This is a genomic window from Brevundimonas sp. P7753, assembly GCF_013386595.1.
In the GTDB taxonomy this organism is placed as follows: domain Bacteria; phylum Pseudomonadota; class Alphaproteobacteria; order Caulobacterales; family Caulobacteraceae; genus Brevundimonas; species Brevundimonas bullata.
Window position 1 is genome coordinate 1 of record NZ_JACARP010000031.1, and the last position, 56,351, is coordinate 56,351.

The 56,351-nt window shown below is 66.9% G+C and carries 50 protein-coding genes and 2 tRNA genes (1 of these 52 running past the window's edge); 34 read left to right on the forward strand and 18 right to left on the reverse strand.

What is annotated here, in order from left to right; all coding sequences use genetic code 11:
• The 14 genes from HX774_RS06910 to HX774_RS06975 all read left to right on the forward strand — a co-directional run.
• Positions 1–1,088, forward strand: a 1,088-nt coding sequence (locus HX774_RS06910; protein WP_178825414.1) for an NAD(P)/FAD-dependent oxidoreductase, incomplete at its 5' end; no start/stop codon positions are given.
• Positions 1,089–1,356: 268 nt separating this feature from the next.
• The gene (gene rpmF / locus HX774_RS06915; RefSeq protein WP_114816620.1) at positions 1,357–1,539 is read left to right on the forward strand and encodes a 50S ribosomal protein L32; all 183 of its coding nucleotides are present in this window, start codon (positions 1,357–1,359) and stop codon (positions 1,537–1,539) included.
• Between the two features lie 113 nt (positions 1,540–1,652).
• Positions 1,653–2,264 carry a hypothetical protein gene (locus HX774_RS06920; RefSeq protein WP_178825416.1) on the forward strand — a complete coding sequence of 204 codons (612 nt, stop codon included), beginning with the start codon at positions 1,653–1,655 and terminating at the stop codon, positions 2,262–2,264.
• Positions 2,265–2,362: 98 nt separating this feature from the next.
• Entirely contained in the window at positions 2,363–3,640 is a 1,278-nt protein-coding gene (gene eno, locus HX774_RS06925; protein ID WP_178825418.1) for a phosphopyruvate hydratase, read from the forward strand.
• 149 nt (positions 3,641–3,789) lie between these two features.
• Positions 3,790–4,110 carry a septum formation initiator family protein gene (locus HX774_RS06930; protein ID WP_114816617.1) on the forward strand — a complete coding sequence of 107 codons (321 nt, stop codon included), beginning with the start codon at positions 3,790–3,792 and terminating at the stop codon, positions 4,108–4,110.
• 114 nt (positions 4,111–4,224) lie between these two features.
• Complete coding sequence (gene pdhA, locus HX774_RS06935; RefSeq protein WP_178825420.1) at positions 4,225–5,256, forward strand: pyruvate dehydrogenase (acetyl-transferring) E1 component subunit alpha; 1,032 nt, start codon at positions 4,225–4,227, stop codon at positions 5,254–5,256.
• Positions 5,257–5,259: 3 nt separating this feature from the next.
• Positions 5,260–6,615, forward strand: a complete 1,356-nt coding sequence (locus tag HX774_RS06940; RefSeq protein WP_178825422.1) for a pyruvate dehydrogenase complex E1 component subunit beta — start codon at positions 5,260–5,262, stop codon at positions 6,613–6,615.
• A complete protein-coding gene (locus HX774_RS06945; RefSeq protein ID WP_178825424.1) occupies positions 6,612–7,913 on the forward strand; it encodes a pyruvate dehydrogenase complex dihydrolipoamide acetyltransferase in 1,302 nt (433 codons plus the stop codon). Before HX774_RS06940 ends, HX774_RS06945 begins: the two co-directional genes overlap by 4 nt.
• Positions 7,914–7,926: 13 nt before the next feature.
• Positions 7,927–8,406 carry a glutathione peroxidase gene (locus tag HX774_RS06950; RefSeq protein ID WP_178825426.1) on the forward strand — a complete coding sequence of 160 codons (480 nt, stop codon included), beginning with the start codon at positions 7,927–7,929 and terminating at the stop codon, positions 8,404–8,406.
• 2 nt (positions 8,407–8,408) lie between these two features.
• On the forward strand, positions 8,409–9,815 hold the full coding sequence (gene lpdA, locus HX774_RS06955; RefSeq protein WP_178825429.1) for a dihydrolipoyl dehydrogenase: 1,407 nt from the start codon (positions 8,409–8,411) through the stop codon (positions 9,813–9,815).
• A gap of 67 nt (positions 9,816–9,882) precedes the next feature.
• Positions 9,883–10,887 carry a cysteine synthase A gene (locus tag HX774_RS06960; RefSeq protein WP_178825431.1) on the forward strand — a complete coding sequence of 335 codons (1,005 nt, stop codon included), beginning with the start codon at positions 9,883–9,885 and terminating at the stop codon, positions 10,885–10,887.
• The gene (gcvA, locus tag HX774_RS06965; RefSeq protein ID WP_178825433.1) at positions 10,884–11,834 is read left to right on the forward strand and encodes a transcriptional regulator GcvA; all 951 of its coding nucleotides are present in this window, start codon (positions 10,884–10,886) and stop codon (positions 11,832–11,834) included. Before HX774_RS06960 ends, gcvA begins: the two co-directional genes overlap by 4 nt.
• A gap of 83 nt (positions 11,835–11,917) precedes the next feature.
• A complete protein-coding gene (locus HX774_RS06970; protein WP_178825435.1) occupies positions 11,918–12,811 on the forward strand; it encodes an ABC transporter ATP-binding protein in 894 nt (297 codons plus the stop codon).
• A gap of 10 nt (positions 12,812–12,821) precedes the next feature.
• A complete protein-coding gene (locus HX774_RS06975) occupies positions 12,822–16,397 on the forward strand; it encodes a M1 family aminopeptidase (RefSeq protein ID WP_178825437.1) in 3,576 nt (1,191 codons plus the stop codon).
• 485 nt (positions 16,398–16,882) lie between these two features.
• On the opposite strand, the gene HX774_RS06980 is transcribed toward HX774_RS06975, so the two are convergent.
• The 4 genes from HX774_RS06980 to HX774_RS06995 all read right to left on the reverse strand — a co-directional run bounded on the left by HX774_RS06980 (position 16,883) and on the right by HX774_RS06995 (position 20,101).
• Positions 16,883–16,959, reverse strand: a tRNA-Asp gene (locus HX774_RS06980).
• A 203-nt stretch (positions 16,960–17,162) separates the two neighbouring features.
• Positions 17,163–17,239 (reverse strand) — tRNA-Asp (locus HX774_RS06985).
• A gap of 100 nt (positions 17,240–17,339) precedes the next feature.
• Positions 17,340–17,882, reverse strand: coding sequence for a GNAT family N-acetyltransferase (locus HX774_RS06990; RefSeq protein WP_178825439.1), 543 nt, complete (start codon positions 17,880–17,882; stop codon positions 17,340–17,342).
• The gene (locus HX774_RS06995; RefSeq protein WP_178825441.1) at positions 17,879–20,101 is read right to left on the reverse strand and encodes a S9 family peptidase; all 2,223 of its coding nucleotides are present in this window, start codon (positions 20,099–20,101) and stop codon (positions 17,879–17,881) included. Before HX774_RS06995 ends, HX774_RS06990 begins: the two co-directional genes overlap by 4 nt.
• 64 nt (positions 20,102–20,165) lie before the next feature.
• Between HX774_RS06995 and HX774_RS07000 the strand changes: the two genes are divergently transcribed.
• Positions 20,166–20,963 carry a serine protease gene (locus HX774_RS07000; RefSeq protein WP_178825443.1) on the forward strand — a complete coding sequence of 266 codons (798 nt, stop codon included), beginning with the start codon at positions 20,166–20,168 and terminating at the stop codon, positions 20,961–20,963.
• On the opposite strand, the gene HX774_RS07005 is transcribed toward HX774_RS07000, so the two are convergent.
• Both HX774_RS07005 and HX774_RS07010 read right to left on the reverse strand, forming a co-directional pair.
• Positions 20,960–21,694, reverse strand: a complete 735-nt coding sequence (locus HX774_RS07005) for an energy transducer TonB (protein WP_178825445.1) — start codon at positions 21,692–21,694, stop codon at positions 20,960–20,962. The two genes, HX774_RS07000 and HX774_RS07005, sit on opposite strands and share 4 nt — an antisense overlap.
• A 49-nt stretch (positions 21,695–21,743) precedes the next feature.
• The gene (locus HX774_RS07010) at positions 21,744–23,528 is read right to left on the reverse strand and encodes an acyl-CoA dehydrogenase (protein WP_178825447.1); all 1,785 of its coding nucleotides are present in this window, start codon (positions 23,526–23,528) and stop codon (positions 21,744–21,746) included.
• A gap of 123 nt (positions 23,529–23,651) precedes the next feature.
• On the opposite strand from HX774_RS07010, the gene HX774_RS07015 reads away from it, so the two are divergent.
• Together HX774_RS07015 and HX774_RS07020 are read left to right on the forward strand one after the other, a co-directional pair.
• Positions 23,652–24,203, forward strand: coding sequence for a cytochrome b (locus HX774_RS07015; RefSeq protein WP_178825449.1), 552 nt, complete (start codon positions 23,652–23,654; stop codon positions 24,201–24,203).
• Complete coding sequence (locus tag HX774_RS07020; RefSeq protein WP_178825451.1) at positions 24,200–25,120, forward strand: L-threonylcarbamoyladenylate synthase; 921 nt, start codon at positions 24,200–24,202, stop codon at positions 25,118–25,120. Before HX774_RS07015 ends, HX774_RS07020 begins: the two co-directional genes overlap by 4 nt.
• Before the next feature lie 292 nt (positions 25,121–25,412).
• On the opposite strand, the gene HX774_RS07025 is transcribed toward HX774_RS07020, so the two are convergent.
• The 4 genes from HX774_RS07025 to HX774_RS07040 all read right to left on the reverse strand — a co-directional run bounded on the left by HX774_RS07025 (position 25,413) and on the right by HX774_RS07040 (position 29,712).
• The gene (locus HX774_RS07025) at positions 25,413–26,438 is read right to left on the reverse strand and encodes a patatin-like phospholipase family protein (protein WP_178825453.1); all 1,026 of its coding nucleotides are present in this window, start codon (positions 26,436–26,438) and stop codon (positions 25,413–25,415) included.
• Positions 26,439–26,577: 139 nt separating this feature from the next.
• Complete coding sequence (locus HX774_RS07030; RefSeq protein WP_178825455.1) at positions 26,578–27,375, reverse strand: 3-hydroxybutyrate dehydrogenase; 798 nt, start codon at positions 27,373–27,375, stop codon at positions 26,578–26,580.
• Positions 27,376–27,440: 65 nt separating this feature from the next.
• Positions 27,441–28,214, reverse strand: a complete 774-nt coding sequence (gene yaaA / locus HX774_RS07035) for a peroxide stress protein YaaA (RefSeq protein WP_178825541.1) — start codon at positions 28,212–28,214, stop codon at positions 27,441–27,443.
• A gap of 94 nt (positions 28,215–28,308) precedes the next feature.
• Positions 28,309–29,712 (reverse strand): FAD-binding oxidoreductase, encoded by a 1,404-nt coding sequence (locus tag HX774_RS07040; protein WP_178825458.1) that lies wholly within the window; start codon positions 29,710–29,712, stop codon positions 28,309–28,311.
• A gap of 77 nt (positions 29,713–29,789) precedes the next feature.
• Between HX774_RS07040 and HX774_RS07045 the strand changes: the two genes are divergently transcribed.
• From HX774_RS07045 to HX774_RS07055, 3 genes are read left to right on the forward strand one after another with little or no spacing between them, the layout of a single operon-like run.
• On the forward strand, positions 29,790–30,281 hold the full coding sequence (locus HX774_RS07045) for an NUDIX hydrolase (RefSeq protein WP_178825460.1): 492 nt from the start codon (positions 29,790–29,792) through the stop codon (positions 30,279–30,281).
• Positions 30,282–30,306: 25 nt separating this feature from the next.
• Positions 30,307–31,344: an SPFH domain-containing protein gene (locus HX774_RS07050; RefSeq protein WP_114817399.1), complete on the forward strand. Its 1,038-nt coding sequence runs from the start codon at positions 30,307–30,309 to the stop codon at positions 31,342–31,344.
• Positions 31,345–31,347: 3 nt separating this feature from the next.
• Complete coding sequence (locus tag HX774_RS07055) at positions 31,348–31,806, forward strand: NfeD family protein (protein WP_178825462.1); 459 nt, start codon at positions 31,348–31,350, stop codon at positions 31,804–31,806.
• A 10-nt stretch (positions 31,807–31,816) separates the two neighbouring features.
• On the opposite strand, the gene rnhA is transcribed toward HX774_RS07055, so the two are convergent.
• On the reverse strand, positions 31,817–32,269 hold the full coding sequence (rnhA, locus tag HX774_RS07060) for a ribonuclease HI (protein WP_178825463.1): 453 nt from the start codon (positions 32,267–32,269) through the stop codon (positions 31,817–31,819).
• A gap of 111 nt (positions 32,270–32,380) precedes the next feature.
• Between rnhA and HX774_RS07065 the strand changes: the two genes are divergently transcribed.
• The 3 genes from HX774_RS07065 to tatC are packed head-to-tail and all read left to right on the forward strand — an operon-like array spanning position 32,381 to position 34,091.
• Complete coding sequence (locus HX774_RS07065; RefSeq protein WP_114817396.1) at positions 32,381–32,599, forward strand: twin-arginine translocase TatA/TatE family subunit; 219 nt, start codon at positions 32,381–32,383, stop codon at positions 32,597–32,599.
• A gap of 26 nt (positions 32,600–32,625) precedes the next feature.
• Positions 32,626–33,207 (forward strand): Sec-independent protein translocase protein TatB, encoded by a 582-nt coding sequence (gene tatB / locus HX774_RS07070; protein ID WP_178825465.1) that lies wholly within the window; start codon positions 32,626–32,628, stop codon positions 33,205–33,207.
• Complete coding sequence (gene tatC / locus HX774_RS07075) at positions 33,204–34,091, forward strand: twin-arginine translocase subunit TatC (RefSeq protein ID WP_114817394.1); 888 nt, start codon at positions 33,204–33,206, stop codon at positions 34,089–34,091. Before tatB ends, tatC begins: the two co-directional genes overlap by 4 nt.
• Here tatC and metC read toward each other — a convergent pair.
• Positions 34,088–35,284, reverse strand: a complete 1,197-nt coding sequence (metC, locus tag HX774_RS07080) for a cystathionine beta-lyase (RefSeq protein WP_178825467.1) — start codon at positions 35,282–35,284, stop codon at positions 34,088–34,090. The two genes, tatC and metC, sit on opposite strands and share 4 nt — an antisense overlap.
• 78 nt (positions 35,285–35,362) lie before the next feature.
• On the opposite strand from metC, the gene HX774_RS07085 reads away from it, so the two are divergent.
• The gene (locus HX774_RS07085; RefSeq protein WP_178825469.1) at positions 35,363–36,466 is read left to right on the forward strand and encodes an amino acid ABC transporter substrate-binding protein; all 1,104 of its coding nucleotides are present in this window, start codon (positions 35,363–35,365) and stop codon (positions 36,464–36,466) included.
• A 30-nt stretch (positions 36,467–36,496) separates the two neighbouring features.
• Complete coding sequence (locus HX774_RS07090; protein ID WP_178825471.1) at positions 36,497–37,801, forward strand: dicarboxylate/amino acid:cation symporter; 1,305 nt, start codon at positions 36,497–36,499, stop codon at positions 37,799–37,801.
• Between the two features lie 5 nt (positions 37,802–37,806).
• On the opposite strand, the gene sseA is transcribed toward HX774_RS07090, so the two are convergent.
• Positions 37,807–38,649 (reverse strand): 3-mercaptopyruvate sulfurtransferase, encoded by an 843-nt coding sequence (gene sseA / locus HX774_RS07095; RefSeq protein ID WP_178825473.1) that lies wholly within the window; start codon positions 38,647–38,649, stop codon positions 37,807–37,809.
• A 150-nt stretch (positions 38,650–38,799) separates the two neighbouring features.
• Here sseA and kdsA point away from each other — a divergent pair, with 150 nt between their 5' ends.
• From kdsA to HX774_RS07115, 4 genes are read left to right on the forward strand one after another with little or no spacing between them, the layout of a single operon-like run.
• The gene (gene kdsA, locus HX774_RS07100; protein ID WP_178825475.1) at positions 38,800–39,678 is read left to right on the forward strand and encodes a 3-deoxy-8-phosphooctulonate synthase; all 879 of its coding nucleotides are present in this window, start codon (positions 38,800–38,802) and stop codon (positions 39,676–39,678) included.
• Positions 39,679–39,696: 18 nt separating this feature from the next.
• Entirely contained in the window at positions 39,697–41,157 is a 1,461-nt protein-coding gene (gene rfaE2 / locus HX774_RS07105; protein WP_178825477.1) for a D-glycero-beta-D-manno-heptose 1-phosphate adenylyltransferase, read from the forward strand.
• Positions 41,154–42,155: an ADP-glyceromanno-heptose 6-epimerase gene (rfaD, locus tag HX774_RS07110; RefSeq protein ID WP_255500188.1), complete on the forward strand. Its 1,002-nt coding sequence runs from the start codon at positions 41,154–41,156 to the stop codon at positions 42,153–42,155. The genes rfaE2 and rfaD overlap by 4 nt, the downstream gene beginning before the upstream one ends.
• Positions 42,152–43,261 (forward strand): DUF3089 domain-containing protein, encoded by a 1,110-nt coding sequence (locus HX774_RS07115; RefSeq protein ID WP_178825479.1) that lies wholly within the window; start codon positions 42,152–42,154, stop codon positions 43,259–43,261. Before rfaD ends, HX774_RS07115 begins: the two co-directional genes overlap by 4 nt.
• Here HX774_RS07115 and recG read toward each other — a convergent pair.
• The gene (gene recG, locus HX774_RS07120; RefSeq protein WP_178825481.1) at positions 43,258–45,348 is read right to left on the reverse strand and encodes an ATP-dependent DNA helicase RecG; all 2,091 of its coding nucleotides are present in this window, start codon (positions 45,346–45,348) and stop codon (positions 43,258–43,260) included. The two genes, HX774_RS07115 and recG, sit on opposite strands and share 4 nt — an antisense overlap.
• Positions 45,349–45,431: 83 nt before the next feature.
• Here recG and HX774_RS07125 point away from each other — a divergent pair, with 83 nt between their 5' ends.
• Both HX774_RS07125 and mfd read left to right on the forward strand, forming a co-directional pair.
• Positions 45,432–45,749: a succinate dehydrogenase assembly factor 2 gene (locus tag HX774_RS07125; protein ID WP_178825483.1), complete on the forward strand. Its 318-nt coding sequence runs from the start codon at positions 45,432–45,434 to the stop codon at positions 45,747–45,749.
• 11 nt (positions 45,750–45,760) lie between these two features.
• Positions 45,761–49,207, forward strand: a complete 3,447-nt coding sequence (gene mfd, locus HX774_RS07130) for a transcription-repair coupling factor (protein ID WP_255500190.1) — start codon at positions 45,761–45,763, stop codon at positions 49,205–49,207.
• Here the strand turns inward: mfd and HX774_RS07135 are convergent.
• A complete protein-coding gene (locus HX774_RS07135) occupies positions 49,204–51,480 on the reverse strand; it encodes a fused MFS/spermidine synthase (protein WP_178825487.1) in 2,277 nt (758 codons plus the stop codon). The two genes, mfd and HX774_RS07135, sit on opposite strands and share 4 nt — an antisense overlap.
• 85 nt (positions 51,481–51,565) lie before the next feature.
• Here HX774_RS07135 and HX774_RS07140 point away from each other — a divergent pair, with 85 nt between their 5' ends.
• Together HX774_RS07140 and HX774_RS07145 are read left to right on the forward strand one after the other, a co-directional pair.
• Positions 51,566–52,060 (forward strand): CinA family protein, encoded by a 495-nt coding sequence (locus tag HX774_RS07140; protein ID WP_178825489.1) that lies wholly within the window; start codon positions 51,566–51,568, stop codon positions 52,058–52,060.
• Positions 52,057–52,299, forward strand: coding sequence for a sulfurtransferase TusA family protein (locus HX774_RS07145; RefSeq protein ID WP_114817382.1), 243 nt, complete (start codon positions 52,057–52,059; stop codon positions 52,297–52,299). The genes HX774_RS07140 and HX774_RS07145 overlap by 4 nt, the downstream gene beginning before the upstream one ends.
• Here the strand turns inward: HX774_RS07145 and HX774_RS07150 are convergent.
• Positions 52,265–53,185, reverse strand: coding sequence for a YihY/virulence factor BrkB family protein (locus HX774_RS07150; RefSeq protein ID WP_255500191.1), 921 nt, complete (start codon positions 53,183–53,185; stop codon positions 52,265–52,267). The genes HX774_RS07145 and HX774_RS07150 overlap by 35 nt on opposite strands.
• 197 nt (positions 53,186–53,382) lie before the next feature.
• Between HX774_RS07150 and HX774_RS07155 the strand changes: the two genes are divergently transcribed.
• Positions 53,383–54,687 carry a diguanylate cyclase domain-containing protein gene (locus HX774_RS07155; protein ID WP_178825493.1) on the forward strand — a complete coding sequence of 435 codons (1,305 nt, stop codon included), beginning with the start codon at positions 53,383–53,385 and terminating at the stop codon, positions 54,685–54,687.
• 64 nt (positions 54,688–54,751) lie between these two features.
• On the opposite strand, the gene HX774_RS07160 is transcribed toward HX774_RS07155, so the two are convergent.
• Positions 54,752–55,801 (reverse strand): sulfate/molybdate ABC transporter ATP-binding protein, encoded by a 1,050-nt coding sequence (locus tag HX774_RS07160; RefSeq protein WP_178825495.1) that lies wholly within the window; start codon positions 55,799–55,801, stop codon positions 54,752–54,754.
• A 1-nt stretch (position 55,802) separates the two neighbouring features.
• Positions 55,803–56,351 carry the 3' portion of a sulfate ABC transporter permease subunit CysW gene (gene cysW / locus HX774_RS07165; protein ID WP_178825497.1) on the reverse strand. The gene runs 315 nt beyond the window's last position, so the window shows 549 of its 864 coding nt (coding positions 316–864); the start codon falls outside the window, past its right edge; the stop codon is at positions 55,803–55,805.

The following is a 56,351-nucleotide window of genomic DNA, read 5'->3' on the forward strand; positions in this document are numbered from 1 at the left end:
GGGCTGTGGGGCTGGCCTGCGGGCGGGCGCTGGCGAAACGCGGCCTGTCGGTTCTGGTGCTGGAGAAGGAACCCCACATCGGCCAGGGCGTGTCCTCGCGCAATTCCGAGGTCATCCACGGCGGGCTCTATTATCCGACCGGCTCGCTGAAGGCGAAGTTCTGCGTCGAGGGGCGTCGCGCCCTCTATGACTTTCTGAGCAGCCACAAGATTGACCACTGGAAATGCGGCAAGCTGGTCGTGGCGACCGAGGAGGCCGAGGTCGAGCGCATCGAGGCCATCTTCCGGCAGGCGACGACCAACGGCGTCGAGGGGCTGGAACATCTGACCGGGGCCCAGGCGCGGGCGCTCGAGCCGGAACTGAACGCCCACGCCGCCGTCCTGTCGCCCGAAAGCGGCCTGTTCGACAGCCACGGCTATATGCTGGCCTTGCAAGGCGAGATCGAGGACGCGGGCGGATCGGTCGTGGTCTCCACGCCGTTCGAGCGTGCTGAGCCTCTGTCCGACGGCGGTTTCAGGATCACGGCGGGCGGCCCAGATTCCGGGGACGGCGGGGCGGTGCTGACGACCCGCCTGCTGGTCACGGCGCCCGGCCTGTCGGCACAGACCGTCGCCGCCGCCATCGACGGCTATCCCGCCGCCGACATTCCGGCGCGCCATCTGGGCAAGGGCGTCTATTTTCGTCTGACGGGCCCGGCGCCGTTCAACCGACTGATCTATCCGCCGCCCATTCCGGGGGCGCTGGGCACCCACTACCGCAAGGATCTGGGCGGGCAGGGGGTGTTTGGCCCCGACCTGGCCTATGTCGAGACCGAGGACTATTCCGTCGATCCGGCCAAGGCCGAGGGGTTCGCGGGCTATATCCGCCGCTTCTGGCCGGGCGTGACGGTCGAGCGGCTGACGCCCGACTACGCCGGCATCCGGCCCAAGCTGCACGGACCGGGCGAGCCGCAGCCGGACTTCCAACTGCATGGGCACGAGCATCACGGCATCGACGGCCTGATGGCCCTGTTCGGCATCGAGAGTCCGGGCCTGACCAGTTCCCTGGCCATCGGCGAGGCCGTGGCGGCGGCGCTGACCAGGGCCTGAGCGAATCACCTGGGCCAGCGAAGGGCGAGAAGGGTTGCGGTCTTGGCCACCTGAACTGGTCCGCATGACCCATAATCGGTGCGGAAACGGCCGTATTCGCTACGGAAATCGGGCCCACGCATTCAAGTGGCGCTCATCCGTCGGGCGCTCTTGAAATCGGCGACATCTTCATGCATAAGCCCGCCCTCGCGTGGCGGCTCTTATCGGGGGGCCGCCACTGTATGTTTTCGCGTCTTCACGGCGCACCGACTTAGAGATTGAGACGGACATGGCCGTTCCGAAACGCAAAGTATCCCCCTCGCGTCGCAACATGCGTCGCGCACACGACGCCCTCGGCGCCAACTCCTATGTCGAAGACAAGGACACGGGCGAGCTGAAGCGTCCGCACCACATCGACCTGAAGACCGGCACCTATCGCGGCCGTCAGGTCATCACGCCGAAGGAAGACTAGTCTTCATTACGGCCTCGGCTTCGGCCGGACGATAGATTTAACGGCGCGCGATGACATCGCGCGCCGTTTTCGTGCGTTGTGTGCGGTGAAGCTAAACCTTTGGAGCGCTCCGCATGATCCGTAACGCCGTCCTCTGTTCCGTCGCCCTGCTGGCCCTGGCCGCCTGCAACGCCCCGGAATCCGCCAAGACGCCTGAGGCGAAGGCGCCAGACGCCGCCGCGCCGGCGGCCATGGGCGACGCCGCCTACGCCAATGTGCTGACGCCGCTAGGTTATGGCCCGCTGAAGATCGGCATGACCCAGGCCGAGGCCGACGCTGCGGTCGGGCCGCCGCCCGCCAATGCCGCCGAAGCCGAACCGTCCGAGTGTCGCTACTACCATCCGCCCCGCGCCCCCGAGGGCCTGCTGGTCATGGTGGAGAACGGGGTCCTGACGCGGCTGACCGCCACCAAGGACTCGACCGTCAAGACCGAGGACGGCGTCGGCGTCGGCGATGACGGGGAACAGTTGAAGGCCCGCTACGCCGCCGCCACCGTGACGCCGCACAAGTATCAGGGCGCGCCCTCGGCCTACGTCACCCTCTGGCCGGGCAAACCTCAGCTGCAGGGCGCCTATGTCACCGACCCGACCGCGCGCGGTCTGGTGTTCGAGATCGGTGACGATGGCAAGGTGGCCTTCATCCATGCGGGCGGACCCAGCATTCAGAACGTCGAAGGCTGCAGCTGACGCTGAAAGCAGGCAAGGCGCGTCGCCCGGTGGCGATTCGGCGGCGGCTGGTCTAAACCGGCCGTCGCACCTTCTTCTCCTGACAGAGCGCCTTCCTCATGACTGACATCGCCGACATCGTCGCCCGCCAGATTCTCGACAGCCGAGGCAATCCGACGGTTGAAGTGGATGTGACCCTGGAAGACGGCAGCTTTGGCCGCGCCGCCGTGCCGTCGGGCGCCTCGACGGGCGCGCACGAAGCCGTCGAACTGCGCGACGGCGACATGGACATGTGGGGCGGCAAGGGCGTCCAGAAGGCGGTCGACGCCGTCAACGGCGAGATCTTCGATGCCCTGTCCGGCATGGACGCCGAGGACCAACGCCGTCTGGACGAAGCCCTGATCGAACTGGACGGCACCGACAACAAGGCGCGCCTCGGCGCCAACGCCATCCTCGGCGTGTCGCTGGCTGCGGCCAAGGCCAGCGCCATCAGCTCGAACCTGCCGCTGCACCGCTACATCGGCGGCGTCTCGGCCCGCGTCCTGCCGACCCCGATGATGAACATCATCAACGGCGGCGCCCACGCCGACAATCCGATCGACATCCAGGAGTTCATGATCCTGCCGACCGGCGCCGACAGCTTCTCGGACGCCCTGCGCATGGGCGCTGAAATCTTCCACGCCTTGAAGAAGGCGTTGAAGGATGCGGGCCACAACACCAACGTCGGCGACGAGGGCGGCTTCGCCCCGAACCTGGCCTCGGCCGAGGAAGCCCTGGCCTTCATCACCAAGGCTGGTCAGGCCGCCGGCTATCTGGCGGGCGAGGACTTCCACCTGGGCCTCGACGTCGCCTCGACCGAGTTCTTCAAGAACGGCAAGTACAACCTGACGGGCGAGGGCAAGGCCTTCGACGCCGACGGCATGGTCGGTTATCTGGCCGATCTGGTCGAGCGCTTCCCCATCGTCTCCATCGAGGACGGCTGCGCCGAGGACGACTTTGACGGCTGGAAGCTGCTGACGGACCGTCTGGGCGACCGCGTTCAGCTGGTCGGCGATGACTTGTTCGTGACCAACCCGCGCCGTCTGGCCGCCGGTATCGGCGAAGGCCTGGCCAACTCCATCCTGATCAAGGTCAACCAGATCGGCACCCTGTCCGAGACCCTGGACGCCGTCGATATGGCGCACCGCGCCGGCTACACCTCGGTGATGAGCCACCGTTCGGGCGAAACCGAGGACTCGACCATCGCCGACCTGGCCGTCGCCACCAACTGCGGTCAGATCAAGACCGGCTCGCTGGCTCGTTCGGACCGGACGGCCAAGTACAACCAACTGCTGCGCATCGAAGAGATGCTGGGCGACCAGGCCGCCTATTTCGGCGACGGCATGCTGCTGAAATAAACCGCCTCACAAAGATGTGCGCGGCGCCGTCTCTGAACCTCGGAGGCGGCGTTCGCAATTACGGCCAAGCTACGGTTCGTTAGGCATTTTCGGTCAGGATCGGGAAACTGTGTTCACGCTCAGAAGGAGCGTCCGTCGTGCCCGAGCAGATGAAGCCCTACCTTCCGTCCGCCTTCCTGCTGTTCCTGATCCTTTACCTGGGGGTCCAGGCCCTGACGGGGCAGCGCGGCCTGTTGAGCGGCGGCGAGCGTGACGCGCTTCTCGCCAAACGCGAGGCTCAACTGGCCCACCTGACGGAGCAACGCCGCGACCTGGAAGTGCGCGTGCGCTACCTGCGGACCGAGAGCCTGTCCAAGGATCTGCTGGAAGAGCGGGCGAGGGCGGTGCTCGGCTTTGCCGATCCGCGCGACTACGTGGTTCGCCTGAGCGCCCCTGTCGCGCACAATCCTGACGCGATCCAGACCTCCTGAACTATTGTTACAGCCAGGCCGGCGCGCTTTGCGTTTCGGGAACGAAGGCTGCTAAAGCCCCTTTCCGTAACGATAAGAGTCCCTGAAACTGGGGGCGCAGCCGGGAGATGCCGGATGGCGAAAGCCGCCGCTCATAAATCCTCGTCCAGTGCGGACGACACCAAGATTCCGAACACGCCCCAGGCTTCGAAAGAAGACCTGCTGCGCTTCTACCGCGAGATGGTCCTCATCCGCCGCTTTGAAGAGCGCGCGGGCCAGCTTTACGGCATGGGCCTGATCGGCGGCTTCTGCCACCTCTACATCGGCCAGGAGGCCGTGGCGGTGGGCGTTCAGGAGAGCGTCCAGCAGGGCCACGACAAGATCATCACCGGCTACCGTGACCACGGCCACATGCTGGCCGCCGGCATGGACCCCAACGCTGTCATGGCCGAGCTGACCGGCCGTATCGGCGGCTCGTCCAAGGGCAAGGGCGGTTCGATGCACATGTTCGACACCGCGACCGGCTTCTACGGCGGTCACGGCATCGTCGGCGCCCAGGTGGCGCTGGGCACCGGCCTGGCCTTCGCCGGCAAGTACCGCGGTGACGACAGCGTCTCCTTCGTCTACTTCGGCGACGGCGCCTCGAACCAGGGTCAGGTCTACGAGAGCTTCAACATGGCCCAGCTGTGGAAGCTGCCGGCCATCTACATCATCGAGAACAATCAGTACGCCATGGGCACGAGCATCGAACGCTCGTCGTCCACGACCGAGCTCTACATGCGCGGCGCCAGCTTCGGCATTCCGGGCGAGCAGGTCGACGGCATGGACGTCCTGGCCGTCCGTGACGCCACCGCCCGCGCCGTGGCCCGCGCCCGCGCCGGCGAAGGTCCCTACATCCTTGAGGTGAAGACCTACCGCTATCGCGGCCACTCCATGTCGGACCCGGCCAAGTACCGCACCAAGGAAGAGGTCGACGAGGTCAAGAAGACCCGCGACCCCATCGACCACCTGAAAATGCTGCTCGCCGCCGCCAAGGCGACCGAGGAAGAACTGAAGGCCATCGACAACGAGGTGAAAGCCATCGTCGCCGAAGCCGTACAGTTCGCACAGGAAAGCCCTGAGCCGGACCCGTCCGAGCTCTATACTGACGTCTACGTGGAGGCCTGATCCGTGACCGACATTCTGATGCCGGCGCTGTCCCCCACGATGGAAGAGGGCACGCTGACCAAGTGGCACATCAAGGCGGGCGACACCGTGTCGGCCGGCCAGGTGATCGCCGAGATCGAAACCGACAAGGCGACGATGGAAGTCGAAGCCGTCGATGAAGGCGAAGTGCTGGAAATCCTGGTGCCGGAAGGCTCCGAAAACGTGAAGGTCAACACGCCCATCGCGCGTCTGGCCGGCGAAGACAGCGCCCCTGCGCCTGCGTCCAAGACTGAAGCGCCCAAGGCTGAAACTGCCAAGGCCGAGGCGGCTCCCGCCGCAGCCGCCACTCCGGCTGCGCCCAAGGTCGAACTGCGCGACCCGGAAATCCCGGCTGACGCCAAGCTGGTCAAGACGACCGTGCGCGACGCCCTGCGCGACGCCATGGCCGAGGAAATGCGCCGCGACGACCGCGTCTTCCTGATCGGCGAGGAAGTCGCCCAGTATCAAGGCGCCTACAAGGTCAGCCGCGACCTGCTGCAGGAGTTCGGCGAACGCCGCGTCATCGACACCCCGATCACCGAGCACGGCTTCGCCGGTCTCGGCGTCGGCGCCGCCATGGCGGGCCTGAAGCCCATCGTCGAGTTCATGACGTTCAACTTCGCCATGCAGGCGATCGACCACATCATCAACTCGGCCGCCAAGACCCTCTATATGTCGGGCGGTCAGATCCGCGCCGACATCGTCTTCCGTGGCCCCAACGGCGCCGCCAGCCGCGTGGGCGCTCAGCACAGCCAGGACTATTCGGCCTGGTACGCTCAGATCCCAGGCCTGAAGGTCATCGCGCCCTATGACGCCGCTGACGCCAAGGGCCTGCTGAAGGCCGCCATCCGCGATCCGAACCCGGTCGTCTTCCTCGAACACGAAATGCTGTACGGCACTGAGTTCGACGTGCCGGAAGGCGATGACTACGTCCTGCCGATCGGCAAGGCCAAGGTCCGTCGCGAAGGCAAGGACGTCACCATCACGGCTCACGCCCGCATGGTCGGCTTCGCCCTCCAGGCCGCTGAGAAGCTGGCCGAGGAAGGCATCGAGGCCGAGGTCATCGACCTGCGCACCCTGCGTCCCCTCGACCACGAGACCATCGTCGAAAGCGTCAAGAAGACCAGCCGCCTGGTCTCGGCCGAAGAAGGTTGGGGCCCGATGGGCGTCGGCGCCGAGGTCGTGGCCCGCGTGATCGAACACGCCTTCGACTATCTGGATGCGCCGCCGCTGCGCGTGCACCAGGAAGACGTGCCGCTGCCCTACGCCGCCAACCTGGAAGTGCTGTCGCTTCCGGGCGTGGACAAGATCATCGCGGCTGTGAAGCAGGTGATGGCATGACCGACATCCTGATGCCCGCCCTGTCGCCCACGATGGAAGAGGGCGTCCTGGCCAAGTGGCACGTCAAGGTCGGGGACGTCGTCTCCGCTGGCGACGTCATCGCCGAGATCGAGACCGACAAGGCCACGATGGAAGTCGAGGCCGTGGATGAAGGCGAAGTCACCGACATCCTGGTCGCCGAAGGCACGGAAGGCGTGAAGGTCAACACCCCGATCGCTCGCCTCAAGGCTGAAGGCGGCGCTGCTGCTCCCGCGCCTGCGGCCAAGACGGAAGAAGCCCCCAAGGCCGAAGCCGCACCGGCCAAGGCTGAGGCGCCCAAGGCTGCAGCGCCTGCCGCTCCGGCCCCCGCTGCGCCGAAGTCGGACAGCGGAGAGCGCATCTTCTCTTCGCCTCTGGCCCGTCGCATCGCTGCCCAGAACGGCGTCGACCTGAAGGCGATCAAGGGCACCGGCCCGCACGGCCGCATCGTCAAGCGCGACGTTGAAGGCGCGACCCAAACCGCTGGAAAGGGCGCGGCCCAACCCGCCTCCTCGACGGCGCCCGCCGCCGCGACCTCGGGCATCGCCCCGCGTCAGGCCCAGTCGCTGGCCCAGATGGGCATCCCGGACGGCAGCTACGACCTGATCCCGCTGGACGGGATGAAGAAGGCCGTGGCGCGTCGCATGGTCGACAGCATCCAGAACGTCCCGCACTTCCCGCTCTTCATCGACGTCGAGATCGACCAGCTGATGGCCGTCCGCGCGAAGGTGAACAAGATGCTGGAGCCGCAGGGCATCAAGGTCTCGGTCAACGACTTCGTCATCAAGGCCGCCGCCCTGGCGCTGAAGATGGTGCCGGAGGCGAACGCCTCCTACACGCCGGAAGGCATCGCCATGCACCACAACGCCGATGTCTCGATGGCGGTGGCGATTGACGGCGGCCTGATCACCCCGATCATCAAGAAGGCCGAGACCAAGGGCCTGGCGCAGATCGCGACCGAGTCCAAGGACCTGGCCAAGCGCGCCCGCGAACGCAAGCTGAAGCCGGAAGAGTTCCAGGGCGGCACCTTCTCGGTGTCCAACCTGGGCATGTTCGGCATCAAGCAGTTCACCTCGATCATCAATGAGCCGCAGGGCTGCATCATGAGCGTGGGCGCCGGTGAGCAACGTCCGGTCGTCAAGGACGGGCAACTGGCCGTGGCCACCGTCATGACCGTGACCCTGACCTGCGATCACCGCGTGGTTGATGGCGCGACGGGCGCTCGCTTCCTGCAAGCGTTCAAGCCGCTGATCGAAGACCCCGTGGCGATGCTGGCCTAGGGGAGCGGAAGTCATGACTTCGGTCTATGACTTCTCCGCCCGCGCCATCGACGGCACGGACGTATTGCTGGACCGCTATCGCGGACAGGCGCTGCTGATCGTCAATACGGCGTCCAAGTGCGGCTTCACTGGTCAGTATGACGGGCTTGAGAAGCTGCATCGGGACTTCGCCGACGCGCCGTTCGAGGTGCTGGGCTTTCCCTGCAACCAGTTCGGCGCGCAGGAGCCGGGCAGGGCGGCGGAAATCGCCGCCTTCTGCGCCACCAGCTTCGACGTGACCTTTCCCCTGTTCGACAAGGTGGAGGTCAACGGGCCGAACCGGCACCCCCTCTATGCCTGGCTGACCCAGCAGAAGCGCGGCTTCCTCGGCTCCCAGGCCATCAAGTGGAACTTCACCAAGTTCCTGACCGACCGCGAAGGCCGCGTCGTCGCGCGCTACTCGCCCCAGACTGAACCCGCGGCCATCAAGGCCGACATCGAGAAGTTGATCTGACCATGGCTGCTGAATTCGATCTCGTCGTCATCGGTTCGGGCCCCGGCGGTTACGTCGCGGCGATCCGCGCCAGCCAACTGGGCCTGAAGGTCGCCATCGTCGAGCGCGAGAGCCTGGGCGGCATCTGCCTGAACTGGGGCTGCATCCCGACCAAGGCCCTGCTGAAGTCGGGCGAGAAGTTCGAGAGCCTGTCGCACCTCAAGGAATACGGCCTGTCCGCCTCGGGCGCCGCCTTCGACTTCGACGCCATCATCCAGCGCTCGCGCGGGGTCGCGGCGACGATGAACAAGGGCGTCGCCTATCTGATGAAGAAGAACAAGATCGAGGTGATCGAAGGCTCGGCCACGCTCGAAAAGGGCGCTGCGGCGCCCAAGGTCGTCGTCGCCCTGAAGGCCGGCGGCACGCGCGCCATCGAAGCCAAGACCGTCATGCTGGCCGTCGGCGCCCGCGCCCGCGCCCTGCCGCAAATCGGTCTGGAAGCGGACGGCGACAAGATCTGGGCCTACCGCGACGCCCTGGCCCCCAAGACACTGCCCAAGACCTTCGTCGTCATCGGCTCGGGCGCCATCGGCATCGAGTTCGCCAGCTTCTATCGCGCCCTGGGCGCCGAGGTGACGGTCGTCGAAGCCGTCGATCGCATCATGCCGGTCGAGGACGAAGAGGTGTCCAAGGCCGCTCAGAAGTCGTTCGAGAAGCGCGGCATCAAGTTCAAGATCGGCGCCAAGGTCACGAAGGTGTCCAAGGATTCCAAGGGTGTGAAGGTCGCTGTTGAAGTGAACGGCAAGGCCGAGACGCTGGAAGCCGAGGTCTGCATCTCGGCCGTCGGCATCACCGCCAACACCGACGGCATCGGCCTGGAGGCGCTGGGCGTCGAACTGGACCGCGGCCACATCAAGACCGACAGCCACTGCCAGACCAACGTCAAGGGCCTCTACGCCATCGGCGACTGCGCCGGCGCGCCCTGGCTGGCGCACAAGGCGTCGCACGAAGGCATCCACGCCGCCGAGCACATCGCCGCCTACAAGACCCCCAACGTCCATTCGCCTATCGCCGGCTGCACCTACGCCCAGCCGCAGGTGGCCTCGGTCGGCGTCACCGAGCAGGGCGCCCGCGCCGAGAAGCGCGAGGTCAAGATCGGCCGCTTCCCCTTCCGCGTGAACGGCAAGGCCGTGGCGGCGGGCGAGGTCGACGGCTTCGTCAAGGTCATCTTCGACGCCCAGACCGGCGCCCTGATCGGCGCCCACATGATCGGCCACGAAGTGACCGAGATGATCCAGGGCTACGTCACCGCCATCGCCATGGAAGCGACCGAGGAAGACATCCACGGCATCGTCTATCCGCACCCGACCATGTCAGAAGCCATGCACGAAGCTGCTCTGGACGCCTATGGCCGCGTGATCCACATCTGATCCGGTTGTTAGAAAATCTGAACTGTGGCTAAGAGGGTCGCCCTCTTCTCCACGGTTCGGAACTTCCATGATCGTCGCGCCTGATGTTCTCGGCCTGATCGGCAATACGCCTCTGGTGCGCCTTAAGCGCGCGTCGGAGCTGACGGGCTGTGAGATCCTCGGCAAGGCCGAGTTCATGAATGTCGGCGGCTCGATCAAGGACCGGGCGGCGCTCAGCATCATTCGCAAGGCGCGGGCGTCCGGCGCGCTGAAGCCCGGCGGCGTCATTGTCGAGGGCACGGCGGGCAACACCGGCATCGGCCTGGCCTTGGTCGGGGCCGCCCTGGGCCACCCGGTCGTCATCGTCATGCCGCGCAGCCAGACGGACGAGAAGAAGCGGGCGGTCCGTCTGCACGGCGCCCGTCTGATCGAGGTCGATCCGGCCCCCTTCGCCAGCCCGAACCACTTCGTCGCCTATTCCCGCCGCTTGGCCGAGGAACTGAACGAAAGCGAGCCGAACGGCGCATTCTACGCCGATCAGTTCGACAACCTGGCCAATCGCGAAGCTCACTATGAAGGCACCGCGCCGGAAATCTGGAAACAGACCGACGGAAACATCGACGGCTTCATCTGCGCCGCCGGCTCCGGCGGCACCCTGGCCGGTTGCGCTGCATATTTGCGGGAGCAGAAGCCCGAGGTCCGCATCGGTCTGGCCGACGTTCCGGGCGCGGCCCTCTACAGCTGGTTCACCGAGGGCGTGCTGAAGGGCGAAGGCTCCTCGATCACCGAGGGCATCGGCGTCAACCGCATCACCGGCAATCTGGAGGGGCTGGCGGTCGATCATCCCTATCGGATCGAAGACGCCGAGTTCCTGCCCATCCTGTTCGATCTGGTGAAGCATGAGGGCCTGTCACTGGGCCCGTCCAGCGGTGTCAACATCGCCGGGGCCATCCGCATGGCGCGTGACCTGGGACCCGGCAAGACCATCGTCACCGTCCTGTGCGATGCAGGGCAGCGCTACGCCAGCAAGGTCTATGACCCCGCCTTCCTGACCGCGCGCGGCCTGCCGACGCCGGAATGGCTGAACCGATGAGCCGCAAGAAGGCCGTCGCCGTCGAGAGTCGTATCCCGCCTCTGAACGCCTTGAAGGCGTTCGAGGCCGCCGCGCGGCGCCTGAACATCACCCGCGCCGCCGAGGAACTGTCGGTCACGCCCGGCGCTATCAGCCAGCAGATCCGCATTCTTGAGGAACATGCGGGCGCGCCCCTGTTCCACCGCGAGGGGCGTCAGATCGCCCTGACCGACCTGGGCGCTGAGCTCTATCCGCTGCTGCACGACGGCTTCGACTATCTGAAGCGGGCAGGGGACCTGCTTTACCGTCCCGACCGTCGCCATGCCCTGGCCGTCAGCGTCCCGCCGTCCTTCGCCGCCAAATGGCTGGCCCCACGCATCGCCCGTTTCGCGGCGGCGCATCCGGAGGTCGAGGTGTGGATGTCGGCGGATATGCGGCTGGCCGATGTCGGCGGCGGTCGCGTGGACGTGGCCGTCCGCTACGGTCGAGGCGACTATTCCGGCGTGCGGTCCGAGCGTCTGCTGTCAGCCGATGTCACCCCCGTGTGCAGTCCGGCCCTGTTGACCGGACCCAGGGCTCTGAGACGTCCGACCGACCTGGCGCAGCACGTCCTGATCCACCTGCGCGCCGGCGAACTGGAAGAACCGCGCCCCGACTGGGCGACCTGGCTGAAGGCGAGGGGCGTGGATCAGGTCGACGCCACGGCGGGGCCGCGTTTCGATCAGACGGCCCTGGCTATCGAGGCCGCCGCCCATGGTCAGGGCGTGGCCCTGGCGCCCTATGCCTTCGTGGCTGACGATCTGGCGTCGGGGCGGCTGGTGTCGCCCTTCGCCGACGGGGCTCTGACGACGGAGATGGCCTATCACGTCCTGACCCGCCGCAGCGGCGTGTCCGAACCCGCCCGCGCCTTCGTCCGCTGGATGAAGGCCGAGGTCCAGGCGGCGGAACAGCGTGTGGACGATCTCTGATCGCCAACCTGTCCGATTTGTAACTTGAAGATCGGGCGTTGAATCCGTCAGCGTAAAGCACCTTTTACACGCGGGGGCGCTTCATGCTGACGATCAACAATCTTGTCCATGTCTACGGCAACGGGACACGGGCCCTGGACGACGTCAGCCTGACGATCCCGACGGGGATGTTCGGCCTGCTGGGCCCGAACGGCGCAGGCAAGTCGACGCTGATGCGGACCATCGCCACGCTGCAAACCCCGACCTCGGGCGAGATCCGCTTCGGCGACATCGACGTGATTCGCCAGCCCGAACAGCTGCGCCGCACGCTCGGCTATCTGCCCCAGGATTTCGGCGTCTATCCGCGCGTCTCGGCCTACGACATGCTCGACCACATGGCGGTGCTGAAGGGCATCGCCGACGGCAAGGAGCGCAAGCAGACGGTCGAGGCCCTGCTGAACCAGGTTAATCTGTGGAGCGTCCGCAAGAAGGCCCTGGCTGGTTTCTCGGGCGGGATGCGCCAGCGTTTCGGCATCGCCCAGGCCCTGATCGGCAACCCGCGCCTGATCATCGTCGATGAGCCGACCGCGGGCCTGGACCCGGAGGAGCGCAACCGCTTCCTCAACCTGCTGGCCGAGATCGGCGAGAACGTGGTGGTCATCCTGTCGACCCACATCGTCGAGGATGTGGCCGACCTGTGCCCGCGCATGGCGGTGCTGGCGGGCGGCAAGATTCAGCTGGAAGGCGCGCCGCTGGAGCTGATGAAGCAGATGTCCGGCCGCGTGTGGAAGAAGGCCATCGCCAAGGAGGCGCTGCCGGAACACCGCGCCCGCTTCGAGGTCATCTCGACGCGCCTGTTCGCGGGTCAGACCGTGATCCACGTCCTGGCCGACGCCCAGCCGGGCGAGGGCTTCGAGCCGGCCTCGGGCGGTCTGGAGGACGTCTATTTCTCGACCCTGGCCGCCTCGCGCCGCCCGGCCGTCGCTCAAGCCGCCTGAGGCCCGGATCATGTTCGGGAAAGTCGCGGCCTTCGAGTTCCGCTATCAGCTTCGCCAGCCCGCCTTCTGGGTCATCTCCATCCTCTTCTTCCTGCTGAGCTTCGGCCTGGTCGCCAGTCCGAACGTCAGCCTGGGCACAGGCGGCAACGTCTTCAAGAACGCCCCTTATGCGATCGCTCAGGCCCATCTGGCCTTCAACCTCTTCTTCATGCTGGCGACGACGGCCATTGTCGCCAACGTCGTGGTGCGTGACGCCACGACCGGCTTCGGCCCCATGATCCGGGCCAGCCGGTTGTCCAAGTTCGACTACCTCTACGGTCGCTTCCTCGGCGCCTTCGCCGTGGTGACCCTGGCCTTCCTGTCGGTCGCCCTGGGCATCCTGATCGGCACGTTGATGCCTTGGGTGGACAAGGAGACGGTCGGGCCGTTCCGTCCGCTGGACTACCTCTACGGTTTCGTCGTCATGGGCCTGCCGGGCCTGCTGTTCAGCTCGGCGGTCTTCTTCACCCTAGCGACCGTCACGCGCTCGATGATGGCCACCTATGTCGGCGTCGTCGGGGTCTTCATCCTGTATATGACGACCACCTCGGTGTTCGGCTCCAAGCCGGAGCTGGAGACCCTGGTGGCCTGGCTGGAGCCCTTCGGCGCCGGCGCCTATGGCCTGGCGACCAAGTATTGGACGGCGGCCGAGCGCAACACGATCAACGCGCCCCTGACCGGCCTGCTGCTGGGCAACAAGCTGCTATGGCTCGGCGTCAGCCTGGCCTTCCTCGCCGCCGCCTGGCCCCTGTACAATCCGTCGCCGCGTGGTTCGAAGCTGCGCAAGCAGGAAAAGCTGAAGGCCCTGGCCGAAGCCTCGCCCGACACGACGGCGCCGGTCGCGCCGCTGGCTCAGCCCTCCTACGGCTTCAAGGCCGGTTGGACCCAGCTGATCTCGCGCACCGCCTTCGAGATGAAGGCCGTGTTCAAGAGCCCGGCCTATTTCGTCATGCTGGCGCTGGGCTTCGCCTTCGGCATCGCCGTCCTGCTGTTTGCGGGCGAGCTATATGGCGCGCCGGTCCTGCCGGTGACGCGGGTGGTGATCGAGACCCTGGGCGGCTCGTTCGGCCTGATCGTCATGATCATCTCGATCTACTATTCCGGCGAACTGGTCTGGCGCGACCGCGAGCGTCGCACGCATGAGATCATCGATTCCACGGCGACGCCCGACTGGACCTTCCTGCTGCCCAAGACCCTGGCCCTGATCCTGGTGCTGGTCTCGACCCTGCTGGCCGCATCGCTGGCCGGCATGATCGTGCAGACGATCAAGGGCTACACCAACTACGAGATCGGCAAATACCTGTTCTGGTATGTCGTGCCCCAGTCCATCGGCTTTGCGCTGACGGCGGTGCTGGCCATTGTCGTCCAGTCGCTGTCGCCGAACAAGTTCGTCGGCTGGGCCATCATGGTGGTCTATCTGATCTCGACCATCGTCCTGTCCAACATGGGCTTCGACCACGTTCTCTATCGCTATGGCGCAGGGACGGGGATGCCGCTGTCGGACATGAACGGCCTGGGCAAGTTCGCCGGCTATGCGGCGTGGATGCAGGCCTATTGGTCGGCCTTCGCCATCGTCCTGCTGGTCATCGCCTATGGCCTGTGGCGTCGCGGGGCGGAGACGCGCTTCATGCCGCGCCTGAAGCGTCTGCCGCGTCGCCTGATGGGGCCTGCGGGCGTCATCGGCGGCGTCGCCCTGACGGCCTTCGTGGCCCTGGGCGTCTACGCCTTCATCAACACCAACGTCTGGAACGAGTACCGCACCCAGAATCAGCAAGAGCAGCTGATGGCGGACTATGAAAAGACCCTGCTGAAGTACGAAAAGACGCCCCAGCCCGAGATCACCGACGTCAAGCTGGACCTGGACCTCTACCCGCACCAGCCGCGCCTGACGACCAAGGGCAGCTATGTCATCCAGAACCAGACGGGCGCGCCTCTGAATGAGGTTCACCTGCGCTGGAACTACGGTCTGAAGATCGCCAGCCTGGATGTGCAGGGCGCGACCCTGGCCAAGGAATGGCCGCAGTTCGAGTACCGCATCTATCGCTTCGCCACGCCGATGCAGCCGGGCGAGAAGCGCACCATCGCCTTTGAAACGGTGCTGGAGCAGCGCGGCTTCAAGAACAGTGGCGACACGACCCGGATCGTCGACAACGGCACCTTCGTCAACAACGGCGAGTTCGCCCTGACCATCGGCATGGGCCGCGACGGCCTGCTGTCCGACCGGGCCAAGCGCCGCAAGCACGGCCTGCCGCCTGAGCTGCGCATGGCCAAGCTGGAGGACGTCAGCGCCCAGAACCAGAACTACATCGGCACGGGCTGGGTCAACGCCGACATCACCGTGACCACGGTCGCCGATCAGACGCCGATCGCGCCGGGCTACAAGGTGTCGGACGTGACCAAAGACGGCCGCCGCACGGCCCGCTTCGTCACCGAGGCGCCGGTGCTGAACTTCTTCTCGGTCCAGTCCGCCGACTATCAGGTGGCCAAGGAGCAGCACGGCCCCATCGAACTGGCCGTCTATTACCACAAGGGTCACGAGCAGAACGTGGCGCGGATGCTGGCCGGGATGAAGGCGTCGCTGGACTACTACGGCACGGCCTTCAGCCCCTATCAGTTCCGTCAGGCCCGGATCATCGAGTTCCCGGCCTATGCCAGCTTCGCTCAGGCCTTCGCCAACACCATGCCCTACTCGGAAGGCCTCGGCTTCATCGCCGACCTGAGCGACGAGGAGAAGATCGACTACGTCACCTATGTCACCGCTCACGAGGTCGGGCATCAGTGGTGGGCGCACCAGGTGATCGGCTCGGACCAGCAGGGCTCGACCCTGCTATCGGAATCCCTGGCGCAATATTCGGCGTTGATGGTGATGGAGAAGCTGTACGGACCCGACAAGATCCGTCGCTTCCTCAAGTACGAACTGGACCGCTACCTGCGTTCGCGCGGCATGGAACGGCTGGAGGAGATGCCGCTGATCCGGGTCGAGAACCAGCAGTACATCCACTATCAGAAGGGGGGGCTGGTCCTGTACCTGCTGCGTGATCAGATCGGCGAGGAGGCGGTCAACCGCGCCCTGCGTCGGGTGCTGGCGCAGTACGCCTTCAAGTCCGCGCCCTATCCGCGCTCGCTGGATCTGGTCAACGCCATCCGGGCCGAGGCGCCGGCGGACAAGCAGGCCCTGATCACCGACCTGTTCGAAAAGATCACCCTGTATGACGTGAAGACCAAGTCGGTCACGGCGACCAAGCGCGCCGACGGCAAGTGGGACGTCGCCCTGACGGTCGAGGCCCGCAAGCTCTACGCCGACGGCAAGGGCGAGGAGACCGAAGCCCCGTTGAACGAGACCTTCGATGTCGGCCTGTTCTCCGCTGAACCCGGCAAGGGCGCGTTCGACCAGAAGTCGGTCATGTTGATGGAGCGTCGCCCCCTGGGCAGCGGAACCCAGGTCTTCCGCTTCGTCACGACCGAGAAGCCGGCCTTTGCGGGGATTGACCCCTACAATCGCTGGATCGACCGCAACTCGGACGACAACGTCAAACCTGTGACGTGACCGCCGCGCCGGGAGAATACCGGCCAGGCGTGAAGGGGGGAGGGCGCGCGCTCTCCCCCTTTTTTCTTGCGCATTACCGCACGCCAATCCGCCCGCTGGGACACGCCATCCAGCGCTCCTCATGCACAACGGCGCGCGCCAATCCCGGTAAAAACCTGGGATTGCGGGATTATCGATGGGATCGACGCGCCTGAGGCGTCGGAGGGATCAGACTGGCGGCTGTCTTTGACATTCCCGCCCGCCGCCGCCCGCTCAGGGCCGTGGCCTCCACCGAGGCTCAAGCCGCTTCGTCCGCATGGGCGGTCGCGCGCGGCGCCCATTGCACCAATTGCACTGTTTTTTTCTGATCAGCGTGCAATCCGGCTTCGACGGAGCACAGACCCGGCCCCAGGCTCAAAGCAAGGCTGGCCTGATGTTAGATAAGGATTTTTGAGGAAATACAGATCCCTGGGGCGGGGCGCGCCATTTCCCTCGACTGAAGAAAATGGCGCGAGTGACGGGACTCGAACCCGCGACCTCCGGCGTGACAGGCCGGCACTCTAACCAACTGAGCTACACCCGCATTCCCCTCCGCGAGGAGGAGAAGAGGGCGATTAAGGGCGACTCACGACGCGGTCAAGCGCCGAACGTTCGCCCTGCTGAAAAAGGTCACGCGGCTCCATGACGGCGCACGGACGCACAGCGAGCGGGCTGATGATCGGAATAAAATGAGCGAGGGCGTCTTGGCGACGGGCGGGGCGCGCCATTTCCTTCGACTGAAGAAAATGGCGCGAGTGACGGGACTCGAACCCGCGACCTCCGGCGTGACAGGCCGGCACTCTAACCAACTGAGCTACACCCGCATTCCCCTCCGCGAGGAGGAGAAGAGGGCGATTAAGGGCGACTCATGATCCGGTCAAGCGCAATGTATGAAAGGGCTGAAAATAGCCGAGAATTCAGCTTCTAGCGCCCGCAGTCGAGGCCAGGGGCGTCGGGCGCCGCCTGCGCGCCCAGGCCCAGAGCCTTCTGCATGAAGATCACGTCGCGCCAGGCGTCGAACTTCCATCCGGCGGCGTGGAATACGCCGACATGTTCGAAGCCGGCTGCGGCGTGCAGGGCGATGGAGCCGGCGTTGGCGCTGTCGCCGATCACCGCCACCATCTGCCGCATTCCCATAGCCTCGCACGCGCCCAACAGGGCCTCCAGCAGGGCCTTGCCCACGCCGCGCCCGCGAAACGCCTCTGCCACATAGATCGAGTCCTCGACCATGTAGCGATAGGCGGCGCGCAGGCGGTAGGGCCCGGCGTAGGCGTAGCCCGCGACCTGACCGTCGATCTCGGCGGTCAGGACGGGCAGGCCCAGCCTCGCGGGCGCAGCCAGCCGCGCCCGCATCTCATCGACTGAGGGGACGTCCAGCTCGAACGTCCCCGTGCCGTGCAGCACGCTGTCGGCGTAGATGGCGCTGACAGCCGCCAGATCGGCTTCCGCAAACGGCCGAACGATCACGCCTTCTGCCAGCCCTTGTCCACGGCCCAGACGGCGAAGGCGTAGTCGTGGGCCACGTCCTTCAGATAGTCGAAGCGGCCCGACGAGCTGAAGTGACCCGCCGTCATGTTGATCTTCAGCAGGACCGGATTGCCCGATGTGGTCGCGGGCCGCAGCTTGGCCACCCACTTCTCCGGCTCCCAATAGGTGACGCGCGGGTCGGACAGGCCGCCGGTCGCCAGCACCGCCGGATAGGCCTTGGCCTCGATCTGGTCATAGGGGCTGTAGCTGTACATGTAGTCGTAGGCGGCGGCGTCCTCGATCGGATTGCCCCACTCGGGCCATTCCGGCGGCGTCAGCGGCAGGCTGGTGTCGCTCATGGTGTTGATCACGTCGACGAAGGGCACGCTGCCGATCACGCCGGCCCACAGGTCGGGCCGCATATTGGTGACGGCGCCCATCAGCAGACCGCCCGCCGACCCGCCCTGGGCCACGATCTTGCCCGCCTTCGCATAGTTGCGTTCGATCAGGTGCTCGGTGCAGGCGATGAAGTCGGTGAAGGTGTTCTTCTTGGTCATCCGCCGGGCGCTGAGGAACCAGTTCCAGCCCTTGTCCGAGCCGCCGCGGATGTGGGCGATGGCGTAGATGAAGCCGCGGTCCACCAGCGACAGTCGGTTGGTCGAGAAGCTGGCCGCCATGGGGATGCCGTAGGAGCCGTAGCCGTAGAGCAACAGGGGCGCCGAGCCGTCGACCGGCGTGTTCTTGCGGCGCAGCACCGTCACCGGCACCAGTTGGCCGTCCGAGGCCGGGGCGTTCAGCCGCTCGACCACATAGTCGGCGGGGTTATGGCCCGAGGGCACTTCCTGAACCTTGCGCAGGGTCCGCTCGCGCGTCTTCAGGTCGTAGTCATAGGTCGAGGTCGGCGTGGACGGCGAGTTGTAGCCATAGCGCATGACCGTGGTGTCGAACTCCGTCGCCCCGCCCAGCGAGAGGGCGTAGGCGGGCTCGTCCACGGCGATCTCATGCTCGGCGCCGGCCCGGTCGCGGATGACGATCTTCGTATTGGCGTCGGCCCGCTCCTGACGGCCCAGATAGTCCTTCACCAGGGCCACGCCCTCGATGAAGCGGCCCGGCGTGTGAGGGATCAGATCCTTCCAGTTGGCTCTGGCCGGGGCGTCGGTCGGCGCCTCGACCACCTTGAAGTCGATGGCGTCGTCGGCGTTGGTGCGGATCACCCAGCGGTCGCCCCAGTGGTCCAGATCATACAGGCGGCCGACGTGGCGCGGCTCGACCACCACGGGCGTCGCAGTCGGGTCCGAGCCCGGAATGATGCGGCCTTCCGAGGTTTCCTGATTGCCGATGCCGATGATGATGAAGGCGTCGTCCGAGGTGCGGCCGACGCTCTGGAACATGCCGTCGTCGGTTTCCTCATAGACCAGGGTGGTCTCGCCGCCGCGCGCCGGGCGGCGGAAGATCTTGTCCGGGCGGCCGTTGTTGTCGCGGTTGGTCCAGAAGATCCACTGGCTGTCCGGCGAGAAGGTGAAGTTCTCGGTCGCCGATTCGATGGGGTCGGGCAGGACCTCCCCGGTCGCCAGGTCCTTGACGTAGATCTTGAAGACCTCGGAGCCCTGCGCGTCCTCGGCATAGGCGAACAGGGCATGGTCGGGGCTGTGCTCCACCGCCGAGACCTCCGAATAGGCCTTGCCCTCGGCCAAGGCGTTGCAGTCCAGCAGGAGTTGAGGCGTCGGTACCTTGATGAAGCTCTTGGTCACTGGCTGGCCGTCGACCATCCAGGTCCCCTGGCGCTCGACCCGCATATAACGCGGATGCTGCTCGCCGGTGCGGTACTCGGTGAAATACTCCCAGGCGCCGTCGGCGGCGGGGACAGAGCTGTCGTCTTCCTTGATGCGGCCCTTCATCTCCTCGAACATCGCGGCCTGGAGCGGCAGGGTCGAGGCCATCATGGCCTCGCGATAGGCGTTCTCGGCGGTCAGGTGTTCCTTGACGTCGGCCTTGATCAGCGAGGGGTCGCGCAGCACGGCCTGCCAGTTGTCGTCCTTCATCCACTGATAGTCGTCGACGCGGACGCGGCCCAACTGCTCGATGCGGACGGGGACCTTCTTGGCGACGGGCGGTTGGGGCAGGGACATCGAGGCTCCGGTAGTCGAACGGGCGAGTGCAGGGGAGGCGGCGGCGAGGCCGACGGCGGCGGTCGAGGCGATCAGTTCGCGGCGATTCATCAATAGGCTCCCCAATGGTTCGGGCGGACCTTGTGCCCGCCGACGGGCGGCGTCAAATGGCGACATGATCTCTCAGGATGTTCCGCCCGCTCCGCCCGCCGCTGTCGCGCCCGCCCCGTGGGACCTGACCGTCGGCCTGATCAACGCCACGGTGCAGATCGACCAGCCTTTGGACCAGAGCACGCGAAAGGTCGGCACCGGCTTCCTGATTTCCGCCCCCCGACCTGACGGTACGCCGCGCGTGGTGCTGGTCACCGCCGCCCACGTCCTGAACGTCATGCCGAGTGCCGAGGCGCGCATCGGCTGGCGAACGCCCGAGGCAGACGGGGCCTGGAAGTTCACGCCCGCGAACCTGCCGATCCGCGATGCCGTGGGGGCGCCGCTATGGACGCAGCACCTCGAGCGCGACGTGGCGGTCATGGAGATCGCTGCGCCCGCCGCCTTCGCCCAGGCGGCTATCCCTCTGGGCTGGCTGGCGGACGAGAATACGTTCGACCAGTGGCGCGTGGGGCCGGGCGACGAACTGATGGCGCTGGGCTATCCTCATGGGCTGTCAGCCAACAAGGCGGGCTTTCCGATCCTGCGCCTGGGCCGGATCAGTTCCTGGCCGCTGACGCCGATCCGCCACTTCCCCATCTTCCTGCTGGATTTCGCGGTGTCCCAAGGCAACTCCGGCGGGCCGGTCTTCTGGACGCCCGCCGTGGACCGCCTGCCGGGCGCGCCGACGCCGGATCACCCCTACATCGCCGGAGTGTTGGTGCAGGAAGTTCAGGGCGGCGGCGAGGGGCTAGAACTGGGCGTCGTCGCCCACGCCCAGTATGTGCGCGAGGCGATTGCGCTGCTGGACGCACCCCGTCCCTAGAGCCCGGACGCGCACTCATAGCGGGCGCAGTATCGGCGGCGAAGTTCGGCGTCGGCGGCGTGTCGGTCGAACTGGTCCGCGCTGGCCGCCGCAAACCGCCTGCTCCAGGTTTCCTCGTCAAGCGGCCGGGTCGGCGGCATTTCAGGGAGCCCGACCTCGGCCAGCAGGCGTGCGGCGGCGACGGTGAAGATCGCCTGCGTCTTCTGACGATCCGGATACAGTTCGCCGATCCATTCCGTCACGACGGCGCGGCGGTCAGGCGGGAGATCCTCCAGCCCGAAACGCGCGAGAAGGGGTCTCCGAGAAGTCGTCCGTACCGCCCAGCGCTGCGCGGAAGCTTGCTGACCAGCGGTGGGCTCGGGGCCTGTCCAGGGGGCAGGTTTTGTGGACGGCGTCCTCGCCGACATGTGGAACGGGAGGCGGACCTGGATTCGGCTGGGTTCCGAAGTTCCGTCCCCCGTTCGCGGGGCGAGGACGCCGCGCTGGACCACACGCACGGCTTCGCGGCCAAAGCCCAGGTCGGCGGGCTTCTCCGACATGGCGGTGCAGGCTGACAGGGCGCCTGTGGGCAGGGCTTCACACTGCACAATGACGTGGCCCTCCGCCCGGATGATAGCGGCGAAACGCGGATAGTCGGCGGCCGTCGCAACGGGCGCGGAGACCCAGATGGGGTTCACCACCTTCGGGTCTTCGCCGGCTAAGGCGACGCTGATTAAAAGGGCGGCGATCAAGGGCATGAAGCTTCCTTCAGGCCGAAGCGTCGCACGCCCCCGCCGAACGTCAACCCGCCAGAGCTTCGGCGCTCAGCCCTTGCAGAAGCTCACCGCCCTGACCCACGGCGGCCAGGCGGCTGGAGACGTGGCCCAGGACGTTGGCGGCGTAGAGCTCGTAGAGGTCCAGTTTGCCTTGCAGCCAGACGGGATCGCCGTTCCCGGCGTCCAGGCGGGCCTTGGCGGCCAGAGCGCCCTTGGCCAGCATCCAGCCGCCGACCACGTCGCCCATCAGTTTCAGATAGGCGTCGGCGCCGGCCAGAACGTCGGCAGCCCGCGCTGCGTCGGCCTTGGCGTCCAGCAGCCACAGGGTGGCGTCCTCGACGGCCTCGATGGCCGTGGCGAGACGTTCGACCGGCTTGCCGACATAGAGGCGGTCGATGTCGATCAGGGTCGCCTTCATCTCGGCGATCAGACCGTGGGCCGACTCGCCGCCGTCCATCGACAGCTTGCGGCCTACCAGGTCCATGGCCTGGATGCCGTTGGTGCCTTCGTAGATCGGGGTGATGCGGGAGTCGCGGTAGTATTGGGCCGCGCCGGTCTCCTCGATGAAGCCCATGCCGCCGTGGACCTGGACGCCCAGCGAGGCGACTTCGCAGCCGATGTCGGTGGACCAGGCCTTGGCGATGGGGGTGAACAGGTCTTCGCGGCCCTTCCAGGCCTTGCGCTCGGCCTCGGTGGCGGCGTGCTTGGCCAGGTCGGCGGCGACGCCGGTGGACAGGCAGATGGCGCGAGCGGCGGCGATCTTGGCCTTCATGACGCCGAGGGTGCGGCGCACGTCGGGGTGGTCGAAGATGGGGGCGTTCTTCTCGCCGGTCCAGACGCTGCGGCCCTGACGGCGGTCCAGGGCATAGGCCAGGGCGTGCTGATAGGCGCGCTCGGCGATGCCGACGCCCTCGACGCCGACGGCCAGGCGGGCGGCGTTCATCATCACGAACATATGGGCCAGGCCCTCGTTCGGACGGCCGACCAGTTCGGCGCGAGCGCCCTCATAGGACATGACGCAGGTGGGCGACGCGTGGATGCCCAGCTTGTGCTCGACCCCGACCGGGTGGAAGGCGTTGCGTTCGCCCAGCGACCCGTCGGCGTTGACCGCGAACTTGGGCGTCAGGAACAGGCTGATGCCCTTGGGCCCGGCGGGGGCGTCGGGCAGGCGGGCCAGAACCAGGTGAATGATGTTGTCCGTGGCGTCGTGGTCGCCCCAGGTGATGAAGATCTTCTGGCCGTTCAGGGCATAGGTCCCGTCGCCGTTCGGCGTGGCCGTGGTGGTCAGGGCGCCCAGGTCCGAACCGGCGTGCGGCTCGGTCAGGACCATGGCCCCGGTCCATTCGCCGCTGACCAGCTTGGTCAGGTAGGTGGTCTTCTGGTGCTCGGTGCCGACGGCTTCCAGCGCCTCGATGGAGGCCAGGGACAGCATGGGGCAGAGGCCAAACGCCATGTTGGCGGCGTGGACGGTTTCATAGGCCGCCAGTTCCAGCGCCTTGGGCAGGGCCTGGCCGCCGGCCTCGACCGAGGCGGTCAGGCTGGTCCAGCCGCCTTCGGCGAACTGCTTGTAGGCGTCCACGAAGCCGGGGGCGGCGGTGACGGCGCCGTTGGCGTACTTGGCGCCGGCCAGATCGCCGGGGCGGTTCAGCGGGGCCAGCACCTGTTCCGAGAACTGACCGGCGGCCTCCAGCACCGCGCCCATGACGTCGGCGTCGTAGTCGGCGAAGGCGCCGGTGGCGGCGACCTGATCAATGCCGGCGACGGCTTCCAGGGCGAAGGCGAGGTCACGGACGGGGGCGCGGTAGCTCATGGCGGTCTCCAGGAATCTTCAACATGCTTCTGACGCCCCAGACGCGGATGATGCAAGGGCGCTTGGACTTTGGTCGAGGTTCCGCCAAGCTATGGACCTGTGCCGTCGCGGAAGGAAAGACCCATGGCCGAACCTCGGAACCGCTATTCGACCGTTTCCCTGATCCTGCACTGGGTTATCGCTGTGGCCGTCGTCGCGCAGGTGGCGCTGATCATGGCGCACGACGCAACCGAGGGGCCGCTGTCGCGCGAGTTCGTGCAGGTTCACAAGGCGGTCGGGCTGACCATCCTGGTTCTGACCCTGGGGCGAATCGGCTGGCGGCTGGCCAATCCCCTGATCGCCCTGCCGGTCGAGATGCCGAGGTGGGAGCGCAGCCTGGCGCGGACGACGCAGATCGCCTTCTACGTCGTGCTGCTGGCCATGCCGCTGACTGGCTGGCTGGCGTCGTCGGCGGGCGGTCGCGAGATCAGCTGGTTCGGCCTGTTCCAATGGCCGCTGCTGCCGGTCGGCGGCGGGCGCGAGGCGGCGGGCCAGTTTATGGACACGCATGAGATGGTGGCGAAGCTGCTCTATGTGCTGATCGTCCTGCACATCGCTGGGGCGCTGAAGCATCAGTTCATCAACCGGGACAATGTGCTGCACCGCATGATCCCCATGATCCCGCGCCGGCCATGACCGGCGACACTCCCGAAATCGCCGCCGAGGCGTTGAAGACCGGGCGGCTGGTCATGCTGCCGACCGAGACGGTCTATGGGTTAGCGGCGGACGCTTCGAATCCGCAGGCGGTGGCGCGCATCTTCGAGGCCAAGGGAAGACCGCGCTTCAACCCCTTGATCGCGCACGTCGCCAACGGCCTGGACGCCGAGAGCATCGCTGTCTTTGACGAGCGGGCGCGGGCGCTGGCGGAGGCCTTCTGGCCCGGCCCGCTGACCATCGTGGCCCCGGTGCGGGATCGGGAGCGGGTCTGTGATCTGGCGCGCGCCGGTCTAGACAGCGTGGCCGTGCGCGTGCCGGGCCATCCGCGCGCGCGGGCAGTGATCGCGGCCTTCGGCGGGGCCGTGGTCGCCCCCTCGGCCAACCGCTCGGGACGACCCAGTCCCACGACCTTCGACGACGCCATGGAGGAAACCGGCCAGTTCGTCGGCGCCGCGGTGGACGGCGGGCCGTGCGCGGTGGGCGTGGAGAGCACGGTCGTTTCGGTGCTGGACGGCGTGGTCGCCCTGCTGCGTCCCGGCTCGGTGACGCGTGAAGAGATCGAGGCCGTGGTCGGCCCGCTGGCCGAGAACGGGCAGGGGCATCGCTCGCCCGGACGGTTGGCCCTGCATTACGCCCCCGACGCCCCGGTTCGGATCGAGGCCGAATCTGCGAACGAGGGTGAAGTCCTGCTGGGCTTCGGTCCCGGCGTCGGCGAGGCGCGCTGGAGCCTGAGCCCGAACGGCGAATTGCGCGAAGCGGCGGCCAACCTGTTCCGCTTGCTGCGCGAAGCGGACCGGACCAAGCCTGTCGGCATCGCGGTGTCGCCGATCCCGCACAAGGGGTTGGGCGAGGCGATCAACGACCGGCTGCGTCGTGCGGCGGGGTTCGTCGGCTGATCGCCGTTGCACTGCGCTAAGAAAAAAAACAGTGCAATTGGTGCAATGAGCGGAGCGTCGCAGTTCTGGCTCTGAGTGACGGCGCTGGAGCCTGTGCGGGAGCCGGGGACCTGAGGCGGGCGGCGGCGAGTGGGAATGTCAAAGACCGTCTGAGGGCTGCAGTCTGGCCCACGCCGTGGCTCAGGCGAGCAAATGGCAGAGACGGGACGACGATCCCTTGTTTTACAGGGGATTGGCGCATCGCCTTGCGACAGCCAGGTCGCGACGGCGTGCGGTCTGCGGCGCGCGCGGCCTAGAGAAAACGGGCCTTCAGATCGACGCTGGAGGTCTGTCCGACCTGAGGCGCGCAGTTTTCGAGCCAATGCTCCGCCGCCCGACGCCCGCGCGATTTCAGGTCGTTGAGGAAGCTCCATTCCGTGTCGAACTTGGTCGACAGCGACAGGCTGCCCAGCCAGTCGTCGACCTCGATGGCGTGCATACGGACGGCGCGATGGCGGTCCTCGTTGCGGCTGAGTTTGCCGTCGGCGATCAGGTCCTGAACGAAGGCGACGGCGCGCAGTTCGGCGACCAGGGGGGCGTTGAACAGGATCTCGTTCAGCCGATCCATGATCTCGCCCGCCTCACGCGGAGCCTCGTCGCGGACGAAGGGGTTCAGCGGCAGCAGAAGGACATCGTCCGGCGTGTCGGCGTAGAACAGCGGCCACAGCGCCGGATTGGCCAGATAGCCGCCGTCCCAATAGGGCTCGCCCTCGATCTCGACCGCATGGAACAGGTGCGGTAGACAGGCCGAGGCCAGCAGGACGTCGGGCGTGATCTCGGCCGAGCGGAACAGGCGCGACCGGCCTGCGCGGACCGCCGTGGTCGAGACGATCAGTTGAATGTCCGAGCCTCGCACCGCCTCGAAGTCGACGGCGGCTTCCAGCACCCGTTTCAGCGGGTTCAGGTTGAAGGGGTTGAAGGAATAGGGGCTCATCGACATGGCCAGGGTCTCGCCCGCCTTCCACATCGGGCTGTCCTTGAGCCAGCCGGGCGTCAGGGCCTTGGACCAGATGGCGCTGTCGCCGAAGACGTTGCGGCCGCCAGATTGATTGACCTCGCGCCACAGCTTGTCCAGCGCGGCGCGGCCGCCCTCGGCGCCGGCCTGTTCCAGTCCGGTGATCAGTGCCGCGGCGTTCATCGCTCCCGCCGAGGCGGCAGTGACGGCGCGGATGTCGAGGATGTCCGACTCAAGCAGCCGATCCAGCACGCCCCACTGAAAGGCGCCGTGCGAGCCGCCGCCCTGAAGCGCGAGGCAGATGGGTTTGCGTTTCGTCGCCATACCTCACTCCGTCATCCCGGCTGTAGCGTAGCGAAGAGCCGGGATCGCCAGAAGCGCCGTCGCCGGAACAGTCGTGTCTGAGCGGTCCCGGATAACGGCGGCGCCGTTTCCGGGATGACGCATGAAAAGCTTTGGCGGCTTACTGAGCGGTCCAGCCGCCGTCGACCGAGAAGTGCGAGCCGTTGGCCGAGGCCCCGAGGTCTGACACCAGATAAAGGAAGAGGCCCGCCAGTTCGTCGGTCGTGACGAAGCGCTTGGTCGGCTGCGAGCCGAGGATGACGTTCTTCATCACGTCTTCGGGCGTCATGTCGCGCGTGCGGGCCTGATCCTCGATCTGTTTGGTGACGATGGGAGTTTCGACGAAGCCGGGGCAGATGGCGTTGCAGGTGATGTTCTGCTGGGCCAGCTCCAGCGCCACCGTCTTGGTGAAGCCGATCACGCCGTGCTTGGCGGCGACATAGGCCGACTTGAACGGGCTGGCGACCAGGCCGTGGGCCGAGGCGATGTTGACGATGCGCCCGCGCCCCTGGGCCTTCATGATCGGGATCGCAGCCTTGGTAGCGTAGAAGGTCGAGGACAGGTTGATCGAGATGATCTTCTCCCACGCGTCGGCGGGGAAGTTCTCAACGGCCTCGACGTGCTGGATGCCGGCGTTATTGACCAGGATGTCGAGGCGGCCCAGCTCACGGTGGGCCGTGGCGACCATGTCGGCGATCTGATCCGGCTGGGTCATGTCGGCGGGGTGGTAGAGGACGCGCACGCCGGTCTCGGCAGCGAGATCGGCGCGGGTCTGTTCGATGACGGCGGGATCGCCCAGGCCGTTCAGCACCACGTCGCCGCCGCATTGCGCGACGGCGCGGGCCAGCGCCAAGCCTATGCCGGAAGTCGAGCCGGAGACGACGGCGACCTGGCCCTTGAGATCGTTCATGGCGAACATGCGGTGAGAACCTGTGGAATAGCTATGCTGCAACGCAGCCTAACGGCAGTCGTTCAATCTGGCGATCAGGAATTTCCTTCCCTGATGAATATCCAGTCCGCCTCGGTCGAAAGCGCCTTGTCGAAGCGGTAGCCGTCGCGGTCGAAGGCCTTGAGATCCTCGGCTTTTTCGATGCGGTTCTCGATGGCGTAGCGGGCCATGGCGCCGCGCGCCTTCTTGGCGAAGAAGGAGATGATGCGGGCCTCGCCGTCCTTGCGCTCCTTGAAGTGGGGCGTGATGACCGGCAGCTTCAGCGCCTTGGCGTCGACGGCGCCGAAGTATTCCTGGCTGGCCAGGTTGACCAGGGTGCGGTCGGGCAGGGGGGCCGCGTCCTCGTTCAGGCGCAGCGAGATGCGCTCGCCCCAGAAGTCATAGAGGGTGGCGCCCCGCTTGGTCTTCAGTCGCGTGCCCATCTCCAGGCGGTAGGGCTGGATGGCGTCCAGCGGCCGCAGCAGGCCGTAGAAGCCCGAGAGGATACGCAGGTGATCCTGGGCCCAGGCCAGATCGGCTGGGGCCAGCGACCGAGCGTCGAGCCCGTCATAGACGTCGCCGGCGAAGGCGAAGACGGCCTGAAGCGCGCCCTCGGTCGTCTCGTTGTCGAAGGCCTGAAAGCGTTCGTAGTTCAGGTCGGCCAGGGCGTCGGAGATCGACATCAGGCGGCGCAGTTCGGCGCGGCTCAGCTTGCGCGTCACCTTGGCCAGTTCGGCGGTCTCGTCGGCGCAGCGGCGCGGCGTCGAGGGCACGTCGAGGGCAGGGGCCGTGAAGTCCAGCCGTTTGGCCGGGGACAGGACGATCAGCAAGGCGACATAGACTCCGAAGCATCGGGAAGCGGGCCTCATAGGCCCCTTCCGTGACGATTTGAACCGTCGGCGGCGTCACATGCGGTCGTGAGGCCTAGAAGAGGACCGCCGGGTTCATGATCCGCTGGGGGTCGATGGCCTGGCGGACGGCCTGCATGGTCGCGATTTCCAGCGGCGACTTGTAGCGTCGCGCCTCGTCGGTTTTGAGCCGTCCCAGGCCGTGTTCCGCCGAGATGGAGCCGTTGTAGCGGGCCACCACGTCGTGGACGATTTCGGAGCCTTCCATCCAGCGGGCGATGAAGGCGGGGACGTCCTCGCCCACGCCGGGGATCACGTCATAGTGAAGGTTGCCGTCGCCGACGTGGCCGAAGACCGAGACGCGGCAGCCGGGGTGGAATTTCTCGACCGCCGCCGTGGCCTCGTCGATGAAGTCGGCGATCTGGGAGACCGGGACCGAGACGTCGTGCTTCCAGCCGCCGCCCTCGGGCTTGAGGGCCGCCGAGTGTTCCTCGCGCAGACGCCAGAAGGCGGCCTTCTGGGCGTCATTCTGGGCGATGGCGGCGTCGATGATCAGACTCTCCTCGAAGGCGCCGGTCAGCAGCCGCTCCATGGCCGAATCGCCGCCGCCGGGCTCGCCTGAGGTCAGCTCGATCAGGACGTACCAGGGCGGGGTGGTCTCCAGCGGCTCGCGCGTGTCGGGAATGTTCTTGAGCACCAGGGCCATGCCCAGACGCTTCATCAACTCGAAGGCCTCGACCCCGCCGCCGGTCTCGGCCTTGGCGCGGGCCAGCAGGGCGACAGCGGCGTGGTGGCTTTCTAGACCGACGATGGCCGTGGCGCGGCTGCGCATGATGGGGAAGAGTTTCAGCGTCGCCGCCGTGACCACGCCGAGCGTGCCCTCGGCGCCGATGAACAACTGCTTCAGGTCATAGCCGGTGTTGTCCTTGCGCAGGCGCTTCAGACCGTTGAACACCTGACCGTCAGGCATGACGGCTTCGATGCCCAGCACCAGGTCGCGCATCATCCCGTAGCGCAGGACGGCGGTGCCGCCGGCGTTGGTCGAGATGACGCCGCCGATGGTGGCGGAGCCTTCGGCCGCAAGGCTAAGGGGGAAGAAGCGGTCCTTTTCCTTGGCCAGTTGCTGGGCCTCCAGCAGGGTGACTCCGGCCTCCAAGGTCATGGCGTCGTCGAGCGGGGTCACGTCGCGCACGGTCCGCAGCTTGCGCGTGGACAGCAGAACCTCGCCAAAGGGGATCTGGCCGCCGACCAGGCCGGTGCCGCCGCCTTGGGTGACGACCGCGACGCCGTGTCGGGCGCAGATCGCGACGGCTGTGGCGACTTCTGCGGTCGTGCGCGGCTGCAGCAGGATCGGGGTTTCGCCCGTCCAGCGCCCGCGCCATTCGGTCAGCCAGGGGGCCATGTCGTCGGCGTCCTGGGTCCAGGCGCCGGGCAGGGCGGCCTTGAGGTCTTCGATGGCGGCGGGCGTGGGGAGGGTCATATCCGCCTTGTGGCAAAAGGCGCGGCGTGGTGGAAGCGCAAAACCCTGCCTCCAGGCGCTCAATTCGCGGAGAAAACATGATTCCGGTCCCGGCTGTGGGCGTGGTCTGCCTGAAAGGCGACGAGGTCCTGCTGATCCGACGCGGCACGCCGCCGCGTCAGGGAGAATGGAGCCTGCCGGGCGGGCGACTGGAGCCTGGTGAACGGCTGGCCGATGCCGCGCTGCGTGAACTGCGCGAGGAGACGGGCGTGGAGGCCGAACTGATCGGTCTGATCGACGTGGTGGACGGCCTGTTTCCCGAGGCGGGGCGGCACTACGTCCTGATCGACTACGCCGCGCTGTGGACCGGCGGCGAGCCGACAGCAGGCGACGATGCCGCTGAGGCGGTCTTCTTGCCGTTCGAGGAGGCGCTGCGGCGGGTCGACTGGTCCGAGACGCGGAGGATCATCTGTCAGGCGCGGGCGATGGCGGCTGCCCATGGTGCGGGAGAGAGCGCGGGACAGGGCGCTGACGGCCTTGTCATCGCCGGTGAACCGGATTCGGTGGCGCGAGGGCGGGCCGACCGTTAAGCTCCGCGCTCAACCGGAGGGGCTTATGGATTTCTCGATTTTCTTCTTTGTGGTGTTCGCGGCCTTCGCGATCATCTTCCTGTTCAGCGTCATCAAGATCGTGCCGCAAGGCCGTGAATTCACGGTGGAACGCTTTGGCAAATACACCAAGACGCTGAAGCCCGGCATCAGCATCCTGACCCCCTTCGTTGAACGGGTCGGTCGGCGCATGAACATGATGGAGCAGGTCCTGGACGTGCCCCAGCAGGAAGTCATCACCAAGGACAACGCCATGGTGAAGGTCGACGCCATCGTCTTCATCCAGGTGATGGAGGCCTCGGCCGCCGCCTATCGCGTTGAAAACCTGCCCTACGCCATCACCCAGCTGTGCATGACCAACCTGCGCACCGTGGTCGGTTCGATGGAGCTGGACGAGGTCCTGTTCCAGCGCGACAGCATCAACTCGCGCCTGCTGACCGTCATCGACGCGGCGACCGAGCCATGGGGCGTCAAGGTCAACCGAATCGAGATCAAGGACCTGACCCCGCCCGCCGACATCACCAACGCCATGGCGCGTCAGATGAAGGCTGAGCGCGAGAAGCGCGCGGTGATCACCGAGGCCGAGGGCGAGAAGCAGGCCGCCATCGCCCGCGCCGAGGGCGCCAAGCAGTCGGCCATCCTCCAGGCCGAGGGCCGCCGCGAAGCCGCCTTCCGCGACGCCGAGGCGCGTGAGCGTGAAGCCGAGGCTGAGGCCAAGGCGACCGCCATGGTGTCGGAAGCCATCGCGCGGGGCGACGTCAACGCCATCAACTACTTCGTGGCCCAGAAATACGTCGAGGCCTTCGCCGAGCTGGCGCGCAATCCGACCGCCAAGACGGTCATCGTCCCGGCCGAGATGAGCGGTCTGGTCGGCACCATTGCAGGCCTGGGCGAACTGGTCGGTCTGGCCAAGGAGCAGCAGCAGGGCCGAACGGACGTTCGCCGCGAACCCCGTCAGGCCGCCGCGCCTTCGCCCGCCTCGACGCCGCCCGCCCGCACTGTCGCGCCGCGCCGTCCCGGCGGCGCGGTTCCGACCACGGAGTAGGTCATGGACTTCATCCAGAACCTCTATGCCAGCCAGCCCTTCTGGCTGTGGCTGGCCGTCGGCGTGGTCCTGCTGGCCATCGAGGCGGCGGCCTCGACCGAGTGGCTGCTGTGGCCGGCGGTCGCGGCGGGGGTCGTCGCCCTGATCACGGCGATTGCGCCGAACCTGGGCCTGCCGGTCGAGGCGGGGATTTTCGCCGCCCTGACCGTCATCGCCACCCTGGCGTCGCGGACCCTGATCAAACGGGTCAATCCTACCGATGAGCCGGACATCAACGACCGCGACCTGCGTCTGGTGGGCGAGCGGGCGCGGGTGGTCGAGGCCTTCGTCGACGGTCGCGGCCGGGTCTTCGTCTCGGGCGCCGAATGGCCGGCCGAGATCGAGGGCGCCGCCCCGCTGGCGGGCGAGAGCGTGGTGGTCGAATCAGTGGCCGGTCCGCGCTTGAAGGTGCGCGCGATCTGAGCCCCTCGGCCTAGCGGCGTCGCATCTCGTCTACGCCGCGATTCGCCAGTGTGTCGGCCCGTTCGTTCAGGACGTGGCCGGCGTGACCCTTGACCCAGTGCCATTTGACCTCGTGGCGGCTGCGGGCGTCATCGAGGCGGCGCCAGAGGTCGTCGTTCTTGACCGGCTTCTTGTCGGCGGTCTTCCAGCCGCGCGCCTTCCAGCCCCTTATCCACTCGGTAATGCCCTGCATGACGTATTTGCTGTCGGTATGCAGATCGACGCGGCAGGGGCGTTTCAGCACTTCCAGCGCGGCGATGGCGGCCATCAACTCCATGCGGTTGTTGGTGGTGTTGGGCTCGCCGCCCCAGATTTCCTTCTCGTGACCGCCGCCGGTTTGCAGAATGGCGCCCCAGCCGCCAGGGCCGGGATTGCCCTTGCAGGCGCCGTCGGTATGGATGATGACGTGATCAACGAGACTCATGGCCGCGTCCCTACAGCCTCCCTTGGCGCGCCGCCATCAGTCAGCCTATATGACGCACAACAATCAGTCGGACGGGACCGGATTTCTTCGGTTCCTTGAGGAGGTATCGCCATGGGCTCCATGAGCATCTGGCATTGGGCCATCGTCGTCGTCGTCGTGCTGGTCCTGTTCGGCGGACGCGGCAAGCTGTCCGGCATCATGGGCGACGCGGCCAAGGGCATTCGCGCCTTCAAGGACGGCCTGAAAGACGACACGGATTCCAAGGGGCCGAAGGACGGGGTGAGCTCGCTGCCGCGCACCGAGGCCGAAAAAGAAGACCTGAACCGCTGATCGCGTTCGCGGAGAGACGCTGAATCATGGGTGGTCTTGGCCCCGGAATCGGCGGGTTCGAAATCCTTGTCATCGGTCTGGTGGCCCTGCTTGTCGTGGGGCCAAAGGATTTGCCGATGCTGATGCGCAGGGTTGGCCAGTTCGTCGCCAAGGCGCGCGGCATGGCCAACGAATTCCGCGCCAGCTTCGACGAAATGGCGCGCCAGTCCGAGCTGGACGACCTGCGCAAGGAGGTCGAGGCGCTGCGGACGGGGCAGGGGATGCACCCGCTCGGCGCCGACGCCGAGGCCGCGTTCAAGGGCATCCGCAAGGACCTGGAGGCGCCGCTGGGCGTCCCGGCTCTGGCGACGTCTGCCATGGCGGACGCCGCCCCCGTCGCCACGGGCGTGGACGAATGGCCTGACGCCGTGCAGCCTGAGGCTGAACCCGTGCCTAAATCCGTGCTTGAGCCCGTCGCCGCTCCCAAGGCCAAGGCGGCTGCAAAGCCGAAGACGGCTCGTGCGCCGGCCAAGAGCGCCGCCAAGCCAGCCTCGAAGGTCAGTCCCCCCAAGACTGAGACTGCGGTCGTCAAGCCCAAGGCCGTGCGTAAGAAGAAGGTCGATCAATGACGTCGTTCGACCGGGACGAGGCCGAGATCGAGGCCTCGCGCGCGCCGCTGATGGATCACCTGATCGAGCTGCGCGGGCGGCTGCTGATCTGTGTCGTGGCCTTCATCGTGGCCTTCATCGGCTGTTTCGCCGTCGCCGATAAGCTCTATCTCTTCCTGGTTCAGCCCTATGTGGTGTCGGCGGCCTTCCATCAGACGGTGGGGGCCCACGGCCATGTCTCGCCGTTCGACCTGATCCTGGGGACGGCGCGCCTGATCCCGGTGCCTGCTGTCGATGATCAGAGCGTCAAGCTGATCTATACGGCGCCGCTGGAGTTCCTGTTCACCAAGATGAAGCTGGCGGGTCTGGGCGCGGTCATCATCGCCTTCCCGGTTCTGGCCTGGCAGCTGTATCGCTTCGTGGCGCCGGGCCTGTATCGCAATGAGAAGGGCGCCTTCCTGCCCTTCCTGATTGCGGCGCCGGTGCTGTTCCTGCTGGGCGCGGCCCTGGTCTATTTCGTCATGCTGCCCTTTGTCATGTGGTTCTCGCTGAGCCAGCAGATCATCGGGCAGGGCGTTTCGGCCGAACTGCTGCCCAAGGTGTCGGACTATCTGAATCTGGTGACGGCTCTGATCCTAGCCTTTGGCCTGTGCTTCCAGTTGCCGGTCGTCATGACCCTGTTGGGGCTGGCGGGCATGATCAGCTCCAAGGTCATGGCCCAGGGCCGTCGCTACGCCATCGTCGCCGTGGTGGTGGTGGCTGCTGTCGTCACCCCGCCGGACCCCATCAGCCAGCTGATGCTCGCCGTGCCCATGGTGCTGCTCTACGAGGTCTCGATCTGGTGCGTCCGCATCATCGAAATGCGCCGCAAGAAGGCGGACGCGGCTGAAGAGGCGACCGTCTAGAAAGAGACGCTCGTCGTCTGAGCGCTGACCGCCACGCGCCAGGCCTCAAGGCCGATTTCGAGATCCGCGATGAGGTCGGCGGGGTCTTCCAGGCCGACGTGCAGGCGCAGCAGTTGACCCGGCAGGTCGGGCCTATGCTGGCGATGGGCCAGTTGCGGCGTTTCGTGAGTAATCAGGCTTTCGAAGCCGCCCCAGGAATAGCCCATGCCGAACAGGCTGAGGGCCTTCATCAGGGCGTGAGCCGAGGCCTTGTCGCCGCCCTTCATGACCAGGCCCATCAGGGCGGCGCCGCCGGAATAGTCGCGCCGCCACAGGTCGTGGCCGACCGAGCCGGGCAGGGGCGGGTAGAGGACGCGCTCGATCTCAGGCCGGGCTTGCAGCCATTCGGCGACCTGAAGCGCAGATTTCAGCGCCTCGTTGTAGCGCAGGGGCAGGGTGCGCAGGCCCCGCAGCGCCAGCCAGGCGTCGTCGGGCGAGACGTGCCAGCCCATGTCCTCGATCGTATGCAGGATGGCGCGGGCGAGCCCCGCGTCCTGAACCGCAATGGCGCCCATCAGCAGGTCGGAATGGCCGGCGGCGTATTTGGTCACGGCCTGGACGCTGACGTCGACGCCATGTTCGAGCGGGCGGAAGGCGAGGCCTGCCGCCCAGGTGTTGTCCATCACCGTCAGCACGCCGCGCGCCTTGCAGGCGGCGGCCAGGGCGGGAACGTCGACCATCTCGAACGTCAGAGAGGATGGCGATTCGATCAGGAGCAGCCGGGTCTGTTCGCCGCAGAGCGAGAGGATCTCCGCGGTCGTGGCTTCTGCAGAATGAAACCGCGTGGCGATGCCTCGCGCGGCCAGGTGGCGGGTCAGGAAGCGGCGCGTGGGGCCATAGACGGCGTCGTTGGTCACGACTTCGTCGCCCGGGCGCAGCAGGGCCAGCAGGGGGACGGTGACGGCGGCGAGGCCCGATGGGACCAGGAAGGCGTCGCCGGCGCCCTCCAGATCGGCCAGGGCTGCGCGCAGTTCGCGGGCGGCGCTCGTCCCGTCCAGGCCATAGACCGGACCCGACGCCGAATCCTGCATGGAGGCCGGGTCGTCGCTGAGCATGGTGGAGGCGCGCTCGAGCGGAGGATTGACCGGCCGACGGCCCTGGCCGCGTCGCGTGGCGGAGGCGATCAGGCGGGTGCGGTCGGAAAGGCGCGGCATGAAGGCTCCGGCGGGTTGCGGTTCTGGCGTTAGAGGGCTCTAAAGAAGGCGGGGGCGCAAGCTGGAGAGGGTGCCGGAATGCGGACGTCGAAGGTCGTGACGGGAATATCGTTGGCGCTGCTGCTGGCGACGGGCGCCTGCGAGCGGCAGGCCAAGACCGATCAGGCCGAGGCGCCGACCCCCTCACGACCGACCGCGACCGCGATGCCGGACGACAGGGCCAGCCCCACCCTGGCGGCGATCAAGCAGCGCGGGCGCCTGAACTGCGGCGTCAATCAGGGACTGGTCGGGTTCGCCTATACGGATAATCGCGGCGCCTGGCGCGGCTTTGACGTCGACTTCTGTCGGGCCACGGCGGCGGCGATCTTTGGCGATCCTGATGCTGTGCGATTCGTGCCGCTGACCGCCGAACTGAGGTTCGAGGCTCTGCGCGACGGGCGGGTGGACGTCCTGTGGCGCAATACGTCCTGGACCATGAGCCGCGACACCGGCGGCGAGCTGAGCTTCGCCGGGATCAACTATTACGACGGTCAGGGCTTTCTGGTGCGCCGCGCACTGAACCTGAACAGCGCGGCTGAACTGAACGGCGCGCGCATCTGCGTCCAGACCGGCTCGACCACCGAGCTGAACGTCGAGGATTATTTCCGTACGCGCGGGATCGAGTTCCGTCCGGTCATGGTCAAGACCGAGGAAGAGGCGCGCCAGGCCTATGCGCGCGAGGAATGCGACGCCTTCACCGCCGATATCTCGGCCCTGGCGGCGGCGCGAACGACCCTGGCCAATCCGCAGCAGCACGCCATTCTGCCGGACGTCATCTCCAAGGAGCCTTTGGGGCCGGTCGTGCGCCAGGGTGACGACCAGTGGACGGCGGTGATCCGCTGGACCTTGAACGCCTTGATCCTCGGCGAAGAGCTGGGCGTGACCAAGTCCAATGTGGCGGGCCTGGCGCGCGACAGTCAGGAACCGCGCATCCGGCGCCTGTTGGGCGAGGACGGCGAGTTCGGGCCGTCGATCGGCCTGCCGCGGAGCTGGGCGCGGGACGCCATCGCGGCGGGCGGCAACTATGGCGAGATTTTCGAGCGGAACCTTGGCCAGCAATCAGCGCTGAATCTGGCCAGGGGGCTGAACGCGCAATGGAGCGCGCGGCCCGGCGGCCTGATCTACGCCCTGCCGATCCGATAGGGCTCAAAAGGCCGACCGAACGGGGGACGCATGACCACGACGACGAGAAAAGCCCTTCCACTTCATGTGCTGATGTTGATCGGCTTTCTGGTCGGACTGTCGGGCGGTCTGGCGGTCAATCTGACCATCGGCGGCGATACGCCCTGGGTTCAGTGGCTGACGTCGAACATCACAGGCCCGGCGGGGCAGATCTTCCTGCGGCTGCTGTTCATGCTGGTGCTGCCGCTGCTGTTTTCGGCCCTGGTGGTCGGCGTGGCCGAGATGGGCGATCTGAAGACCCTGGGGCGGGCCGGGACGAAGAGCCTGCTGTTCACGGTCTTCATCTCAGCCATCGCCGTCATCATCGGTTTGGTCATGGTCAATGTCTTCCGCCCCGGCGACGGCGTGGACCCGGCGCTGGCCCAGCAATTGCTGGAGCAGGGGCGCAGCGGCGCAGCCTCCATCGTCAGCAGCGCGCCGGACTCGGTTGGGGCCGGGGACTTCTTCCTCGACCTGGTGCCGTCCAATGTCTTCACGGCGGCGGCGCAGAACGAAATCCTGCCGGTCATGGTCTTCGCCCTGTTGTTCGGCATCGGCCTGGTGATGACCAAGAGCCCGGCGACGGATCGCTTGCAACAGACCATCGAGGGTCTGTTCGAGGTGATGATGAAGCTCATCAACCTGGTCATCCGACTGGCGCCCATCGCCATTGCCTGCCTGATGTTCAATCTGGCCGCCCTGTTCGGTTGGGAGCTGCTGGTGAGACTGGCGGCCTTCGTCGGTGTCGCCGTGGGGGCCATGGCGATCCATATGTTCGTGGTCTATCCGATCTGCATCGCCACGATGGGCGGCATGTCGCCGCTGAAGTTCTTTCGCGATATTCGCGAGGCCATGGTGGTGTCCTTCTCGACCGCCTCGTCCAACGCCAGCCTGCCGGTGTCGCTGCGAGTGGCCGAGCAGAACCTGGGCCTGCCGCGCAAGATCGCCCGCTTTGTTCTGACGGTCGGGGCGACGGCCAATCAGAACGGCACGGCCCTGTTCGAAGGGGTGACGGTGCTGTTCCTGGCGCAGTTCTTCGGCGTGGATCTGAGCCTGGGTCAGCAGTTCATCGTCATGCTGGTCTGTATCCTGGGCGGGGTCGGCACGGCGGGCGTGCCGGCGGGCAGCTTGCCGGTCATCGCCATGATCCTGGCCATGGTGGGCGTGCCGCCGGAAGGGATCGGTCTGATCCTGGGCGTCGACCGCTTCCTGGACATGTGCCGGACAACGCTGAACGTGACGGGCGATCTGGTCGTGGCGACCGTGGTGTCGCGCGGTGAAGAGGATACGGACGCGGCGGCCCCGGCTGCGGCTTGAGGGTTCTAGCCGACCTCTATGGGGGTGTCTGTGCGTGCCCCCCATTCGGCCCATGAGCCGTCATAGAGCTGTGACGCGCGGCCCAGTTCCGCCAGACCCAGGGTCAGGATGGCGGCGGTCACGCCAGAGCCGCAGCTGGTGATGATGGGTCGATCCAGATCGACGCCAGCGTCGCAGAAGGCGGCTTCGAGCGCGGTGCCGCGTTTCAGTGTGCCGTCCGCGTTCAGCAATCGGCTGAAGGGCAGGTTGAGCGCGTCGGGCATGTGGCCGGAGCGAACCCCTGGGCGGGGTTCGGCGGCTTCGCCTCGGAAACGCGGAGCCCCGCGCGCGTCCACGACCTGAACCTCGTCGGCTAACGCCTGACGGACCTGATCCAGATTGACGACGCTCTCGGCATTCAAGGCCGCGTCAAAGGCCGAGGCCTTGCGGGGAGCGACAGAACCGTGTTCCAGAGGCCGCCCCTCGGCGCGCCATTTCGGCAGGCCGCCGTCCAGCACGCGGACTCGCTGCGCGCCCATGGTCCGCAGCGTCCACCAGACGCGAGCGGCCGAGAACAGGCCCTGAGCGTCATAGATTACGATGTCGTCGCTCTCGCTGATCCCCATCTCGCCCATGGCCTGGGCAAACGCCTGGGGCGTCGGCAGCATGTGCGGGTAGGGGCTGGCTGGGTCGGAGACGGCCTCGATGTCGAAGAAGACCGCGCCGGGCAGGCGCTCGGCCTCGAAGTCTGCTCGGGCGTCGCGTCCGTCCAACCACCAGCTGGCGTCGATGATCCGCAAGTCGGGCGCGCCGAGGAGATCGGCCAGGGCCGGGGTCGAGATTAGAGGGCTGTCCGAGGGCGTGTTCATGGCGGCACGATAACACAGGCTGTTCAGCCATGTGGTCAGGGGATGAGTCGCCCTGTAGGTTGCGAAGCTGAGGGTTCGACGCCACCTGTCGGACGCAAAGTTGCGCCACAAACCGCGACTTTATCGATTCAAACAGCCGAAAGCGCCGCCGTGAACCGTCCCAACGCCGTCATCGAACTGTCCGCTGGCCTGAAGAAGCCCGTCGTGATCGGGGGCGGTCGCCGTATCGTCTTCATCGCGGGCCCCTGCCAGATGGAAAGCCGCCAGCACGCGCTTGAGACGGCGCATCGGTTGAAGGAGATCGGCGAGCGGCTGAACGTCGGCATTATCTACAAGACCAGCTTCGACAAGGCGAACCGCACCAGCGCCACCGCCGCGCGCGGCATCGGCCTGAAGGACGCCCTGCCGATCTTTGCTGAAATCCGTGAAGTCACCGGCCTGCCGACCCTGACCGACGTTCACTCCGAGGCCCAGTGCGAAGGCGTGGCCGAGGCCGTCGACGTGCTGCAGATCCCGGCCTTCCTGTCGCGCCAGACCGACCTGCTGCTGGCCGCCGCCGCCACGGGCAAGGCGATCAACATCAAGAAGGGGCAGTTCCTGGCCCCCTGGGACATGAAGAACGTCATCGCCAAGGTGGTCGGCGCGGGCAACCCTAACGTCATGGCCTGCGAGCGCGGCGCCAGCTTCGGCTACAACACCCTGGTCAGCGACATGCGGTCCCTGCCGATCATGCGCGAGATCGGCTGTCCCGTCGTGTTCGATGCGACCCACAGCGTGCAGCAGCCCGGTGGGCAGGGCACGTCCTCGGGCGGTCAACGCGAGTTCGTGCCGATTCTGGCGCGCGCCGCCGTGGCCGTAGGCGTGGACGCCGTCTTTCTGGAGACGCACGAGGACCCCGACAACGCTCCGTCGGACGGCCCCAACATGGTGCCGCTGGACCAGTTCGAGGCCCTGGCCGCTGAACTGATCGCTTTCGACGACCTGGCCATCAAGGTCGGCGCCAAGGCGCCGATGGCGAACCGGGCGTGAATCCGGTAGTTCGGCGTCATGGCTGAACGATCACTGGATTTGGGCGCGCTGCAAGGTCTGCTGGCGCAGGTGCATGAGCATCAGGTCGCCTGCGTCGGCGACCTGATGCTGGACCGCTATGTCTATGGCGAGGTCAGCCGCATCTCGCCCGAGGCGCCCATCCCTGTCCTGCGCGCACGCCGCACCGTGGCCATGCCCGGCGGCGTGGGCAATGTGGCCCGCAACGTCGCGGCTCTGGGCGGGCAGGCCCGACTGGGCGCGGTCGTCGGTCAGGACGCGGCGGGCGCCGAGCTGACCGATCTGATCGCCGCCGAGGACCGGGTCGAGGACGCCCTGGTTCGCCCCGAGGGCGCGGCCACCATCGTCAAGACGCGCTTTGTCGCCGCCGGTCAGCAACTGCTGCGGCTGGACGACGAACAGCCCGCCGCCGGCGGCTATGGCGAGAAGGCGGTGTTCAAGGACGCCAAGGCCATCCTCCTGTCCGACTACGCCAAGGGCGTGGTGGACGACGCCCTGATCGCGGCGGCGCTGTGGGCCGGTCGGGAATACGGCGCGCCGGTGATCGTGGACCCCAAGGGGCGCGACTTCGCCCGTTATGGCGCGGTCGATCTGATCAAGCCCAACGCCAGTGAGCTGGCCGGGGCGACCGGCCTGCCGGTCGAGACGGACGCAGAGGTCGAAGCGGCGCTGGCGGCCTTGCTGGCGGCGACCACGGCCAATGCGGTCGTCGTCACGCGAGCGGGCAAGGGCATGACCCTGGCCCGTCGGGACGGCGGCGTGGTGCATTTCCCTGGTCGGGCGCGCGAGGTCTATGATGTCTCCGGCGCCGGCGACACGTCGTTGGCGGCGCTTGGTCTGGCCCTGGGCGCGGGCGCGTCGCTGGAGACGGCGGTGCAGTTCGCCATCCTGGCCTCGGGCGTGGTGGTGGGCAAGAGCGGCACCGCCGTCGTGACCCCCGCCGAACTGATCGAGGCCGAGATGAGCCAGCACGCGACCCTGGCCCAGGCCAAGGTCACGCCTCTGGACGAACTGGCAGATCAGGTCGAGGCGTGGAAGCGTCAGGGCCTGAAGGTCGGCTTCACCAACGGCTGCTTCGACATCCTGCACCGCGGCCACGTGGCCTATCTGGCCCAGGCGCGCGGCTGGTGCGACCGGCTTGTGGTGGCGTTGAACACCGACGCTTCCGTGCGCCGTCTGAAGGGCGAGGGGCGGCCGGTCAATGATCTGGACAGCCGCGCCGCCGTCATCGGCGGTCTGGCCAGCGTGGATCGGGTGACGGCCTTTGATGATCCTACGCCGATGGTCCTGATCGAGCGGCTGCGGCCCGACGTCCTGATCAAGGGCGCGGACTACACCAAGGACAAGGTGGTCGGCGCGACCGAGGTCGAGAGCTGGGGCGGCGTAGTTCGCCTGGCTGATTTCGCCGACGGCTATTCCACGACCAGGACGATTGAGAAGATGACCGGAGACGCCCAATGATCCCGCGTATGATCGTTGTGACCGGAGGCGCGGGCTTCATCGGCTCCAACATCGTGGCGCGGCTGTGCGAAGCGGGCGCCTGGGACGTGGTGGTTTGCGACCGACTGGAAACCGCCGACCTCGCCAAGTGGAAGAATATCGCCAAGCACCCTATCGCCGACCTGTGGGCGCCGGAAGAGCTGTTCGAGCAACTGGAGCGCCACGCCGAGCGCATAGAGGCCGTGGTGCATATGGGCGCCATCTCCTCGACGACGGAGCCGGATGCGGACCTGATCCTGCGCACCAATTTCAGCCTGTCGCGCGACATCTGGGACTGGTGCGCCATACGCGATGTGCGGATGATCTACGCCTCGTCGGCGGCGACCTATGGCGATGGCGAGACCGGATTTGAGGATCGCGATGATCCTGAGAGCCTGAATGCGCTTCGTCCGCTAAATGCCTATGGTTATTCGAAATACCTGTTCGATCAGTACGCCGTGCGTCAGGCGGATCGCGGACAGGCGCCGCGTCAGTGGGCGGGGCTGAAGTTCTTCAACGTCTATGGGCCGAACGAGGGCCACAAGGGCGGCATGAAGTCGGTCGTGGCCCAGATCTGGCCCAAGGTTCAGGCGGGCGAGACGGTCAGCCTGTTCCGATCGCACAACCCCAACTATCCCGACGGCGGCCAGCTGCGCGACTTCGTCTATGTCGATGACGTGGTGAACATCATCGACTGGCTGCTGCAGACGCCGGATGTGTCGGGCGTGTTCAACGCCGGATCGGGCCAGGCGCGGTCCTTCGCCGATCTGGCGCGGGCGACCTTCGCGGCGGCGGGCAAGGAAGCCTCCATCGCCTATGTGGACATGCCCGAGGCGATCCGCGATCGGTATCAGTACTTCACCGAGGCTAGCATGGATCGCATCCGCGCGGTCGGCTTCAACGGCCAGTCGACGCCGCTGGAAGAAGGCGTGCGTCGCTATGTTCAGGGCTTCCTGTCGCAGTCGGACCCCTATCGATGAAGAAGCCCCGTCTGACCTTGCGCCAATGGGTCGGCATCACGGGCTTTGCGCTGGTCTTCATCCTGGTCGCCGCCGTGGCCGTCTGGCGCGGCGACATCCTGAAGGCGGGTCTGGACCCTCAAGTGCCGTTCCAGACCTATGAGCCGCCGCCGGCGCCCAACTATGATCAGGCGGCGGCTTGGGTGTTGCGTGACGCCCGCGCGCCGGGGGCGGGCGCGGCCCACGTCTTCTTCGTCCACTCGACGACCTATGAAGGCGGCCAGCACTGGAACGGCCCCATCGATGACCGCAAGGCCGCCGACGACCTTCGACGCGGGGTCTTGCCCAACTATGCAGGGCCGTTCGCGCGCGCCGGCGATGTCAGCGCGCCGCGCTATCGTCAGGCCAGCCTCTATACACGACTGACCCTGCGCGAAGATGCACGCGAGGCCCGGGCGTTCGCCTATCGTGACGTTGACGCGGCCTTCAGCGCCTGGTTGCAAGCCCATCCCACGGGTCCGATGGTTCTGGTCGGGGTGGAACAGGGCGCGGATCTGGTGGATCGACTGCTGCACGATCGTGTGGCGCATGATCCTGTTCTGAAGCAACGGCTTGTAGCGGCATATCTTATGGAGGGCGTCCTCCCGGAGGCCCGCTTTGGCGAGGTTCCGCTGTGCCAGAGCCGCGATGAGATCGGTTGCGCCATGGCTTGGAGATCGGTCGAAGAGGGCGATGAGAGCGAGGCCAAGCGCGTGTTGCGCCGCGCCCTGGTCTGGGATGAACGCGGGGCCTTGATCAGCACGGAAGGCGCGGCGACCGCTTGCGTCAACCCTGTAACGGGGTCCGCAAAACGACCTGCATCGGCCATGCGCGACAGCCGCGGCGCCACCAATGCGACCAATCTGGAATGGGGCGCCCGCCCGGCCTTTCAGGGACGTATCGTAGCGGCGGAGTGCCGTGACGGCATCCTGTGGCGATCCCCGCTGAACTCCGAATCCTTCCGCCTGCGGGGGTCATGGGCCGACAGGCGCAAGATCCCGCCCTTCAACCTGTTCTACGCTGACATCGAGGCCGATGTTCTGGATCGCGTCAGCATCTGGGAAAAGAAGAACGGGGCTGTCGGCTAGTCCACGCCGGGGCGGTCGTTGCGCCAGTCGAACAGGGATTCCAGCACCCGCACGGCCTCGCCGCGTGGGCTGGTCAGGTCGGGATCGCGGCCCAGGATCAGGCGGGCGTCATCCGACGCCGCCAGCATCAGCGAGCGGTGCTTGATCGGATCGGCGAAGCGATAGGCGGGGAAGCCGCTCTGCTTTAGGCCCAGGGGGTCGCCGCCGCCGCGCAGACGGAAGTCCTCTTCGGCTATCTCGAAGCCGTCTTCGGTGCGGCGCAAGGTCTCCAGACGTTCGCGCGCCGTCTCGCCCAAGGCGCCGTCCTGACCGCCGTACAACAGGATGCAGGCGCTGGACTTGGCCCCGCGCCCGACGCGGCCGCGCAGTTGGTGAAGCTGGGCCAGGCCGAAACGGTCGGCGTGTTCGATGACCATGATGGAGGCGTTGGGCACGTCCACCCCGACCTCCACGACCGTGGTGGCGACCAGAAGCGGGATGCGGCCTTCCGCGAACTCAGCCATAACCGCCTCGCGCTCGGCGCCCGGCATCTGGCCGTGGGCAAGGCCGACCTCGACCTGAAGGATGCGGCGCAGGTCGGCGGCGCGTTCTTCGGCGGCGGCCAGGTCGATGGCTTCGGACTCGGCCACCAGTGGGCAGATCCAGTAGGCTTGAGCCCCGCTGTCGATGGCCGCCTTCAGCCGTTTGGCGACTTCACCGATGCGGACCAGGGGCACAACGGCGGTGGCGACGGGGGTGCGGCCCGGCGGTTTCTCCATCAGGCGGCTGACTTCCAGCTCGCCATACTGGGTCAGTTCCAGCGTGCGCGGGATCGGCGTGGCCGACATGGTCAACAGGTGGACGCCGCCGAGGCTCGGGTCGCCCTTGGCCTGAAGTCGCTGGCGCTCATTGACGCCGAAGCGGTGCTGTTCGTCGATGACGGTCAGGGCCAGGCGTTTGAACTGCACCGCGTCCTGGAACAGGGCGTGGGTGCCGATGGCGACCTGGGCCTCGCCCGAAGCCAGGGCCGCCAGCCGTTTGCGCCGCTCGGCTTGCGTGTCGCGGCCGGTCAGCAGAATGGTCGCTATCCCGGCTTCTTCCAGCATGGGGGCGAGGCGTTGATAGTGCTGACGCGCCAGGATTTCAGTCGGGGCCATTAAGGCAGACTGGAAGCCGCTGGAGGCGGCGTCGGCCAAGGCCAGGGCCGCGACGGCGGTCTTGCCCGAACCCACGTCGCCTTGCAGCAGCCTGCCCATCTGCTCGCCGGAGGCCAGGTCGGCGCGGATTTCCTCGATGGCGCGGGCTTGGGCGCCGGTCAGGGTAAAGGGCAGGGCGGCCAGCATCCGACGCGAGGCCTCGCCCGCCGTGATCCGTGCGGCCGGTGTGACCTGACGCGCGCGGCGACGGCGCGCCAGGGCCAGTTGGTGGGCGAACAACTCGTCATAGGCCAGACGCTGACGCGCGGGGGCCTCGGGTGTCAGGTCCAGTTCCGAGGTCGGGGCGTGCAGGCTCTCCAGCGCCGCGCGCCAGCCGGGCCAGCGCCGGGCCGACAGCCAGGCGGCGTCCTGCCACTCGGCCAGCTCTGGAGCAGCGGCCAATGCGCCTTGCGCCAGTTTGCGCACCACGCGCGAGGTCAGGCCTTGGGTCGCCGGATAGACGGGTTCGGACAGGGGAATCTCGTCCGCCTTGTCCAACGGCAGGATGTAGTCGGGGTGCGCGATCTGCACCTCGTTGTTGAAGCGCTCGACCTTGCCTGTGACCAGCCGCCGCTCGCCGCGCGGGGCCAGGCTCTCGATATGGCGCGGCGAACCCGCGAACCAGATTAGGTGAACAAAGCCGGTCTCGTCGGAGGCCCGCATCTTCAGCGGCGCGCCGATCTTGTGCGGGGGGATCAGCCGGTCGATCAGGACGTCGAAGACGCCGATCTCGCCCTCGACGGCGGCGGCGGCGGTCGTGCGGCGGCGCTGGATGATCCCGGATGGCGACAGGAACAGCACGTCGCGCACCAGCGGGCCCGCCAGTTTATGCACCAGAGGCGCGCTTCGAGGCCCCACGCCCTTCAGGGTGGAGACGTCGGCAAACAGGGGAAAGAGAATCTCGGGCCGCATTAGCCTCAGCATAGCTGGCGAAAACGGAACGGGAACGCTATCTGATCCAACTCTTCACATGAACGGACCGGGCAAGGAAACGCGTGGCCGAAATTGACGCACGTCCAGAGGACACTCTGAAGCACCAACGCCTGGGCCGGATTTCGTATCGCGCCTGGCGACGCGGCTTCCGCGAAGCCGACATGGTGCTGGGCCCTTTCACCGATCAGGTCGGACCGACGCTGAGAGACGAGGAGCTGGATCAGCTCGAGACCCTGCTGGATGAAGAGGATCAGTACCTCTACGCCTGGATCATCGAGAAGGAGCCGACTCCGCCCGAGTTCGACGGGCCGATGCTGGCGCGCATCCGTACCTTCATGCGTGAACACGTTGCGGCGGAAGTGGCCAAGGGTATCGGTTGATGAGTGAGGCGATGGCGCGGCGTGACGTCGAACTGGGCGGCGCGCCCGAGGGGCTGGATGCGCTGGTCGTCGCCGAGCGGCTGAAGGCGCAGGGCGGCGTGGGCCTGCTGGTGGCGCGGGATTATCAGCGTTCGGGAAATTTCACTCAGGCGCTGAGCTTCTTTGCCAAGGATGTTGAAGTTCTTGAATATCCGGCCTGGGACTGTCTGCCTTACGACCGTCTGAGCCCGACCGCTTCGGTTGCGGCGCAGCGGATGGCGACCCTGACCCGTCTGGCCCAGCGCGATCCGTCGGACGTCAGACCGCTGCTGGTTGTCGCCACCATCGCCGCCGTGACCCAGCGGACGCCGCCGCGACAGGCCGTCACCGGGGCCGGGTTCGAAGCCCGCGTAGGCCGCGATCTGGATACGGCGGCGCTGGAACGCTACGTCTCGGCCAACGGCTATGTCCGCGCCTCGACCGTGTCGGAACGCGGCGAATACGCCATTCGCGGCGGCGTGATCGACGTCTTCCCCCCAGGCTTCGAGGAGCCGGTGCGTCTGGACCTGTTCGGGTCCGAGCTGGAATCGATCCGCGCCTTTGATCCCGAGACCCAGCGGTCGACCAAGCAACTGAAGCAGGTCTCGCTCTTGCCGGTGTCCGAGGTCCTGCTCGACGCCGAGACGATTTCTCGCTTCCGCACCGGCTACCTGAACCTGTTCGGCGCGGCGGGCGATGAGCCCATGTACGCCGCCGTTAGCGAGGGCGCGCGTCGTCAGGGGCTGGAGCACTGGTTGCCGCTCTTCTATGATCGGCTCGACACCCTGTTCGACTTTCTGCCGGATACAGCTCCGGTCTTCCTCGACAGTCAGGTCGAGCAGGCCCGCGCCGAGCGCTGGAGCCTGACGACAGACGCCTATGAGGCGCGCAAGGAAGCGGCCAAGGGCAAGGGCGGCGCGGCCTATCGCGCGCCCGCGCCGCAGAGCCTCTATCTGGACGAGGGCGAGTGGAACAGCGCCCTGGCCGGTCGCGCCGTGCGCCGTCTATCGCCGCTGGCCGCCGATGCGACGCGGGGCGGCGAGGACGCCGGCGGGCGTCTGGGCCACAGCTTCGCCGCCGAACGCACCCAGGACAGCGTCAATCTGTTCGCCGCGGTGGCTCAGCACGCCGAGCGGCTGAAGGCCGACGACAAGCGGGTCCTGTTCGCCTCGTGGAGCGAAGGCTCGTCCGAGCGTCTGGCGGCCATGCTGAGCGATCACGGGTTGGAACACGTCCTGCCGGTGCGCGACTGGGCAGACGTTCTGGCGGCGCCCAAGGATGTCTATCTGCGCGCCGTTCTGCCGGTCGAGCATGGCTTCGTCACGGATGATGTGGCGGTCATTTCCGAAACCGACATCCTGGGCGACCGTCTGGCGCGGCCCCGGCGCAAGCGGCGGGCCTCCAACTTCCTGGCCGAGGCCTCGGCCCTGACGGCGGGCGATCTGGTGGTCCACCTGGATCACGGCATCGGGCGCTATGAGGGCCTGAAGACGCTGGAGATCCAGGAGGCGCCGCACGACTGTCTGGAGCTGCTCTACGCCGGTGACAGCAAACTCTATTTGCCGGTTGAAAATATTGATCTTCTGACCCGCTACGGCACCGACGCCGACGGGGTTCAACTGGATCGTCTGGGCGGCGCGGGCTGGCAGGGCCGCAAGGCCAAGGCCAAGGAGCGCCTGCGGGCCATGGCCGAGGGCCTGATCGCTCTGGCCGCCAAGCGCGCCATGCGGGTGTCCGACGCCATCGTGCCGCCGTCCGGCCTGTTCGACGAGTTCTGCGCCCGCTTCCCCTATGAGGAGACGGACGACCAGTTGAACGCCATCGGCGACGTGCTGGAGGACCTGGGCAAAGGCACGCCGATGGATCGCCTGATCTGCGGCGACGTCGGCTTCGGCAAGACGGAAGTGGCGCTGCGCGCCGCCTTTGTCGTGGCCATGACAGGTCAGCAGGTTGCGGTCGTCTGTCCGACGACCCTCCTGGCGCGTCAGCACTTCAAGACCTTCAGCGAGCGCTTCGCCGGCTGGCCGATCACGGTGCGGCACCTGTCGCGCATGGTCACGGCCAAGGACGCCAACGAGACGCGCGCGGGCCTCAAGGACGGCACGTTCGAGATCGTGGTCGGCACCCACGCGGTGCTGGCCGAACAGGCCGGCTTCCGCGATCTGGGCCTGGTGATCGTCGATGAGGAGCAGCACTTCGGCGTCAAGCACAAGGAGAAGCTGAAGTCGCTGCGGGCCGATGTTCACCTGCTGACCCTGACGGCCACGCCCATTCCGCGCACCTTGCAGATGGCGCTGTCGGGCATCCGCGAGATGTCGATCATCGCCACGCCGCCGGTCGACCGTCTGGCGGTGCGGACCTATGTCACGCCGTGGGACCCGGTGCTGGTGCGCGAGGCTCTGCTACGCGAGAAATACCGCGGCGGTCAGGCCTTCTATGTCGCGCCGCGTCTGAAGGAACTGCCGGAAATCGAGAAGTTCCTGCGCGAGCAGGTGCCCGAGGTGAAGTTCGTCGTCGGTCACGGCCAGATGACCCCGACCCAGTTGGAAGACGTGATGAGCGCCTTCTACGACGGCAGCTATGATGTCCTGGTCTCGACCACCATTGTCGAGAGCGGCATCGACATTCCGACGGCCAACACCCTGATCGTCCACCGCGCTGATATGTTCGGCCTGGCCCAGTTGCACCAGATCAGGGGCCGTATCGGCCGGTCCAAGGCGCGGGCCTTCGCCTATCTGACGACGGACCCCAAACGGCCGCTGAGCCTGTCGGCCGAGAAGCGTCTGCAGGTGCTGCAGTCGCTGGACAATCTGGGCGCCGGCTTCCAACTGGCCAGCCACGATCTGGATCAGCGCGGCGGCGGCAACCTGCTGGGCGACGAACAGTCAGGCCATATCCGCGAGGTCGGGGTCGAGCTGTATCAGCAGATGCTGGAAGACGCCGTCGCTGAGCTTCGCGAGCAGGGCGAGGAAGTGGCTGACCGTGGTTGGTCGCCGTCGATCAATGTTGGCGCGGCGGTCCTAATTCCAGAAGCTTACGTGCCAGATCTGAACGTTCGCCTCAGCCTGTATCGCCGTCTGTCGGACGCCGAACGCAGCGAGGATCGCGAAGCCCTGGCGGCCGAACTGATCGACAGGTTCGGTCCGCTGCCGGACGAGGCGCAGCAGCTTCTGCGGATCGTCGGCATCAAGGCTAACTGCCGCACGGCCAGCATCGAACGCATCGACATTGGTCCCAAGGGCGCGGTGCTGACCCTGCGCAACAACAGCTTCCCCAATCCGATGGGACTGGTCGGCCTGATTCAGAAGAACCAGGCCTTCTGGAAGCTGAGGCCCGATCAGAAGATCGTGGTGAAGGGCGAATGGCCGACACCCGGAGACCGTCTGAAGGTGGCCGAGCGGATCACCGCCGATCTGGCGCGGGTGGCGGGGGCGGCTTAACCCCGCCCCTTCATCTGCCGGATCAGGGCGCCGAACAGATTGACGTAGTCGTCGGTCCAGGGGCGCACCTCGGTCGGGGCCAGCTTGCGCCAACGTCCGTCGCTCCTGAAGTCCGCCAGGCCTTCGGGCGTGGGCGAGATGGCCAGGGCCTCGGTCGAGGCCTCTGACATCTCGGGTGCGTTGGGCTGTTCGACATAGATCTGATGCAGGTCCGCCGCGCCCAGTTGCCGGGCGGCGGCGACCGCCGGCATGGCGATTTCGAGGTTGCGGTTGGACAGGTGCAGAACGACCACGCCGTCGGGCTTCAGCAGGTTCAGGTAGCCCTGAATGGCTTCGACCGTCAGCAGATGCGTCGGTACGGCGTCCGACGAGAAGGCGTCGATGATCAGCAGGTCATAGGTGCCGGGCGCTTCCTTCGCCATGGTCAGGCGGGCGTCGCCCAGAACGGTGCGGATCGGGCCATCGGCGCAATGCGAGATATAGGTGAACCAGGACGGGTCGCGCGACACGCGGTCCACCATGGGGTCGATCTCGAAAAAGGTCAGTTCGTCCTCGGCTCGTTTATAGGCCGCCATGGCGCCGGAGCCCTGACCCACGACGCCGATCCTGGCGGCGGGCGTCCGGGCCTGGATGCGTTGTGCGGCCTGCCCTAGCGGGGTGGCGGTCGCATAGTACATGGTCGGCATGCAGGCGAAGCCGGGCGCGCGCGCCTGGGCGCCGTGCAGGGTGGTGCCGTGCATCATGACATGAACGTCTCCGCCCATGCCGTCGTCGCGCGTGACGGCGACCCGCATGACGCCGAAGAAGCTGCGCTCGGTCAGGTTCCAGTCATAGCCGCGTCCGACATGGTGCGTCGACAGGGTGATGACCCCGATGATGATGGTGAACAGGACGGCCCGGTCCCGCTCCAGGAAGGCGCAGATCGCCGCCCCGCCCAGAATGAACTGCACCACCTGAAGCCGGGCCTGGTCGCTGAGCAGGGCGCGGAATTCGGGGTTGTAGCGCATGAACTCCAGAATGACGGGCGGCGCGATGGCGACGCCGACGCCGATGAGCAGGATGACCACATCGCGACGAGACAAGGCGCCTTCGCCCCAAGGCCGGGCCAGTCCGACCAGAACCATGACCAGCGGATATTCCCAGACGCCGTTGAAAATGACCGGTGCGATCAGGGCGTTGAAGGCCCCGCCGAGGACGCCGCCCAGCGACAGCAGAAGATAGAACTCGGTCAGACGATCCGGGGCCGGCCGTCGCGCGGCCAGTCGCTGATGACACATCAGGGCCGTCAGAAAGAAGGCTGCGAGGTGTCCCAATAGCAGAAACAGCCACTGGCCCGTGGTCATGCCCACAAGGCTGACGACGATGGCCCCGAGCGCGGCCTGAAGCACCAGCGTGGTCGGCAGGCTGATCCACGGTCTGGCCTGGAAGGCGATGACGAAGGTCAGCAGATAGAGGGCCAGCGGCGCGACCCACAGGAAGGGGGCTGAGGCCACGTCGGTCGACAGGTGGGCGGTGACGCCCAGCATCAGGCTGGACGGCGCCGCGGCCAGCAGGACCAGAATGCCCTTCTCGCGCCACGGGATCGGGGCGCTGATCGCCAGCGGGGCGGGCTCCGGCGCATCCTGAACCCGGCGACGCCAGACCGCCACGGCCAACCCGACCACGAGCAGGACGAACAGAGCGTATCCGCCGGTCCAGGTCGTCCGCTGGCCAGAAAGAGACATCAGGGGTTCGATCAGGGCAGGGTAGGCGAGCAGGGCCAGGAAGCTGCCGAGGTTGGACGCGGCGTAGAGAACATAGGGGTTCTGGCCGTCCGCGTGACCAGCGCGCACCCGTGCGTACCAGGCCTGAAGCAGGGGGGCGGTGGCCGACAAGACGGCGAAGGGCGCTCCGACCGACAGGGCCAGCGTGGCCAACAGCCAAGCCGTTGGGGCCGTGGGATCAGGCTCGCCCAACAGGCCGCTGATCTGCAAAGGCAGGAAGGCGGATGCGGCCAGCAGCAGGCCCAGGTGAATGGCCGCCTGCCACTTCAAAGACCGGACGCGCTGTAACAGGTGGGCGTAGCCGTAGCCGACCAGCAGCGCCGTCTGGAAGAAGACCATCGAGGTGTTCCACACCGACGGCGAGCCGCCGAGCATGGGCAGGACCAGCTTTGTCACCATGGGCTGGACGATAAAAACCAGCGACGCCGACGTGAAAATGGCGACGGCGAACAAGGCGGGTGTTATCGCATCGGCCTTGCGAACGGCTGTCGTCATGGTGGAATCGGTCATTCGCGATCCGCTGGTATCGGCGTGGTCGTCTGACCCGCCCCCTAGCCGGAAGTTTTAGACCGACTCGCAGACGGAGCGCATAGCGATGTTCCCGCAAGATATCGAAGCCTCGGCCACAGCCGTCATCCAGGCCGCGCTCAAGGCCGGCGTCATGGTCGCCACGGCTGAAAGCTGCACTGGAGGCCTGGTGTCCGGCGCCCTGACGGCCATTGCGGGATCGTCGGCGGTGCTGGATCGGGGATTCGTCACGTACAGCAATGAGGCCAAGGGCGAGATGCTGGGCGTCTCGGAGGACCTGCTGGCGCGATTCGGCGCGGTGTCGGAACCTGTGGCCAGGGCGATGGCTTCGGGCGCGGTCGAGCGGTCGCGCGCCTCGGCGGCCGTATCCATCACTGGGGTCGCGGGCCCCGGCGGCGGTTCAGAGGAAAAGCCGGTGGGTCTGGTGCATTTCGCCGCTGCCGGCCCCGGCGGCGCGGTCGTTCATGTGGAGCGTCGGTTCGGCGATATCGGGCGCGAGGCGGTGCGGCTGGAAAGCGTCCGCGTCGCCCTGGCCCTTCTGCTGGAGGCGGTTTCGGCGTGAGCGAGGCGGTTGTGGTTGATGCACGGGGCCATCGCTGTCCGGTGCCCAGCCTGCGTCTGCGCAAGGCGATGGAAGGGCTGAGGCCGGGCGCGCGTCTGATCCTGTTGGCGACCGATCCGATGGCGCGGATCGACGTGCCTTACCTGATGGGCGACCTGGGCGGGACAGTCTGCGAGGTAGAGGAGCAGGACGGCGTCCTGCGCATCACTGTCGAGACTGGCGCCGCTCCGACAGATTGACGACCGAAGCGCTGGTTTCGATTTCCGGCGCTTCGGGCTTCCAGGCGATTTCCAGCTCCGTCGCGAAGGCGCCGCCATAGAAGATGGCGTTGACGTTCCACGACAGCCAGATCAGCAGCACCACGACCGCGCCGACCGAGCCGTAGGTGGCCCCGAGCTGGGCGATCTGCTCGACATAGATGGCGCAGAGCCACGAGAAGACCGACGACATGACCGTGGCCGTCAGTCCGCCCAGCAAGGCCGGCGTCCAGGCCACCCGCGTCTTGTGGGACATGGCGTAGCGATAGAGCATGGTCAGCCCCAGCCACAGACCCAGCGAGGGCCACAGCCCATCCAGCGGCAGGGTCAGCCAGGCGAGGATTCGGGAATCCTGTGTGTGTTCCAAAAGCCGGGAGGTGACGACCGCGCCCGACACGACGGTGAACAGGGCGAAGGCGAACAGGGCGACGAAGACGGCCAGAAGATTGAACTTGAAGAAGCCGTGGGGTTCGGTTTCGTCGTGGATCAGATTAAGTCCTGCCAGCAAGGCCTTGAAACCACGGTGTGCGGCGTAGCCGCCGATCACCAGAGCCAGGGCGCTCTGAGCCGAGACGGTGCGCGCCGAGGTATGGGCCAGGCGCTCGATTTCATTGATGAAGATGGCGCGTGCGGCGTGCGGCAGAACATCGGCCAATGCAGTCGCCTGCTCGCTGACCTGCCCGATCGACAGGACCGCCTTGTAAAAGCCGATCAGGATGGCGATGGCGGGGAAGAGCGCCAGCAGGGCGAAAAAGGACACGCCGCCGGTATAGAGCATGACGTCACGCCCCCAGCTGCGAGCGAAGGCGCGCACCGCCAGGCGACCCCAGAACAGGGGCTGGGCCAATAGGGAGGTGGGCTGATTCAAGCTTTCGCCTCGATCATCGTCAAAGCGACCGATTAACCTCATTTGCCCTATGGGGAAACCCACCGAAGACAGCGATGGTTTTGCACCGCTGTCTCTTGCGGCCCCCATTGCTAGATCGGCGACGTGGTCAGTATCATGCCCCCGGCCTGGAGCATCGGCGTCGGGGGCGAGCCGTCCAGGCCATGGGAGAGAAGTGTTTGGATTCCGATCCGCGTCTATTGGTCGTCGCTGTTGATGACGTCCTGATCGGTCCCCTTTGCGAGGGGTTGGATCATCTGGGCTGGACCACCCTGACGGGGCGATCCCTGAACGCTGCCGAACAGGTGCTGAAGGACATGACGGTCGACGCGGCTGTCGTGGATGCGCGCGGACTGGAGGGCCAGGGCATTGTCGCGCGCCTGCGCAAGGCCGCCGCGCCGCGCTATCTGCCCATCCTCATGATTGGAAGCAGCGCGGCCGAGGGCGACGATGTGGACCTGATGATGTCGTCGCCGCCGCATCCGTCGCAGGCGGCCCTGCGGCTGGAGCAGCTGATCCGCGCGGGCATCGCAGAAGAAGAATTCCGACTGAGGCAGGCCACCTTCGCCGCCCACGGGGTGACGTTGACGGCGCCGGATCTGGGCGAAACGCCGCTGCAGATCCTGACCGCCGGGGCGGCTGACCGTCGCTTCCTGGCCATGTCCAACGCCTTGTCGGCCGCCGGCGCCGAGGTCGTCGCTGCGCCGACGCCCTATACCGCCTTCGACTATCTGCACGAGCGGGCGTTTGACGCCGCTGTTCTGTGGGGCGGTCAGGATCACGCCCCGGCCTTGTCGATCGCGTCGGGGATGAAGCGGAACACCCGCCTCTATCATATCCCGCTGGTCCTTTATTTGCGCGGCGCGGCCGAGGTCGAACTGGAAGATCTCTTCCGTCGTGGTTTCGCCGACGTCGCCGCCGCCGAGACGCCGGAAGACGAGACCGCAGAACGGGTTCTGGCCCTTGCGCGCAATCATCGTCGCCGTCAGGCGATCCGACGCGCGCTCGATTCCGTGCGCGGCTCGGACCTGATGGACAGCGCCACGGGACTGTTCACTCGGGACCTGTTTGCGGCGCACCTGGGCCGGGTGGCCGAGGGCGCCCGGTCGCGCAATCGCGCCCTGTCTGTGTGCGTCCTGAGGGTGGCCGAGCGCGAGCCGGTGGCTCAGGCCCGTAGTGGAGGCTGGCTTGACCGCGCGATGCCGCAGATCGGCGCCATGGTGTCACGCCTGGTACGGGTCGAGGACACGGCGGCGCGTCTCGGGCCTGAGCTGTTCGCCCTGGTGCTTCCGGCGACGGGGGCAAGGGCGGCGCGTCTGGCGGCGGAGCGAATCTCGGCGGTCATCGCCTGCACCGCCTTCGACGCAGGCAAGGATCGCTCGCCCTTCGTGGTCGAGTTTGACGTCGGCGTGGCCGAGATGCTGGACGGCGAAACGCCCGCAGCCGTTCTAGAACGGGCCTCGGCTGACCTGTCAAAGGGTTGAGAACGACTGATCGCTAACGCTTAGCCGACCGCTGCCGCGCCGACGACGGCGACAGTCGGTCAGCTCATGCGCTTGTCGTCTGGATGTCTCCGCGCTCGGCGAGGACGTGAAAGCGGCGGGGGTGAAGGCGGACCGGCTCTCCGGGGGCGAGGATTGTGAGCGGGTCACCGACGGCGCGGTCCAGCTCCAGTCGGCGGCCATGCAGGGACACGGCGACGCGCGTCCTGTCACCGCGTCGCAGGCTGGATATGACTACGCCGGCCAGGCCCGTGTCGCTCGCCTCCAGATCTTCAGGACGGACGCAGAGGAAGGCGTCGCCGGTGGGGGCGTCTGAGGGGGCGCGCCAGTCGCTGGACATGACCTCGCCGCGCGCCACCGTGGCCTGAAGCTGGAGGCCTTCGCCGAGGAAGTCGTGAACGAAGGCCGAGGCGGGGCGGTCGTAGAGGGCCTGGGGCGTGTCTACCTGCTCGACCTTGCCCCGACGCAGGATGGCGACGCGGTCGGCCAGCTCAAGCGCCTCTTCCTGATCGTGAGTGACGAGGACGGTCGTGACGCCGGTCTGTTCGTGCACCTGACGAAGCCAACGACGCAGGTCGCGGCGGACGCGGGCGTCCAGGGCGCCGAAAGGCTCGTCCAGCAGCAGCAGGCGCGGCTCGATCGCCAGGGCGCGGGCCAGGGCGACGCGCTGGCGCTGACCGCCGGACAGCTGGCTGGGGTAGCGACCGCCGAAGCCCTCCAACTGGATCAGGCGCAGCAGGTCGTGGACGCGCTCGGCGATTTCGGCGCGGCCGGGGCGGGTGGCGCGCGGGCGGACCTTCAGGCCGAAAGCGATGTTGTCGGCCACCGTCATGTGGCGGAACAGGGCGTAGCTTTGGAACATCATGCCGACGCGGCGCTCGCGCGGGTTGAGGGCCAGGAAGTCCTCGCCGTTGAACCGCACCTGCCCGGCGGAGGGCCGGTCCAGCCCGGCCATGATGCGCAACAGGGTGGTCTTGCCGGAACCGGAGGGGCCGAGCAGGGCTAGGAACTCGCCGTCGTGGACGGTCAGGCTGACGTCGTCGAGCGCGGGCAGGCCGTCGTAGGCGCGGGTGATGGACTGGATGTCGAGGGTCATGTCAGCGCCGCCCCCTCGCGGCGAGGTCGTCGGCGTGGCGGTGCTCGAGGAAGGACTTCAGGACCAGGGTCAGGAGCGCCAGAACCGCCAGCAGGGCCGCGGTCGCGAAGGCGCCGACGAAGTCATACTCGTTGTAGAGAATCTCGACGTGCAGCGGCAGGGTGTTGGTCAGGCCGCGAATGTGGCCGGACACGACCGAGACGGCCCCGAACTCGCCCATGGCGCGCGCGTTGGCCAGCAGCACGCCGTAAAGCAGGGCCCAGCGCACGTTCGGCAGGGTGATGAAGAGGAAGATGGCGAAGGGGCGGGCGCCGAGCGTCAAGGCGGCCAGTTCCTCGTCCGAACCCTGCTGCTGCATCAGGGGGATCAGTTCGCGCGCGACATAGGGCAGGGTCACAAGGATCGTCCCCAGGACGATGGCGACCGGGGTGAACATGATCTGGAGGCCGGCGGCGTTCAGCCAGGGCGCGAACCAGCCCGAGGCGCCGAACAGCAGGACCCAGACCAGGCCGGAAATGACCGGAGACACTGAGAGCGGCAGGTCGATCAG

Coding starts and splice junctions, on each gene's coding strand:
- rpmF (WP_114816620.1), top strand. CDS start 1,357: ATGGCCGTTCCGAAACGCAAAGTATCCCCCTCGCGTCGCAACATGCGT.
- HX774_RS06920 (WP_178825416.1), top strand. CDS start 1,653: ATGATCCGTAACGCCGTCCTCTGTTCCGTCGCCCTGCTGGCCCTGGCC.
- eno (WP_178825418.1), top strand. CDS start 2,363: ATGACTGACATCGCCGACATCGTCGCCCGCCAGATTCTCGACAGCCGA.
- HX774_RS06930 (WP_114816617.1), top strand. CDS start 3,790: ATGAAGCCCTACCTTCCGTCCGCCTTCCTGCTGTTCCTGATCCTTTAC.
- pdhA (WP_178825420.1), top strand. CDS start 4,225: ATGGCGAAAGCCGCCGCTCATAAATCCTCGTCCAGTGCGGACGACACC.
- HX774_RS06945 (WP_178825424.1), top strand. CDS start 6,612: ATGACCGACATCCTGATGCCCGCCCTGTCGCCCACGATGGAAGAGGGC.
- HX774_RS06950 (WP_178825426.1), top strand. CDS start 7,927: ATGACTTCGGTCTATGACTTCTCCGCCCGCGCCATCGACGGCACGGAC.
- lpdA (WP_178825429.1), top strand. CDS start 8,409: ATGGCTGCTGAATTCGATCTCGTCGTCATCGGTTCGGGCCCCGGCGGT.
- HX774_RS06960 (WP_178825431.1), top strand. CDS start 9,883: ATGATCGTCGCGCCTGATGTTCTCGGCCTGATCGGCAATACGCCTCTG.
- gcvA (WP_178825433.1), top strand. CDS start 10,884: ATGAGCCGCAAGAAGGCCGTCGCCGTCGAGAGTCGTATCCCGCCTCTG.
- HX774_RS06970 (WP_178825435.1), top strand. CDS start 11,918: ATGCTGACGATCAACAATCTTGTCCATGTCTACGGCAACGGGACACGG.
- HX774_RS06975 (WP_178825437.1), top strand. CDS start 12,822: ATGTTCGGGAAAGTCGCGGCCTTCGAGTTCCGCTATCAGCTTCGCCAG.
- HX774_RS06995 (WP_178825441.1), bottom strand. CDS start 20,101: ATGAATCGCCGCGAACTGATCGCCTCGACCGCCGCCGTCGGCCTCGCC.
- HX774_RS07000 (WP_178825443.1), top strand. CDS start 20,166: ATGATCTCTCAGGATGTTCCGCCCGCTCCGCCCGCCGCTGTCGCGCCC.
- HX774_RS07010 (WP_178825447.1), bottom strand. CDS start 23,528: ATGAGCTACCGCGCCCCCGTCCGTGACCTCGCCTTCGCCCTGGAAGCC.
- HX774_RS07015 (WP_178825449.1), top strand. CDS start 23,652: ATGGCCGAACCTCGGAACCGCTATTCGACCGTTTCCCTGATCCTGCAC.
- HX774_RS07020 (WP_178825451.1), top strand. CDS start 24,200: ATGACCGGCGACACTCCCGAAATCGCCGCCGAGGCGTTGAAGACCGGG.
- HX774_RS07025 (WP_178825453.1), bottom strand. CDS start 26,438: ATGGCGACGAAACGCAAACCCATCTGCCTCGCGCTTCAGGGCGGCGGC.
- HX774_RS07030 (WP_178825455.1), bottom strand. CDS start 27,375: ATGTTCGCCATGAACGATCTCAAGGGCCAGGTCGCCGTCGTCTCCGGC.
- HX774_RS07040 (WP_178825458.1), bottom strand. CDS start 29,712: ATGACCCTCCCCACGCCCGCCGCCATCGAAGACCTCAAGGCCGCCCTG.
- HX774_RS07045 (WP_178825460.1), top strand. CDS start 29,790: ATGATTCCGGTCCCGGCTGTGGGCGTGGTCTGCCTGAAAGGCGACGAG.
- HX774_RS07050 (WP_114817399.1), top strand. CDS start 30,307: ATGGATTTCTCGATTTTCTTCTTTGTGGTGTTCGCGGCCTTCGCGATC.
- HX774_RS07055 (WP_178825462.1), top strand. CDS start 31,348: ATGGACTTCATCCAGAACCTCTATGCCAGCCAGCCCTTCTGGCTGTGG.
- rnhA (WP_178825463.1), bottom strand. CDS start 32,269: ATGAGTCTCGTTGATCACGTCATCATCCATACCGACGGCGCCTGCAAG.
- HX774_RS07065 (WP_114817396.1), top strand. CDS start 32,381: ATGGGCTCCATGAGCATCTGGCATTGGGCCATCGTCGTCGTCGTCGTG.
- tatB (WP_178825465.1), top strand. CDS start 32,626: ATGGGTGGTCTTGGCCCCGGAATCGGCGGGTTCGAAATCCTTGTCATC.
- tatC (WP_114817394.1), top strand. CDS start 33,204: ATGACGTCGTTCGACCGGGACGAGGCCGAGATCGAGGCCTCGCGCGCG.
- metC (WP_178825467.1), bottom strand. CDS start 35,284: ATGCCGCGCCTTTCCGACCGCACCCGCCTGATCGCCTCCGCCACGCGA.
- HX774_RS07085 (WP_178825469.1), top strand. CDS start 35,363: ATGCGGACGTCGAAGGTCGTGACGGGAATATCGTTGGCGCTGCTGCTG.
- HX774_RS07090 (WP_178825471.1), top strand. CDS start 36,497: ATGACCACGACGACGAGAAAAGCCCTTCCACTTCATGTGCTGATGTTG.
- sseA (WP_178825473.1), bottom strand. CDS start 38,649: ATGAACACGCCCTCGGACAGCCCTCTAATCTCGACCCCGGCCCTGGCC.
- rfaE2 (WP_178825477.1), top strand. CDS start 39,697: ATGGCTGAACGATCACTGGATTTGGGCGCGCTGCAAGGTCTGCTGGCG.
- rfaD (WP_255500188.1), top strand. CDS start 41,154: ATGATCCCGCGTATGATCGTTGTGACCGGAGGCGCGGGCTTCATCGGC.
- HX774_RS07115 (WP_178825479.1), top strand. CDS start 42,152: ATGAAGAAGCCCCGTCTGACCTTGCGCCAATGGGTCGGCATCACGGGC.
- recG (WP_178825481.1), bottom strand. CDS start 45,348: ATGCGGCCCGAGATTCTCTTTCCCCTGTTTGCCGACGTCTCCACCCTG.
- mfd (WP_255500190.1), top strand. CDS start 45,761: ATGGCGCGGCGTGACGTCGAACTGGGCGGCGCGCCCGAGGGGCTGGAT.
- HX774_RS07135 (WP_178825487.1), bottom strand. CDS start 51,480: ATGACCGATTCCACCATGACGACAGCCGTTCGCAAGGCCGATGCGATA.
- HX774_RS07140 (WP_178825489.1), top strand. CDS start 51,566: ATGTTCCCGCAAGATATCGAAGCCTCGGCCACAGCCGTCATCCAGGCC.
- HX774_RS07160 (WP_178825495.1), bottom strand. CDS start 55,801: ATGACCCTCGACATCCAGTCCATCACCCGCGCCTACGACGGCCTGCCC.